The sequence below is a fragment of the Actibacterium sp. D185-2 genome, from assembly GCF_054954595.1.
The window spans coordinates 107,700-163,584 of the sequence record NZ_JBPWNX010000001.1; the positions used below are offsets into that span (position 1 = coordinate 107,700).

Annotated in this window: 52 protein-coding genes and 1 tRNA gene (2 of these 53 only partly in view); 28 read left to right on the forward strand and 25 right to left on the reverse strand. The window is 65.0% G+C overall.

The genetic code is table 11. From position 1 onward, the window contains the following. The 8 genes from ACSR1C_RS00610 to ACSR1C_RS00645 all read right to left on the reverse strand — a co-directional run. Window positions 1–622, reverse strand: partial view of a flagellar biosynthetic protein FliR gene (locus tag ACSR1C_RS00610; protein ID WP_460257385.1) — the 5' portion only. The gene continues 155 nt to the left of window position 1, outside the view; 622 of the gene's 777 nt are visible here — the first part of the coding sequence; it begins with the start codon at window positions 620–622; its stop codon lies off the left edge, out of view. Beyond that, on the reverse strand, window positions 622–2,712 hold the full coding sequence (gene flhA, locus ACSR1C_RS00615; RefSeq protein ID WP_460257386.1) for a flagellar biosynthesis protein FlhA: 2,091 nt from the start codon (window positions 2,710–2,712) through the stop codon (window positions 622–624). The genes ACSR1C_RS00610 and flhA overlap by 1 nt, the downstream gene beginning before the upstream one ends. Further along, window positions 2,712–3,506: a transglycosylase SLT domain-containing protein gene (locus ACSR1C_RS00620; protein ID WP_460257387.1), complete on the reverse strand. Its 795-nt coding sequence runs from the start codon at window positions 3,504–3,506 to the stop codon at window positions 2,712–2,714. The genes flhA and ACSR1C_RS00620 overlap by 1 nt, the downstream gene beginning before the upstream one ends. 76 nt (window positions 3,507–3,582) lie before the next feature. Then, window positions 3,583–5,805 (reverse strand): hypothetical protein, encoded by a 2,223-nt coding sequence (locus ACSR1C_RS00625; protein ID WP_460257388.1) that lies wholly within the window; start codon window positions 5,803–5,805, stop codon window positions 3,583–3,585. Further along, window positions 5,802–6,668: a flagellar motor stator protein MotA gene (gene motA / locus ACSR1C_RS00630; RefSeq protein WP_460257389.1), complete on the reverse strand. Its 867-nt coding sequence runs from the start codon at window positions 6,666–6,668 to the stop codon at window positions 5,802–5,804. The genes ACSR1C_RS00625 and motA overlap by 4 nt, the downstream gene beginning before the upstream one ends. Before the next feature lie 69 nt (window positions 6,669–6,737). Beyond that, entirely contained in the window at window positions 6,738–7,331 is a 594-nt protein-coding gene (locus tag ACSR1C_RS00635; protein WP_460257390.1) for a MotE family protein, read from the reverse strand. Continuing rightward, entirely contained in the window at window positions 7,328–7,783 is a 456-nt protein-coding gene (locus tag ACSR1C_RS00640; RefSeq protein WP_460257391.1) for a hypothetical protein, read from the reverse strand. Before ACSR1C_RS00640 ends, ACSR1C_RS00635 begins: the two co-directional genes overlap by 4 nt. Window positions 7,784–7,793: 10 nt before the next feature. Beyond that, window positions 7,794–8,288: a flagellar basal body-associated FliL family protein gene (locus ACSR1C_RS00645; RefSeq protein WP_460257392.1), complete on the reverse strand. Its 495-nt coding sequence runs from the start codon at window positions 8,286–8,288 to the stop codon at window positions 7,794–7,796. A 126-nt stretch (window positions 8,289–8,414) separates the two neighbouring features. Here ACSR1C_RS00645 and fliF point away from each other — a divergent pair, with 126 nt between their 5' ends. Genes fliF through fliP form a run of 4 tightly spaced genes read left to right on the forward strand, consistent with a single transcriptional unit; the run spans window position 8,415 to window position 11,635 of the window. Continuing rightward, on the forward strand, window positions 8,415–10,028 hold the full coding sequence (gene fliF, locus ACSR1C_RS00650; RefSeq protein WP_460257393.1) for a flagellar basal-body MS-ring/collar protein FliF: 1,614 nt from the start codon (window positions 8,415–8,417) through the stop codon (window positions 10,026–10,028). Further along, the gene (locus tag ACSR1C_RS00655) at window positions 10,025–10,627 is read left to right on the forward strand and encodes a FliH/SctL family protein (protein ID WP_460257394.1); all 603 of its coding nucleotides are present in this window, start codon (window positions 10,025–10,027) and stop codon (window positions 10,625–10,627) included. The genes fliF and ACSR1C_RS00655 overlap by 4 nt, the downstream gene beginning before the upstream one ends. Next, window positions 10,620–10,898 carry a FliM/FliN family flagellar motor switch protein gene (locus tag ACSR1C_RS00660; RefSeq protein ID WP_460257395.1) on the forward strand — a complete coding sequence of 93 codons (279 nt, stop codon included), beginning with the start codon at window positions 10,620–10,622 and terminating at the stop codon, window positions 10,896–10,898. Before ACSR1C_RS00655 ends, ACSR1C_RS00660 begins: the two co-directional genes overlap by 8 nt. A gap of 2 nt (window positions 10,899–10,900) precedes the next feature. Further along, on the forward strand, window positions 10,901–11,635 hold the full coding sequence (gene fliP, locus ACSR1C_RS00665; protein ID WP_460257396.1) for a flagellar type III secretion system pore protein FliP: 735 nt from the start codon (window positions 10,901–10,903) through the stop codon (window positions 11,633–11,635). Between the two features lie 26 nt (window positions 11,636–11,661). On the opposite strand, the gene ACSR1C_RS00670 is transcribed toward fliP, so the two are convergent. The 6 genes from ACSR1C_RS00670 to ACSR1C_RS00695 form a co-directional block, all read right to left on the reverse strand. Further along, window positions 11,662–12,768 (reverse strand): flagellar basal body P-ring protein FlgI, encoded by a 1,107-nt coding sequence (locus tag ACSR1C_RS00670; protein WP_460257397.1) that lies wholly within the window; start codon window positions 12,766–12,768, stop codon window positions 11,662–11,664. Then, window positions 12,765–13,781 carry a flagellin gene (locus tag ACSR1C_RS00675; RefSeq protein WP_460257398.1) on the reverse strand — a complete coding sequence of 339 codons (1,017 nt, stop codon included), beginning with the start codon at window positions 13,779–13,781 and terminating at the stop codon, window positions 12,765–12,767. Before ACSR1C_RS00675 ends, ACSR1C_RS00670 begins: the two co-directional genes overlap by 4 nt. A gap of 2 nt (window positions 13,782–13,783) precedes the next feature. Then, on the reverse strand, window positions 13,784–15,241 hold the full coding sequence (flgK, locus tag ACSR1C_RS00680) for a flagellar hook-associated protein FlgK (RefSeq protein ID WP_460257399.1): 1,458 nt from the start codon (window positions 15,239–15,241) through the stop codon (window positions 13,784–13,786). Between the two features lie 24 nt (window positions 15,242–15,265). Next, a complete protein-coding gene (locus ACSR1C_RS00685; protein ID WP_460257400.1) occupies window positions 15,266–16,561 on the reverse strand; it encodes a flagellar hook protein FlgE in 1,296 nt (431 codons plus the stop codon). A 102-nt stretch (window positions 16,562–16,663) separates the two neighbouring features. Continuing rightward, on the reverse strand, window positions 16,664–17,482 hold the full coding sequence (locus tag ACSR1C_RS00690; protein ID WP_460257401.1) for a flagellar motor protein MotB: 819 nt from the start codon (window positions 17,480–17,482) through the stop codon (window positions 16,664–16,666). A 75-nt stretch (window positions 17,483–17,557) separates the two neighbouring features. After that, the gene (locus ACSR1C_RS00695; protein ID WP_460257402.1) at window positions 17,558–19,132 is read right to left on the reverse strand and encodes a GMC family oxidoreductase; all 1,575 of its coding nucleotides are present in this window, start codon (window positions 19,130–19,132) and stop codon (window positions 17,558–17,560) included. A 125-nt stretch (window positions 19,133–19,257) separates the two neighbouring features. Here ACSR1C_RS00695 and ACSR1C_RS00700 point away from each other — a divergent pair, with 125 nt between their 5' ends. The 6 genes from ACSR1C_RS00700 (at window position 19,258) to ACSR1C_RS00725 (ending at window position 26,683) form a co-directional block, all read left to right on the forward strand. Continuing rightward, window positions 19,258–20,187, forward strand: a complete 930-nt coding sequence (locus tag ACSR1C_RS00700; protein WP_460257403.1) for a VOC family protein — start codon at window positions 19,258–19,260, stop codon at window positions 20,185–20,187. A 7-nt stretch (window positions 20,188–20,194) separates the two neighbouring features. Continuing rightward, window positions 20,195–20,794 (forward strand): alpha/beta hydrolase, encoded by a 600-nt coding sequence (locus ACSR1C_RS00705; protein ID WP_460257404.1) that lies wholly within the window; start codon window positions 20,195–20,197, stop codon window positions 20,792–20,794. Between the two features lie 164 nt (window positions 20,795–20,958). Continuing rightward, entirely contained in the window at window positions 20,959–21,297 is a 339-nt protein-coding gene (locus tag ACSR1C_RS00710; RefSeq protein WP_460257405.1) for a hypothetical protein, read from the forward strand. 266 nt (window positions 21,298–21,563) lie between these two features. Continuing rightward, window positions 21,564–22,709, forward strand: a complete 1,146-nt coding sequence (locus tag ACSR1C_RS00715; protein ID WP_460257406.1) for an efflux RND transporter periplasmic adaptor subunit — start codon at window positions 21,564–21,566, stop codon at window positions 22,707–22,709. A gap of 24 nt (window positions 22,710–22,733) precedes the next feature. Then, window positions 22,734–25,847, forward strand: coding sequence for an efflux RND transporter permease subunit (locus ACSR1C_RS00720; RefSeq protein WP_460257407.1), 3,114 nt, complete (start codon window positions 22,734–22,736; stop codon window positions 25,845–25,847). Window positions 25,848–25,933: 86 nt separating this feature from the next. Further along, complete coding sequence (locus ACSR1C_RS00725) at window positions 25,934–26,683, forward strand: SDR family NAD(P)-dependent oxidoreductase (protein WP_460257408.1); 750 nt, start codon at window positions 25,934–25,936, stop codon at window positions 26,681–26,683. 190 nt (window positions 26,684–26,873) lie between these two features. On the opposite strand, the gene ACSR1C_RS00730 is transcribed toward ACSR1C_RS00725, so the two are convergent. The 4 genes from ACSR1C_RS00730 to ACSR1C_RS00745 form a co-directional block, all read right to left on the reverse strand. Then, window positions 26,874–26,949: transfer RNA gene (locus ACSR1C_RS00730), tRNA-Thr, on the reverse strand. 44 nt (window positions 26,950–26,993) lie between these two features. Then, window positions 26,994–28,517 carry a heme biosynthesis HemY N-terminal domain-containing protein gene (locus ACSR1C_RS00735; protein ID WP_460257409.1) on the reverse strand — a complete coding sequence of 508 codons (1,524 nt, stop codon included), beginning with the start codon at window positions 28,515–28,517 and terminating at the stop codon, window positions 26,994–26,996. A gap of 10 nt (window positions 28,518–28,527) precedes the next feature. After that, window positions 28,528–29,766: a COG4223 family protein gene (locus ACSR1C_RS00740; protein ID WP_460257410.1), complete on the reverse strand. Its 1,239-nt coding sequence runs from the start codon at window positions 29,764–29,766 to the stop codon at window positions 28,528–28,530. A gap of 61 nt (window positions 29,767–29,827) precedes the next feature. Continuing rightward, window positions 29,828–30,571 (reverse strand): uroporphyrinogen-III synthase, encoded by a 744-nt coding sequence (locus ACSR1C_RS00745; protein ID WP_462596915.1) that lies wholly within the window; start codon window positions 30,569–30,571, stop codon window positions 29,828–29,830. A gap of 73 nt (window positions 30,572–30,644) precedes the next feature. Between ACSR1C_RS00745 and tsaD the strand changes: the two genes are divergently transcribed. The 5 genes from tsaD to ACSR1C_RS00770 are packed head-to-tail and all read left to right on the forward strand — an operon-like array spanning window position 30,645 to window position 33,856. Further along, window positions 30,645–31,742 carry a tRNA (adenosine(37)-N6)-threonylcarbamoyltransferase complex transferase subunit TsaD gene (gene tsaD, locus ACSR1C_RS00750; protein WP_460257412.1) on the forward strand — a complete coding sequence of 366 codons (1,098 nt, stop codon included), beginning with the start codon at window positions 30,645–30,647 and terminating at the stop codon, window positions 31,740–31,742. After that, entirely contained in the window at window positions 31,739–32,707 is a 969-nt protein-coding gene (locus ACSR1C_RS00755; protein WP_460257413.1) for an NAD(P)H-dependent glycerol-3-phosphate dehydrogenase, read from the forward strand. Before tsaD ends, ACSR1C_RS00755 begins: the two co-directional genes overlap by 4 nt. Next, the gene (locus ACSR1C_RS00760; protein ID WP_460257414.1) at window positions 32,708–32,983 is read left to right on the forward strand and encodes a YciI family protein; all 276 of its coding nucleotides are present in this window, start codon (window positions 32,708–32,710) and stop codon (window positions 32,981–32,983) included. Further along, window positions 32,983–33,402, forward strand: a complete 420-nt coding sequence (locus ACSR1C_RS00765; protein ID WP_460257415.1) for an EVE domain-containing protein — start codon at window positions 32,983–32,985, stop codon at window positions 33,400–33,402. The genes ACSR1C_RS00760 and ACSR1C_RS00765 overlap by 1 nt, the downstream gene beginning before the upstream one ends. Window positions 33,403–33,460: 58 nt before the next feature. After that, window positions 33,461–33,856, forward strand: a complete 396-nt coding sequence (locus tag ACSR1C_RS00770) for a DUF1761 domain-containing protein (RefSeq protein WP_460257416.1) — start codon at window positions 33,461–33,463, stop codon at window positions 33,854–33,856. Between the two features lie 250 nt (window positions 33,857–34,106). Here ACSR1C_RS00770 and ACSR1C_RS00775 read toward each other — a convergent pair whose 3' ends face one another. Both ACSR1C_RS00775 and ahcY read right to left on the reverse strand, forming a co-directional pair. Then, window positions 34,107–34,448, reverse strand: coding sequence for a DUF2853 family protein (locus ACSR1C_RS00775; protein ID WP_460257417.1), 342 nt, complete (start codon window positions 34,446–34,448; stop codon window positions 34,107–34,109). A gap of 198 nt (window positions 34,449–34,646) precedes the next feature. After that, the gene (gene ahcY, locus ACSR1C_RS00780; RefSeq protein WP_460257418.1) at window positions 34,647–36,041 is read right to left on the reverse strand and encodes an adenosylhomocysteinase; all 1,395 of its coding nucleotides are present in this window, start codon (window positions 36,039–36,041) and stop codon (window positions 34,647–34,649) included. A 113-nt stretch (window positions 36,042–36,154) separates the two neighbouring features. On the opposite strand from ahcY, the gene ACSR1C_RS00785 reads away from it, so the two are divergent. Then, window positions 36,155–36,745 carry an HD domain-containing protein gene (locus tag ACSR1C_RS00785; RefSeq protein WP_460257419.1) on the forward strand — a complete coding sequence of 197 codons (591 nt, stop codon included), beginning with the start codon at window positions 36,155–36,157 and terminating at the stop codon, window positions 36,743–36,745. Between the two features lie 12 nt (window positions 36,746–36,757). Here the strand turns inward: ACSR1C_RS00785 and ACSR1C_RS00790 are convergent, their stop codons facing one another. Further along, complete coding sequence (locus tag ACSR1C_RS00790; RefSeq protein ID WP_460257420.1) at window positions 36,758–36,907, reverse strand: hypothetical protein; 150 nt, start codon at window positions 36,905–36,907, stop codon at window positions 36,758–36,760. A 108-nt stretch (window positions 36,908–37,015) separates the two neighbouring features. Between ACSR1C_RS00790 and ACSR1C_RS00795 the strand changes: the two genes are divergently transcribed. Beyond that, on the forward strand, window positions 37,016–37,885 hold the full coding sequence (locus tag ACSR1C_RS00795; RefSeq protein ID WP_460257421.1) for a LysR family transcriptional regulator: 870 nt from the start codon (window positions 37,016–37,018) through the stop codon (window positions 37,883–37,885). Here the strand turns inward: ACSR1C_RS00795 and ACSR1C_RS00800 are convergent, their stop codons facing one another. Together ACSR1C_RS00800 and ACSR1C_RS00805 are read right to left on the reverse strand one after the other, a co-directional pair. Continuing rightward, a complete protein-coding gene (locus ACSR1C_RS00800) occupies window positions 37,886–38,440 on the reverse strand; it encodes an ActR/PrrA/RegA family redox response regulator transcription factor (RefSeq protein ID WP_460257422.1) in 555 nt (184 codons plus the stop codon). Window positions 38,441–38,521: 81 nt separating this feature from the next. Then, window positions 38,522–39,148, reverse strand: a complete 627-nt coding sequence (locus ACSR1C_RS00805; protein WP_460257423.1) for an SCO family protein — start codon at window positions 39,146–39,148, stop codon at window positions 38,522–38,524. Window positions 39,149–39,243: 95 nt separating this feature from the next. On the opposite strand from ACSR1C_RS00805, the gene regB reads away from it, so the two are divergent. The 8 genes from regB (at window position 39,244) to trxA (ending at window position 51,238) form a co-directional block, all read left to right on the forward strand. After that, entirely contained in the window at window positions 39,244–40,644 is a 1,401-nt protein-coding gene (gene regB / locus ACSR1C_RS00810) for a sensor histidine kinase RegB (protein ID WP_460257424.1), read from the forward strand. 98 nt (window positions 40,645–40,742) lie between these two features. Continuing rightward, window positions 40,743–42,329 (forward strand): PAS-domain containing protein, encoded by a 1,587-nt coding sequence (locus ACSR1C_RS00815; RefSeq protein WP_460257425.1) that lies wholly within the window; start codon window positions 40,743–40,745, stop codon window positions 42,327–42,329. A gap of 42 nt (window positions 42,330–42,371) precedes the next feature. After that, on the forward strand, window positions 42,372–42,860 hold the full coding sequence (gene tsaE / locus ACSR1C_RS00820) for a tRNA (adenosine(37)-N6)-threonylcarbamoyltransferase complex ATPase subunit type 1 TsaE (RefSeq protein WP_460257426.1): 489 nt from the start codon (window positions 42,372–42,374) through the stop codon (window positions 42,858–42,860). After that, entirely contained in the window at window positions 42,853–43,881 is a 1,029-nt protein-coding gene (locus tag ACSR1C_RS00825) for an aminoglycoside phosphotransferase family protein (RefSeq protein WP_460257427.1), read from the forward strand. The genes tsaE and ACSR1C_RS00825 overlap by 8 nt, the downstream gene beginning before the upstream one ends. Beyond that, window positions 43,857–44,555, forward strand: coding sequence for a nucleotidyltransferase family protein (locus ACSR1C_RS00830; RefSeq protein ID WP_460257428.1), 699 nt, complete (start codon window positions 43,857–43,859; stop codon window positions 44,553–44,555). Before ACSR1C_RS00825 ends, ACSR1C_RS00830 begins: the two co-directional genes overlap by 25 nt. Then, a complete protein-coding gene (gene addB / locus ACSR1C_RS00835) occupies window positions 44,548–47,484 on the forward strand; it encodes a double-strand break repair protein AddB (RefSeq protein ID WP_460257917.1) in 2,937 nt (978 codons plus the stop codon). Before ACSR1C_RS00830 ends, addB begins: the two co-directional genes overlap by 8 nt. Next, on the forward strand, window positions 47,481–50,855 hold the full coding sequence (gene addA / locus ACSR1C_RS00840) for a double-strand break repair helicase AddA (RefSeq protein ID WP_460257429.1): 3,375 nt from the start codon (window positions 47,481–47,483) through the stop codon (window positions 50,853–50,855). Before addB ends, addA begins: the two co-directional genes overlap by 4 nt. A gap of 62 nt (window positions 50,856–50,917) precedes the next feature. After that, window positions 50,918–51,238, forward strand: a complete 321-nt coding sequence (gene trxA, locus ACSR1C_RS00845) for a thioredoxin (protein WP_460257430.1) — start codon at window positions 50,918–50,920, stop codon at window positions 51,236–51,238. Between the two features lie 57 nt (window positions 51,239–51,295). Here the strand turns inward: trxA and ACSR1C_RS00850 are convergent, their stop codons facing one another. After that, complete coding sequence (locus tag ACSR1C_RS00850; RefSeq protein WP_460257431.1) at window positions 51,296–52,207, reverse strand: hypothetical protein; 912 nt, start codon at window positions 52,205–52,207, stop codon at window positions 51,296–51,298. 97 nt (window positions 52,208–52,304) lie between these two features. Here ACSR1C_RS00850 and hslV point away from each other — a divergent pair, with 97 nt between their 5' ends. The 3 genes from hslV to ACSR1C_RS00865 all read left to right on the forward strand — a co-directional run bounded on the left by hslV (window position 52,305) and on the right by ACSR1C_RS00865 (window position 55,334). Further along, entirely contained in the window at window positions 52,305–52,862 is a 558-nt protein-coding gene (gene hslV / locus ACSR1C_RS00855; RefSeq protein ID WP_460257432.1) for an ATP-dependent protease subunit HslV, read from the forward strand. Then, complete coding sequence (gene hslU / locus ACSR1C_RS00860; RefSeq protein WP_460257433.1) at window positions 52,859–54,166, forward strand: ATP-dependent protease ATPase subunit HslU; 1,308 nt, start codon at window positions 52,859–52,861, stop codon at window positions 54,164–54,166. The genes hslV and hslU overlap by 4 nt, the downstream gene beginning before the upstream one ends. A gap of 67 nt (window positions 54,167–54,233) precedes the next feature. After that, window positions 54,234–55,334, forward strand: coding sequence for an alpha/beta hydrolase (locus ACSR1C_RS00865; RefSeq protein WP_460257434.1), 1,101 nt, complete (start codon window positions 54,234–54,236; stop codon window positions 55,332–55,334). A 7-nt stretch (window positions 55,335–55,341) separates the two neighbouring features. Here ACSR1C_RS00865 and ACSR1C_RS00870 read toward each other — a convergent pair whose 3' ends face one another. Beyond that, window positions 55,342–55,885: the 3' portion of a Smr/MutS family protein gene (locus ACSR1C_RS00870; protein WP_460257435.1), read on the reverse strand. It continues 53 nt past the right edge of the window; 544 of the gene's 597 nt are visible here — the last part of the coding sequence; its start codon lies beyond the right edge, outside the window; it ends in the stop codon at window positions 55,342–55,344.

The following is a 55,885-nucleotide window of genomic DNA, read 5'->3' on the forward strand; positions in this document are numbered from 1 at the left end:
GGTTGATGACGCCCAGCGCCAGATTATAAATCAGCGACGCGATAACGAAAGGCATGGCCAGCGTCACCGCAAGGCCAAAGCCATGCGCGATATGGCCCAGACCCCATTCCGCCAGCGCGGCGGCATCGGGCAATTGCGCAGCCGGCAGGATGTCGTAGGACAGGATCATCGCCTCGGCCGCGCGCACATGCAGCCCGCTCATCACCGCCAGCGCCAGCCCGGCCATTACCATCAGGTGGCTCATCGCCGGCTGCGGCTCGACCCCGGCGCCGCCGAATATCTGCGACAGCGATGTCGCCTGCGCCGCAATCTGGCCGGCCATCATCAACACCAGCACCAGCAGCCGCAGGATCATCCCCAGCGCAAGGCCGATCATCACCTCGGTGATCAGAAACGGCCCGATCACGGTACCCCCGGCGGCAAGCGGCCCGATCTGACCTGACACCGCCGGCGCCACGATCAGGGTGAAGGCCAGCGCCAGCGCCAGCCGCACCCGTTGTGGCACTGACTGTTCCCCGAACGCCGGCAACAGTGCCATGACCGCGCCAACCCGCAGAAAAACGATGAAGCCGCTCAGCAGGCTGGCCTGCCCGATCGACAGCAGGGCCGCCAGCGCCGCCATCACGCGGGGACCAGCCCGACCAGCGACGGGCGGGCCTCGGTTCCGATTTCCTCGAAGGACAGGACCGGGGCGGTGATCCCCCTGGCCGACAGGACCGTGCGCAGGAACCGGCGCCGGCGGGTCGAGGTGACGAGCGCGGGGAAAATCCCGGTTTCGCCGGCCTTCGACAACCGCTCGGACACTGCATTGGCAAGCCTGTTGAATTCGTCTGGCGGCAGCGCCACATCCCGGCCGCCATGCTCGCCCTCGATCTGATAGGTCGTGAAACGCTCTTCCCATTCGGGGGCGAGTTGCAGCAACGGAATGGTGCCGTCAGCGCGACGGTATTCGGCCACCAGTTGAAAACCCAGACGGTGGCGGACATGCTCGCTGATCGCTTCGGCGTTGGGATAGCTGTGCCGCCCTTCGGCGATCGCCTCGAGGATCAAGGGCAGGTTGCGGATCGACACCCGCTCCGCCAGCAACAGGCGCAGAACCGCCAGCAACAGATCCACCGGCACTTTCTCCGGCACCAGTTCGTCGATCATGCGGCGGTTGGCCTCGGCCCGGGCTTGATCCGAAAGCCGGGTCAATTCGTCCAGCAGCCGGCGCAACGCCTTCAGCGTCATGAGCCGGGCGAAATTGCTTCGGATCACCTCCAGCAGATGGGTCGCCAGAACCTCGGACGGATTCACCAGCGTGACCCCGGCCAGCGCCAGATCCTCGCGCCCGCTAGTGGCGATCCAGCGGGCCGGCGCGCCATATACCGGCTCTTTCACATCCTCGCCCGGCGGCAATGGCGGCGCGTCGTCCGCCAGCAGGGCCAGTATCTGATCCGGGCGCAGCGTATCGCGCGCCTGCTGCACCCCCTGAATCCGCACGACATAGGTGCCCGGCGGCAACGCGCCGTTATCCGTCAGCCGGATTTCCGGCAGGATCAGGCCGTAAACCTCGGCCACATGCTTGCGCATATTGGCGATGCGGGCGTCCAGCCCGGTGGCTGCATCAAGCACCATCCCGACAAGGTCCGGCGCGAATTCCACATGGATATCATCCAGATCCAGCAGATCGCCCAGCGGGGTGTCGGCGGCCGGTTCCGGCGTGGGCGCCGTCGCGGACGCCGCCATTTCGGCGCGGCGCCGGGTGTTGCGGCTTACGAAGTAGGCCGCACTGGCCAAGGCGACCCCGCCCGCCAGGAAGGGCAGAAAGGGCAGGCCCGGAACCAGTGCGAACAGGCCCATCAGCAGGGCGACCGTGGCCAGTGCCGCGGGATAGCGGCCAAGCTGCCCGACCAGCGCCAGATCAGTCGCGCCGGTGGCCCCGCCGCGGGCCAACAGCAGCGCCGACGCGATCGAGATGATCACGGCCGGGATCTGGCTGACCAGCCCGTCGCCCACGGTCAGGATCGCATAGGTTTCGAACGCGCGCGAGATCGGCATGTCATGCAGGGTGATGCCGATGACCAGCCCCATCACCAGGTTCAGCAAGGTGATCAGCAGGCCGGCCACCGCATCGCCCTTGACGAATTTCGAGGCCCCGTCGAGCGAGCCGAAAAAGGTCGTTTCGGCCTGTTCGCGTTCGCGCCGTACCTTGGCTTCGGCGTGATCTATGGCGCCTGCGGACATGTCGCTGTCGATCGCCAGTTGCTTACCGGGCATCGCGTCCAGTGCAAAGCGCGCGCCGACCTCGGCCATGCGGGCCGCGCCTTTGGTGATAACAACGAAGTTGACGATCAACAGTACGCCAAACACCACCAGGCCGATCAGCACGCTGCCGCCCATGATGAAATTCGCGAACCCTTCGATCACGTCCCCCGCGGCGTTGGTGCCGCTATGGCCCCGGCCAATGATCAGCTTGGTCGAGGAGACGTTGAGCGACAGCCGCAACATCAGCGTCGCCAGAAGCACCGTGGGGAAGGCCGAAAAATCCAGCGGTCGCTCGATGAACAAGGTCACGGTGAAGATCAGGATCGCCAGGGCGAAAGACGCAGCCAGGCCGATATCCAGCACCCAGGCGGGCACCGGCAGGATCATCATCACGATCACCGCCATCAGCGCCAGCGCCAACAGGATCGTCGGGCGAAAGATATCCCGTAAGGTCAGGGTCGGCATTACCCACCCACCCCGGACGCCGCGCGGGTGAAAAGACCGGGCCGTGCGGTTGTGCCCAGCGGCACCAGCGATCCCAGCCCGCGCTCGCCCTGCCCTGATTGCAGCAGCGGATATGTGTTCACGCGCAGCGCAACTTCGACAGGGGCCGATTGTGTCGGGGCGTCCGGCTGGCCGGACCCTGCGGCCAAAAGCGGCAGTGGGGGGCCGCCCTGATCGGTGAAGGTCGCACGATACCGGTCGAACCGTTTACGATACCGGTCGGCATAGGTCTTCGTTCGGGAATGATAGGCCCCGGCGGCCGCGCTCCAGTCGCCTTTTTCCTGATACAGATCATGCAGAAAATTTGCTGCGTACTGCGCATTCGGGTCTGGCTTGAACATCTCCTCGATCGACGTGAAATTCTGGCCGTGCCATTTGTAGTTGAGCTGAAAACATCCGACGTCGAAGCTGCGCGCACCGCGCTTGTAATGTTTATAGGCATAGGCCATGGCGCTGTCGGCATCGTCGAACCAGACACCCTTGCCTTCCATGTTGACCGTCCAGGGCCAAGGGCGCATCTTGCCGCCCCGCTTGCGCCCGGTTTCGGTCAGCGAGATCGCCCGAAGTACCGAAAGCGGCACGCCCGTCGCCGCCGAGGCCCGCTGTGCGGCGGCATCGCACAACGCCGCCGGATCCGATGCCCAGGCCGGCGGCGTACAGGCGATGGCGAGACACCAGAATGCCAGGCCACGAAAAGCCGACTGGCCGGTTTTCAACAAGGCACGATACGCACCCGAGGTCGAATCGCATGCCATTCTGGCCGCTCCTGCTCATCTTCGTCACTGATGATCCTAGGCAGGCAGGATTGAGAAAGTGTAACCAGAACAGGGCTTATGGGGCAGCCGGGTCTGCAAGCAAACCCTGCAGGATATCCCGCGCCGCTGCGCTGCGCTGCAGCAACACCTGCGTATAGGCCAGGCTGGGTTCGCCTTGCGCGGCGTCAACATCGGCATCTTCCGCGCGGCGCAAATACGCGGCGGCGAAACGTTGCTGTTCTGCCGACCCCAGATCGGCCACCCGGGCCCAATCGCCGCTTTGCCAGGCCAAATCCGCCAGTTGCGCGGCGGCCCCCGCAGTCATGTAGTGATCCGCTGCAGCTTCGGAATTTCCAAGGGCGGCATAGGCATCGCCGCGCATTTGCTCGGCCTCTGTGCCGGCCAGCCCGGCCAGATTGCGCAACTGCTCTGCCGCGTTCCCCTGGATATGGGCGAGTCGTGCGCGCAGCAACCGCAGATTGTCGGACTCAGCCCCGCCGTGCGGCGGAAGCATCGCCTGCGCTTCTTGCGGAAAGCCCAGCGCCAGAAAGCGCTGCGCGATCGAAATGGCAACCGCATCGCCCATTTCCGGACGGGTATCGGCCGGAAGCAATGCATAGGCATGGCGCAGGAAATCCGCATCCGTGGCACTGGCGTTGAAAATTTCCAGAAACTCGGCACGCAGCGGTGCAGACTGCGTTTCGTCAAGCCGGCCCAGCTTGGCAAAACCTGTCTCAAATGCGCCGTTTCGGGCGTCACCCAGAACCGAGACCCGTTCCAGCCGCGCACCGAAGGCCGTTTCGCGGTGTTCGAACGCCAGAGCAGCCGCGGCAATCACATCCGAAGACGCCGGAGCAAGTCCGTCGGCAAGCCGCGCCTCCGTCAACAAAAGCAATGCCTCTACCGAAGCAGGATCGTCACGCGCCACGATATCCTTCAGCGCCGCCTCGGGACGGATACCGTGTGCCAGTTCGATCTGCGCCTCCATCAACGCGACGCCCGATCCGTGATCACCCGGCGCACGGGCAATGGCGTTCCGGATACCGGTCGCCGTCTCATGGTCGTCAATCGTCAAAAAACGCCCGGCCAGACCGGGACCCAGGTGACGGCGCAGATGAATCGGCAATGTCGAAAAGGCGCGGAGAATGGCTGTTTGGTTGATTTCCACCCCGCGTGGCAATGTGGAACGGGCAAGTGCCGCCCAGAGGGCGACGGGCGCATCACAGCCAAGCTGATCCTGTGGCAAAAGCCCGGTGTCAACGTGGCCGTCATCCATAATCTGCGCCAGCACCGACAGGAACCCTGCATCAGCAGGCTCAACGCCGAATCCCCGCATCGCCGCCTGCGCCTCGGCCCCGAAACCAAGATAAAGGTAGGTTGTCACAAGTCGGCGAAGGACCTTCGGGTCGACCTTGTCGAACTCGCCCACAATACCGTTGCGCGCCTCGGCGATCAGTACAGCGGGATGCTCATCACGCCCCCAGCCGACGACATCAAAATGGTGCGCGGGCTGGCAGGCTGTACCCTGATCGGTGCTGGCCGCGGCAAAGATCGCGCTTCTGGCCCGGTCGACGCTGGTTTCCACGGTCAATCCCGGCGATCCGGGCGGCGGCACAGAGTCGGGCGGCGCGGGGCGCATTTTCAAAACGGGCGGGGCAGCGTTCGTGGAAATCGGCAGCGGCGCTATATCGGGTTTTACCAGACCCTGCGCAGAGGCCCGGCTCAGCTCTTTGAGCAACACCTCTTGCAAGGCGGCCACGCGCGCCGCGTCGGCTTGCCTCTCCTTGATTGGCGGGGTTGCAGGGGGCACTGGCGCGGGGGCCGGTCCGGTAAAATCACCAATAACCCGCAACGGCGGCCGCATCAGGTTTTCGGGCAGAGGGCGGGTTTCAATAGCATCGGGCGCGGGTTTTGACGCCTCGCGCCTATTCTCGTCCGGATTCAGGCCATCCTTGATGTCAATCACCAGTTTCCCCGGGCCGATTTCGAAGGCTTCGGCGTGGCAGGGGCAGGTTACGGTCAATCGTCCGCGAAGACCGCTCGCGTCGAAACTGATATCGCGCAACCGGGTGCGCGGGATGAATCGGAACACTTGAGACAGGTCAATACGAACATCCGGCCGGTTCAGGACAAGATCATACCCATCGCCGCGCCGCTCCAGGCTCCAGGATGTCGGGGCGTCGAAGGTAAACACAAGCCGCGAAAAATCCGGGTGTTCGCCGGAACGAACGCGAACTGTTTCTGCCCGCAGCGGCAGGGCGGCCAACAGGGTAAGGGCAAGGGCGGCCCATATCCTCATGCGGCGTCCTTCGTGGCTTTCAACGCATCCTCGAGTTCGGTGAATGCTGGCCGGAAATGGCTGGGTGTGTTCTGGCGGCCCACCTCGATGCAGATATTCGTGGCGTGGTTATAGAGGTTCGCCACCAGTACCTCGCGGATCAGCTGATAAAAGTGGCTGTCCTCCTCGATCACCGTCTTTAGCTTTACGGCAAAGGGACCAACCAGCCCGTAGGCCAGAAACACCCCCAAAAACGTGCCGACCAAAGCGCCGCCGATCATCTTGCCAAGGATTTCAGGCGGCTGGTCGATCGACCCCATGGTCTTGATCACGCCCAGAACGGCAGCGACGATGCCCAGCGCGGGCAGGCCGTCGGCCACGGTCTGAAGGGCGTGGCAGGAATGCAGCGCATGATGCAGGTTCGCCTCCATCCGCTTTTCCAGCACCTCCTCCACCTGATGCGGGTCGTCATAATTCATCGAAGCCGAGCGCAACGTATCGCAGATCAGTTCCGTTGCTTCCTTGTCGCCCTGAATTTTCGGGTAGCGGGCGAAAATGCCCGAATCGTGAGGCGCCTCGATATGTTCCTCCAGCCCGACCGGATTCTGGCGCGCCAGGCGGATCAGTTCGAACAACAGGCATAACAGGTCGCGGTAATCATCCGGCCGCCATTTCGGACCCTTGAACACCTTGCCCATCGCCTTGAACGTGTGCTTGATCGCGCTCAGGTCATTGCTGATGACAAAGGCGCCGATGGCCGCACCGCCGATCATGGTGAACTCGTAGGGCAAAGAATGCAGGATGATGCCCATCTTACCGCCCGCGGCCATATAGCCGCCGAACACCATGACGAAGATCACGACGATCCCGACAATACCGATCATGGGCAACCCTCCGATTCTCGCATGATGTGTCCCATCCGAAACTTGCACCGACAGGTTAAGAAACCCTGATCAGTCGGTGGGCGCAGCGGCGTTTCGGCCTGCCAGGATCACACTGACGGTATAGGCCGCCGCAGGGGACAGGCCTGCCATGATTTCGGCGGCGGCATCGGCACGCATCCGCCCCAGAAAACCCGCCGCGAAATCCGGTGCCATCTCTTCGAACAGGGCCGCGGCGTCTTTGGCTTTCATGTTCTCGTAAACAGCGGTCAGCCGCGCGATATCGCCCTCGGCCGCCTCGTCGGCCAGGGCCACGGTGGCCTTCAGGCGCGCCTCTGCCCGTTCCAGCGCGGCAAGCTGGCGGCGGATTTCCTCTTCGGCCAGATTCAGGGTTCTGCGGCGTTCGTTCATCTTTTGCTCGGCTTCGGTCAGCCGCGCATCGCGATCTTGCAGGGCCACCAAAAGAGGCCCGATATCGGGCGCGTCCTGACAGGGCGCAGGCGGCGCGACGGTGTCATGGCCCTGTGCAAGCGCCCCGACTTCGCGCGCGACGGCAAGCCCCGTACCATTCCCCAGCCGAATCAAACCAGAACCGATCAGCATCGCCGAGACCGTGAACAGCACACTCCGGCCGGCGCGGCGGCGCGCATGCCCGGTGCGGGTCATTCGGCGGCCTCCGGGCGGTTTTGCAACACAAGCGGCGGCTCTTTGCGCGTGGCCTGAGACGACCGTATGAACGACAACCCCACCGCCTGCGGTCTTTCCGGGCGCGCGGGCGACGGATCCACGGCATCGCGCTGCGGCGGGCGGGCGGCGGGCGGTTTTTCCTCGGGCAAAGGCAGATCGTGCAAAGAGGCCACCAGCAATTCCAGCCGCTGTGCGACCCCATCGGCGCGCCCGGTCAGATCCTCCAGCGTCGAGGACGAGGATCGGGCCGAAGAACGGGCCGACTCCAGCGCGCGGGTCATGTCGTCAACCTGCGCAGATAGCACCGCGATCGCCCCGCCCATGCCGGTTTCAAGGTCGTTGAGCCGCCGCAGCCGCCGCGACAGGACCATGCAATAGAACGCCGCGCCCAGGGCCCCTGCGACCAAAAGGATATCTGCAATCAACGCCATTCCATCCCCCTCAGTTCAGTACGAATTCGGTGATCAGAAGGTCGCGCACACGCCCTTCGCCGGTCACGATCTGGACCCGCCGCAGCATCTGTGCGCGCAGACGGATCAGGGCCGAGGGATCCTCCAGATCCGCCACTGAAACCGCCCGCAGATACCCGTTAAACACATCCAGAACTCGCGGCTGCAGCGCCCTGACCTCACCCGCGTGGGACGCGGAAACCTCCAGTTGAGCCGTGAACTTGAGATGCCGATTCGACGCCCCGGGCCCCAGCGAGATAATCAGCGGATCAAGCGGGACGAAGGCGATGTCGCCGGCCAGCGGTGCGGGCGCGCCGTGATCTGCCGCGGCACCCGGTGCGTCCTGTGACCCGCCGCCCAACATGCCGGAATACATCACGAAAAACCCGGCACCGCCCAATACGATGGCCAGTACAAACCCCAGCAGCAGCGGGAGCTTGGATTTCTTTTTCGGCGGCTCTTCTTGCGCCAGGTCGGGGTCGGCCATGTTCCGGGTCCATTCTTTTGCCGTCTCCCTGCTATAGGCCGACGAGAGCTAACCGATTGTTAAGACCGATCGGGGAAAGATGACGAAACGGACGGGGGCAGAAGCCCAAGCTACGGGAGTTTCGTCGTGCAGCAGATTATCGCGGTCTGGTCCAACCTTGATCCGCGTCGCCGGGTCATCGTGGCGCTGGCGACACTGGCCATGTTCGCGGCTATCCTGGCCATGTCACGGATGGCGACGACGCCGCAGATGGCGCTTCTGTATTCGGGGCTGAAAAACAGCGCGGCGGGCGAGGTGGTGCAGGCACTGGAACAGCGCGGCGCGGCCTATGAGGTACGGAACGGCGCGATCTATGTGGATGGCGCCCAGCGCGACGAGCTGCGGATGACGCTTGCCAGCGAAGGCCTGCCCGCCGCTGGCGGTGCGGGGTACGAGTTGCTGGACAACCTGTCGGGGTTCGGAACCACATCGCAGATGTTCGACGCCGCCTATTGGCGCGCGAAGGAGGGTGAACTGGCCCGCACGATTCTGGCCAACCCACAAATCCGGTCGGCCCGGGTGCATATCGCCAACTCTTCGGGCCAGCCCTTTCGCCGCGACCTGAAACCCACAGCGGCGATCACCGTCACCACCGGCGGCGGAACGCTGTCACCCGGTCAGGCGAAAGCGCTGAAATATCTGGTGGCCTCGTCGGTGGCGGGCCTGTCGCCCGAGGATGTCTCCGTCATTGACGCCGCCGGCGGGCTTGTCGTGTCGGGGGACGAAGAGCTTTCGCCCAGCCTTGGCGGCGCGGACCGTGCCGAAATCCTGAAGCACAATGTCGAACGGCTGCTGTCCGCCCGGATGGGGCCGGGAAAGGCGGTGGTCGAGGTCAGCGTGGACACCGTGACCGACCGCGAATCGATCGTCGAGCGGCGTTTCGACCCTGACAGCCGGGTGGCGATCTCCACCGATACCGAAGAGCGCAGTACCTCTGCCCGCGATCAGGGCGGCGCTGCGGTGACCGTGGCCAGCAACCTGCCCGACGGCGATGCCGGGACGGACCGGAACTCCTCTTCCTCCAACACCGAGACCCGCGAGCGGGTGAATTTCGAAGTCTCCGAAACCCAGCGCGAGGTGCACAAGACCCCCGGCGCGATCAAGCGGATTACCGTTGCCGTGATGCTGGACGGGCTCCGCACCGTCGACGACACCGGCACCGAGGTCTGGCGGCCCCTGCCAGACGCGGAACTGCGCGCGCTGGAGGAACTGGTCGCCTCGGCGGTCGGGTTCGATGCGGCGCGCGGCGATGTCATCACGCTCCGGTCGATGCCGTTCGATCCGGTCGTTCCCGCCGGAACCCTGGCCGAGGCGGGCCTGCTGGACCGTCTGGCGCTTGATCTCATGGCGCTGGTGCAACTGGGGGTTCTGTCGGCTGTGCTGCTGGTGCTGGGCCTGTTCGTGCTGCGGCCGATTCTTTCCGGGCGGGCAACGGCGCCGGGTCTGCCCGCCCCCATTCCCCCCGCCGAATCCGGCAACACCGCCGCCCGATCCGGCCTGACCGGCGAGATCGATCAAGGCACCCTGCCCGATACCGCGGTAAACGACCTGCCGGTCGTGGTTTCCGGCCAGCCGGCCCCGCTGCCCGCGCCATCGGCGGATCCGGTGGAACGTCTGCGCCAGATGATCGAGGACCGGCGCGCCGAAACAATCGAAATTCTGCGCCACTGGATGGAAGATGACGAGGAACCCGCGCGATGACCCGCCCTCTGAAGCTTGAGGATTTCGGCGATACCGCCTCGGGCGACCATGTGGGGCCCGATCCGGCGATGCTGACCGAAGACGCCCGCCTGACCGCTTATGAGGAGGGCTACAAGGCCGGATGGGACGACGCCGCCGCCGCCGAGGCCCAGAGCCAGTCCCGGGCCAGCGCCGATTTCGCGAAAACCCTACAGGATCTCTCTTTCACCTATGCCCAAGCCCGCGCGCATGTTCTGGACGCCATCGCCCCGTTGCTGACGCTGATGGCCGACAAGGTCCTGCCCGACCTCGCGCGCGACGGGTTTGCGCAAACCGTGGTCGAGCTTGGCCGCGCGGCGGCCGAAACCGCCGCGAACGCGCCTGTGGATCTGATCGTCAGTCCGGCGAACCGCGCCGCACTGGAACGCCTTTTGCAGGATGACGCGGGGCTGCCCCTGCGCATCGTCGAAGAGCCCAGCCTCGGGCCGGGGCAGGCATTCCTGCGCGGCGGTCAGGGCGAAACCGCACTGGATATCGACGCGGTGATCGCGGGGATTCGCGATGCCGTGGCCGGGTTTCTGACCACCGAAGCTGAAAAGGAAACGCAGACCCATGGATAACGCGACAAGCCCGGGCGATCAGAACCCGCTGACCAACGTGCCGCTTGAAATCACCATCTCGGTCGGCAAGGCCCGCCCGCTGATCCGCGATCTGCTGCTCCTTCGTCAGGGCGCGATTCTGTCGCTGGACCGGCGGATCGACGATCCGGTAGAGCTTTACGTCGGGGACAAGTTGATCGCGCGCGGCGAGCTGCAGGAGATGGAGGGCGAGCAGGCGGGCCAGCTTGCCGTGCGCCTGACCGAGGTCGCAGACCTGAAAAGTAGTCTCTGATCATGCCCAATCGTCTTGTTGCAACGCTGTTCTTGCTGTCCCTCGTACTGTTCGTTCCGGATGTGGCGCAGGCGCAGGAGATCAGCGTCAACCTGGGCGATGACGGCTCCCTGGCGGGGCGTAGCGTGCAGTTGATCGTTCTGCTGACGGTGCTGAGTCTCGTGCCCGGCCTCGCCATCATGCTGACCTGCTTTCCGTTCATCGTGACAGTGCTTGCTATTTTGCGGCAGGCGATCGGGCTGCAGCAATCGCCGCCCAACATGCTGATCGTCAGTCTGGCGCTGTTTTTGACCTATTTCGTGATGGAACCCACCTTCACCGAAGCCTGGCAAACCGGGATCACCCCGTTGATCGAAAATCAGATCACCGCCGAAGAAGCCTTCGCCCGCAGTCTGCACCCGTTCCGCAGTTTCATGGCCGCCCGCACCGATGGGGAAACCTTTGCGCGGTTGCAGGATCTGCGCCCCGGCGCCAACCCCGCCCCGATGCCCGAGGCGCCGCTCTCCTTGCTGGTGCCGTCCTTCCTGCTCAGCGAAATCACCCGCGCGTTCGAAATCGGCTTTCTGATCTACCTGCCCTTCCTGATCATCGATCTGGTGGTCGCGGCGATCCTGATGTCGATGGGCATGATGATGGTTCCGCCGGCGGTTGTCTCGATGCCGTTCAAGCTGGCCTTCTTCGTGGTCGCGAACGGCTGGACGCTGATCTCCGAGGCACTGGTGCGCAGTTATTTCTGAGCCTGTCCGATACGGCAGATCAGTCTCTAACGCACCACAAACTCTGCGTGCAGCGCGCCGGCGGCCTTGATGCTTTTCAGGATGTCAATCATGTCGCGCGGCGACACCCCAAGCGCGTTCAGCCCGGCGATGACCTCGGACAGGGACGTGCCCCCGGCAACCTCGGCCAGACCGGTGCCGGGCTCCTCTTCGAGCGAGGCGGTGCTGCGCGGCACGATCACCGTCTGACCGCGGGCAAAGGGGTTGGGCTGCACGACGACGGGATCTTCCTGAATCCGCAAGGTCAAATTGCCCTGGCTGACCGCCACACGCGAAATGCGCACGTCTTCACCCATAACGATCGTGCCCGAACGCTGATCGACCACCACACGCGCCTTGCGCTGGGGTTCGACCGGAATGTTTTCCAGCCGCCCGATCACATGGGCCGGCGAACGCATATGCGCCGCCTCGATATCCAGCTCGACGGTGCCGGCATCCAGCATCTGCGCCACGCGCCGGCCAAAGGTCTCGTTCACCGCGCGCTCGATCCGGCTTGCGGTGGTGAAGTCCGGTGTGCGCAGCGCCAGACGCAGGCGGGTCAGGGTCGAAAAATCGAAAGCAATCTCGCGCTCGACCCGTGCGCCGGCCGGGATCACGCCCGATGTCGGCACCCCCTGCACGACAGAGGCACCCGCCCCTTCGGCCGAGGCGCCCCCGGCGATCACCGTGCCCTGCCCGACCGCGTAAATCTGGCCATCCGCCGCGTTCAGCGGCGTCATGATCAGGGTGCCGCCCAGCAGGCTTTTGGCATCGCCGATCGCCGATACGGTCACGTCGATCTGCCCGCCCACCCGCGCGAAGGGCGGCAGGGTGGCCGTGACGAACACGGCGGCCACGTTTTTCGGGCGAAGCTGCTCGCCCGCAACGTTGACCCCCAGCCGTTCCAGCAAGTTCGACATGATCTCTTCGGTGAAGGGCGCATTGCGCAGGCCATCGCCGGTGCCGTTCAGCCCGACGACCAGACCGTAACCCACCAGATCATTGCCCCGGACCCCGTCGAATTCCACCAGATCCTTGATGCGGATCGGCGCCGCCCCTGCCGTGCCCAGGGCGGCGGCGAAGAAAAAGGCGGTGACGAGGGCAAGACGTATCATGACAGGTAATCCGCAAGGCTGAGGCGCGCCAGGCGCGCGGTGATGGTATAGAGCGTTTCAAGCTGGGTCTGGACGGCTTCCAGCTCGGTTGCGGTCTCATAGGGATCGGCGCCGATCAGTTCGGTCCGGGCGAGTGTCAGCATCGTGGTCTGGGCCGCATTTTCCACCTGAATGGTCTCGATCCGGTTTTGTGCCGTGCCAACCTCGGCCTGCAGGGTGGACAGCGCCCCCTCGGCCGTCAGCAGATGCTCGCCCGCCATAAGCGCCAGCCCGGCACGCGCATCCACATCGCCGCCCAGCGTGGCCTCGTCGGCCAACAGCGCCGCCGTCGCCAGCCCGCGCAGGACATCGCGCAATGCCGGGTCGGCGGCGGTGACGTCCAGCGAAAGGGTCTGCCCCTCGGCCAGCCGCATGGGCCCCGCCGCCGTGTCGGCGCCGCCATAGATCGCCGTCTCGAACCCGCCGCCGGGCGTGTCGAACCACGCCGCGACCGCCGCCATCACGCCGCCCGGCGTGGTTTCCACGGCGATGAGGGTTTTCAGCTCTGCCATCATCACGTCGGCCGGGGCCAGCGCCCGCGTATCCGTGGCCGCGCCGGAAAACAGCGCGCGCCCCGTAACCGCACCATTCAGCGCCGCGACGGCCTGTTCCAGCTTGCCCAGCGCATCGGCGCCGGTGGTCGCAAGCAGCGTCGCCTCGGGCGCGCCGCCAGCCAGCAGCAGCGCGGGCGTCACCTGATCGGCGGCCCCGGCCAGATTGTCGAGACTGACCTGCATCGCCTGCGTCATCAGCGCCGCCTCGGCCGTTGTGGTTTTGTAGGCATCGAGGGCGGTCAGGCTGCGCTCGATCGCGGAAAGCGGCATGAAATCGCCCGAAAGCCGTGCGCCCTGATCGGCGGTCTGGCCGGTCGCGATCTCCTGCACCAAGGTATCGAGTTGCGTTTTCAGGGTTTGGTTGTGACGGCGCAAATGGAAGCTCTGCGCCAGATCGCCGGTCGTGAGAGAGGTCATCATGGTCAGATACTCAGCAGGGTTTGAATCAAATCGTCGATGGTCTGCACGACACGGGCATTCGCGGCATAGGCGTTTTCGATCATCAGCAGGTTTTGCAGTTCCTGATCGGTATCGACCCCACCAGCGAGTTCGGCGGCGCGCAGCGCCTCCCCCTTGGCATGGGCATAGCTTTGATCGGCCTCGGCCCCCTGTCGGGTGCTGGCCACGAAGGACAGGTACTCTGACGCAAGGCTTGATGTGCTACGCGCCGCCCCGGAAAACCGGCCCGAGGCCGGCGCGCGGCTTTCGGCCAATGCGTCGGCAAAGGCGTTCAGCAACGTGGCATCGCCCGCATTTCCGGGATCGGTTGCGCCCAGGCCCGCGCGCAGGTGCCACAGATCGCCGCCCTGCGCCGGGTCAACCACCGGGTTCAACGCCAAGCGGGCGGACAGCCCGGTCTCGTTCGCGGGATTGAACGCAAGGCCCCCATCGGTGAACAGGCCCGCCGCGCCGGGGGGCTGGCTCGGGTCCAGCCCCGGTTGCTGAAACCGTTCGATCAGATCGCGGGCGACCGCGTCCAGCTCTGCCTGCGCATCGGCGGCCCAGACGTCGCGCTGATCGAACAGGGCGGCCAGACTGCCCCCGGCGATCGGGGAATGGGCGCCTTCGGTCGAAACCGGCTGACCGTTCAGGGTCAGCCCTGACAGCGCGCCGGAACCAAGGGTCATTTCAGGCACAATCGTGCCGGTTTCGGCAAAGCCGAAGACCCCCGGTTTACCCTCCAGCAGGGTGGCGCCGGTGGTGGTATAAAGCGCGATCTGCCCGTGATCGCGCTGCATCACCTGCAAAGGCACGATACCGGCGATGTCGTCGACCAGGATCTGGCGCTGATCCATCAACGCCGTCGCGTCGTGGCCCGCGCCTTGATGCAGGCGGATCTCGCCGTTCAGATCGGCTATCTTGGCCAGCCGGTCGTTCAGCATGTCCACCTGTGTGCCGATCTGGCGGTCCGCCGCCATCCGCTGGTCCTGAATTCCGCCCGAAATGGCGGCGAACTGTTGCTGTAACGCGCCGGCCGTGTCGGCAACCTGCGCCAACCGCGCGTCGGAATCAGGCCTGCTGGCCGCTTCGGTCAGCGCGCTTTCGAACGCGGCGATACGCCCGTTCAGCGACGCCTCGCTTTCGGGCAGGCCGACCAAAGCCTCGAGCGTGACGTAAAAGGCCGCTTTTTGATCGGCCCGTCCGCTGGCGGCGTCCGACAGACGGCGATCGGCCAACACGATCCGGTCCACATCCCGGCGCACACCGTCGATCTGCACCCCGGCACCAGTGCCGCCGACCGATTGCGACGAGGTTTCCAACACCCGGCGGCCGTAGCCATCCGTCAGGGCATTGGCCACATTGGCCGACACCACCTCGGCCGCGCGGGCGCTGGCGGTCAGCCCGGACAGCGCATTGGACAAAGAGCCCGAAATGCTCATGGCAAGATCCTAACCCGCGTTGTGTCAGCGCTTGATATTGGTGGTTTCCTGCAGCATCTCATCCACCGTCTGGATAATCTTCGCGTTCGAGGAATAGGCCCGCTGGGTCTGGATCAGCTGGGTCAGTTCGGCAGCCACGTCGGTCGCCGATTCCTCGCGCGCGTAGCCGACAACGCTGCCGGTCGGGCCGTCGCCGGCATCCCACAGGAAGAATGCGCCACTGTCGGGCGAGACCTGATAGGCTTGGTTGCTAAGCGCGATCAGCCCGTTCGGGTTGGGCACATCGACCAGCGGGATCTGATAGATCGTGCGCGTGAACCCGGTGTCGTAGATTCCGTGCACGAATCCGTTTTCATCGATCTCGACCGAGGTCAGATTCCCCACCGGCGAGCCGTTCTTGGTGATCGAGGTCGGCGCGAAACTGTCGGAAAGTTGAGTGAGCCCCGCCGGGTCGCCCAGGCTGCCGATGGTGATTTCCATCGGGCCGCCGTCCACATCAACGGTCAGGGTGCCGTTGATATCGTCATAGGCCCCGCCCGAAATCGTGGTGACCGAGGCCAGCGTCCCGCCATCGGCCCGGCTGTCGTCGAAGGTCAGGACATATTCGCCCACCGTCGCCCCGCCGGATGCGGAATCGGCGATGGTCATGGTCCATTCATTCGACGAGCCGCTGGCCGGGATCGTCGGTATAAAGCTGACGGTCAGGGTTTCGGAGGTACCAAGATTGCCGAAATATTCGATCGACAGATCCAGCGGGTCGCCCGAGGCACCGACCTCTGTCGCGGTGGCGGGCAGGTTGACCCCCAGTTCCATCTGTGTCGTGGGATCGCCGGCGAACTGGTTGACGTCGATCTGGACCGGTTCCAGCCCGTCGATCGTGTCGCGCGGATAGGTCGGCACACTGCCGTCGGCCTCTGCCGGCCAGCCCATCAGAACCATGCCGGTGCTGGTGGTCAGCACACCGTTTTCGTCCGGATAGAACGACCCCGTGGTCATCAGATACATCGGCATCGTGCCGCCACTGTTCACCGAGGCGGAATCCGTCACCGGGATCATGCCGCGCCCGCTGATCGCGATATCGGTCGGGTTGCTGGTCGGAATCAGCGGCCCGCTTTCGTCGATCATGCGGTGGGTGGTCGAACGCACACCGCCCGCGGCATAGCCACCGGACCCGTCGATCACCATCGAATGAAATTCGGTATCCGAGCGTTTATAGCCATAGGTAGACGAATTCGCGATATTGTCTGAAATCGTGGCCAGACGGGTAGCATTGGCATTGAGCCCGGCCACACCGGCATTGAGCGAGGAGGATATGGTCATGGGTAGCGCCTTTCTGCTGCTTCGACCCCTTGTCTGAACCAAGCGTTACAGGGCCGCGCTTAACAGGGCGCTAATAGGTAAAATGCGACAGACTTTGCCGCGTCACGGGCCAGCGCGCAGCAGCACCAGTTCCAGCCGGTTGTTGCGCACCGCCATCGGGTCGCGCGCGACCGGGCTGCGGTCGGCATGGCCGGTGACGCGCTGCACCCGCGCGGGCGGCAGGCCGGCGGCCTCCATCATCCCGCGCGCCGCCTGGGCGCGGCGGGTGGACAGATCCCAGGCCGGATCCTCGATCAGAACCCGTGGATGCGCCCGGGTATGGCCACCAATCGCCACCTGGTTCTGAGCCAGATCGAACACATCCGTGATCATCGCCGTCAGGTCGACCATCATCGGCGTCGGGCGGGCGCTGCCCTCCTCGAACAGCGGGCTGCCGGGGCGGTCGAACAGCTCCACGATCAGGCCCTCGTCGGTAACGCGGGTCACGACATGGCGCAGAATTTCGTCGCCCACCATGCTTTCGCCGCCGCGTTCGCGCAGCATCTGTTCGACCTGCTGCAACGCGGCCGCGGCTTCGGCCCCGCTTTGCCCGCGCGCCTGGCGTTCGCTGGTGGCACGCTTGTCGGTGGCGCCGGTGCCGTTTTGTGCCAGAATCTGTTCGGAAAAGATGCTTTCACCGCCAAAGGCCCCTTCGCCCCCGCCAGAGATACGGTTCACCGGAATCGTCGGGTTGAAGTAATCCGCGATCCCCTTGCGTTGTTTTTCCGTCGTCGCGTTCAGCAGCCACATCAGCATGAAGAAGGCCATCATCGCAGTCACGAAGTCGGCATAGGCCACTTTCCACGCCCCACCGTGGTGCCCGTCACCGGCGACAACCTTCTTTCGCTTGATGATGACTGGCGCATTGCCTGATGCGCTCATTTCACCACCTCGTATTCACCCAAGGCCAGCGATAGCAGCCAGGCGTGAACACGGGCTTAACCTTTAAAATGCGCGCTATTGCGCCAGAATCATGGCGGCGGCCTTTTCGGCGATCATGATCGTGGGCGAATTGGTGTTGCCGCTGGTGATGGTGGGCATGACGCTGGCATCGGCCACCCGCAACCCGCCGATTCCGCGCATCCGAAGTTGCGGATCCAGCGGCGCGGCCGCGTCGGCGCCCATGCGTACCGTGCCCACGGGGTGAAAGATCGTGGTGGCGATGTCGCCCGCGGCCTTGGCCAGATCGGTGTCGTTTTCGTAGTCGGGTCCGGGTTTGAACTCTTCAGGCGCGTATTTCGCCATGGGGTCCTGCGCCATGATCCGGCGGGTCAGGCGAATGGCCTCGGCCGCGACCCGGCGATCGCGCGGTGCCGACAGGTAGTTCGGCATAATTTCGGGCGCCGCCCTGGGATCGGCCGAGGTGATCTGCACATGGCCGCGGCTGTCGGGGCGCAGATTGCACACGCTTGCGGTGATCGCATCGAACGGGTGCAGATCGCCGCCGAATGCCTCCAGCGACAGGGGCTGGACGTGATATTCCAGATCGGGCGTCGCCATATCGGGCGAAGAGCGTGCGAACGCCCCCAGTTGCGACGGCGCCATCGACATCGGGCCCGAGCGTTTCAAGGCGTATTCGAGACTGATTTTCGCCTTGCCGAACAGGGTCGCGGCCATCGTGTTCAGGGTCTTGGCCCCGTGCATCTTATAGGCGCAGCGCACCTGCAAATGGTCCTGCAGGTTCTGACCGATGCCGGGCACCTCATGCAGCACCTCGATCCCGTGTTGCTGCAACAGGGCCCCCGGCCCGATGCCTGACAGTTGCAGCAAGTGTGGCGAGCCGATCGCGCCGGCGGCCAGCACCACCTCGGCCCGCGCGCGCGCCTCCTTGATCTGGCCGTTCTGGCGGTATCGCACGCCCACTGCCCGGCCGTTTTCAATCAGGATCCTTTCGGCCTGGGCGTGGGTTTCCACCGTCATCCGGTCCTTCACCGGATGCAGAAAGCCCTTGGCGCTGCTCCAGCGCCAGCCGCGTTTCTGATTCACCTTGAAATAGCCGACGCCCTCATTGTCGCCCCGGTTGAAATCATCCGTCTGCGGGATGCCTTCGGCCACGCAGGCGGCCATGAAATCGTCCAGCACCCCCCAGCGCAGCCGCTGGTTTTCCACCCGCCATTCGCCGCCCGCGCCATGGGCGTCGTCCGCACCGGCAAAGTAATCCTCGGACGCCTTGAAATAGGGCAGCACATCGTCCCAACCCCAGCCGGTATTACCCAACTGCCGCCAGTGATCGTAATCCGCCGCCTGCCCGCGCAGATAGAGCATCCCGTTGATCGACGAACAGCCGCCCAGCACCCGCCCGCGCGGATACAGCAGGCTGCGCCCGTTCAGCCCCGGATCCGGGGCCGTGCTGAACCCCCAGTCGGTGCGCGGATTGCCGATGCAGTAAAGATAGCCGATGGGGATATGGATCCAATGATAGTTGTCCTTGCCGCCTGCCTCCAGCAACAGGACCCTGGCCTTGCGGCTCAGGCGGTTGGCCAACACGCAGCCGGCCGATCCCGCCCCCACGACGATATAGTCGAATTCCATTGTCCCCTCCCCTTCGTGCAGATTTGCACAGACCCCGTGATCCTGCCGGGGTTTCCCTATGGAACAGAGCCACGACATATGACGCAACCACGTTTGCAATATCGCCCCGGAAAAAGGAGGCCCCCATGCTCGATCAGATCAAAGGTCTGCACCATGTCACCGCGCTGGCCAGCGCCGCGCAAGACAACAATGATTTCTTCACCAAGGTTCTGGGCCTGCGCCGGGTGAAGAAAACCGTGAATTTCGACGCGCCGCAGGTCTATCACCTGTATTACGGCGACGCGATGGGCACGCCGGGGTCGGTCATGACCTATTTTCCCTTCGAAGGGGCGCGGCGCGGCCGGGCGGGCACCGGCGAGGTTTCTGTCACCGCCTTCACCGTGCCCAAAGGCAGCCTGCCCGCATGGCGGGCGCGGCTTGCCGGTTTCGACATCTCCGGCCTGTCGCAAGACAGCCGTTTTGGCCAGAACAGGCTCTTGTTTCGCGGCCCCGACGGCGATGGCCTGGCGCTGATCGAGGGCGAGGATACCCGCACCCCCTGGACCGGCAACGGCGTCGGCGAAGACATGGCGATCCACGGTTTCCATTCCGCCGCCATGCGTCTGGCGGACGCGGGCGCCTCTGCCGAATTGCTGAAATTCATGGGGTTCGAGCAGATCGACCGCCAAGGCGCGATCACCCGGTTTGCGGTGCCGGATGGCAACGGCGCCGATGTAATCGACATCGAAACCGTCAACGCCCCGCCGGCGGGTCAGGGCGCCGGATCGGTGCACCATATCGCCTTCGCCGTCGAGGATCGCGCAAAGCAGCTGGAGGTGCGCCGCGCGCTGATGGACACGGGCTATGACGTGACGCCGGTGATCGACCGGGATTATTTCTGGGCGATCTATTTCCGCACCCCCGGCGGCGTGCTGTTCGAGATCGCCACCAACGAGCCCGGGTTTGACCGCGACGAAGACAGCGCGCATCTGGGCGAAGCGCTGAAACTGCCCGCGCAGCACGCGCATCTGCGCCCGGTTCTGGAACAGAAATACCTGACCCCGATCGAGGATTGATCCCAAGATGAGTGACTATTTCACCCAAACCACCCCCGGTGCGCCCGGCAGCCCGCTGATCTTCACCTTTCACGGCACCGGCGGGAACGAGACCCAGTTTCACGGTTTCGGCCAGGAGTTGATACCAGGGGCCACGGTGATTTCGCCACGCGGGGATGTGTCCGAGGCCGGCGCGCTGCGCTTTTTCCGGCGCCGCGCCGAAGGGAACTATGACATGGCCGATCTGGCACAGCGGGTTGCGGCCATGGCCGCGTTCGTGACGACGGCAAAGACCAGGGCCCAGCCCGCGCGCACCATCGGGCTGGGCTATTCCAACGGCGCGAATATCCTGGCTGCGGTCAGTTTCCTGCATCCCGGCCTTTTCGACGATCTGATCCTGATGCATCCGCTGATCCCGTGGCCACCCGCGCCGCAGCCCGGCCTGACCGGGCGGCGCGTTCTGATCACCGCCGGGCGGCGCGATCCGATCTGCCCCGCACCGATAACCGGGGCTCTGATTGAATATTATTCCGAACAGGGCGCGGCCGTGACAGGGGACTGGCATCCCGGCGGCCATGAAATCCGCGATACCGAACTAACCGCGGTGCGGGAGTTTCTGGCCGACTGACCGGCGGCGGCAAAGGGCGGGGCAAAGCCATAAACCTGCGATGTATATCCGTGGGCTTGAATGCAATTTGGCCCGGAACGGCGGCGGCGACGGTACAATCCGGCTTGACCCGGGCGGGGCTCGCTGCGACGCAGAATCCGGATTGCAAATATTCGAGGTGCCCCATGTTTCGCAAATATATCGCCATGCTGATGCTGATTTCCATCGTCGCGGTGGTGTCATCGGGTCTGATGACGCTGATCGTCGAACGGCCATCCTTCACGATGCAGATGCACCCGGTGCACAAGCTGTTCGGCATTTTGCTGTCGATCACCTCGGTTCTGCATATCTATCTGAACCGCCGGCCGCTTTGGGCACATCTCAAGACCAGGCGGGTGACGATCGGCGCGTCGGTGATGACCGTGGTCCTGATCGGGCTGTACGGCGTGGCCTTCATGAACCCGGTGGATGCCGAACTTGCCAAACGCATGGATGACGCCGCCGCCGAGGCAGAAGCACGCTAACCTTTCCGGTCGCGCGCCAGGCGGCGACGGTGGGATCGGCCATGGCACACGCCAGCCCCGCGGCGCGCGCTTCGCGCCCGGATACAACGCGGTAAAGCATTTGCCACCGCATCACCCGCCGGAAACGTCCCGGCACATCTAAACAGAATTGTTTTATTTGGCTTGTGCCAGAATTCTCCGGCCCATATAGATTCAAAGAAGTTACCCAATGGGTCAGGCCGGCCGCGGATGCTTTTCAGGCCCCCACAGAATTCAGGAGACGGAACATGGCGCTAGTCCGGGCAGCGTTTTTTGCAAAGCTCATCCTCCCCCTGTCATTGGTCGGCGGCTTCGCCGGTCAGGCCGTGGCGCAGGAGGCCCCGCCGGCAATCCCCGTGACTGTCGTCACGCTCAAATCCCAGGATGCCACCCTTACCGCGACCCTGCCGGGACGCGTTGTCGCCTCTGGCGTGGCCGAAGTGCGGCCCCAGGTCGCCGGCATCATCACCGAACGGCTGTTCGAAGAGGGCAGCGACGTGACGGTGGGCGATGCGCTTTACCGGGTCGACTCGGCCACCTACGAGGCACAGGTCGCCGCGGCGCGGGCCGCCGTGGCCCAGGCGCAGGCCACCATCAGCGCCACCGAAAAAGAGGCCGACCGGGTCGAGGCCCTGTTGGGCCGCAACGTGGCCAGCCAGCAGAATGTCGATGACGCGATTGCCGCCCGCGATGCCGCCGCCGCCGCCCTTCAGGTCGCGGAAGCCCAGCTTCAATCCGCAGAGATCGACCTGGACCGCACGACGATCCGCGCCCAGCTTTCGGGCAGCATCGGCCGGTCGCTGACGACCCAGGGCGCGCTGGTCACCGCCGGGCAGGCCGAACCGCTGGCCGTGATCCGCGAACTGGATCCGGTGCTGGTGGACGTCACCCAATCGGCCGCCGAACTGATCCGCTGGCGGCGCGGCCATACCGACGAACAACTTGGCGATGCCGACCGCACCGTGGTTCTGACCCTGGCCGACGGCAACCCCTATGAGCATACCGGCGAACTGACCGCCGCCGAATCCCATGTGAACGAACTGACCGGCGTCGTGGTGCTGCGGATGGAGTTTCCCAATCCCGACCGGCTGCTTCTGCCGGGCATGTATGTGCAGGTCGAGATGCCCCAGGGCGTCATCAAGGATACCATCCTTGCGCCGCAGGAAGGCGTGACCCGGGACCGGCGCGGCAATCCCATTGCCATGGTGGTGAACGCGGATAACGTCGTCGAACAGCGCATGCTGACCGTCGTACGGGACCGCGGCCCCTATTGGATCGTCAGCGAGGGGCTGGAGGATGGCGACCGGATCATCGTGGAAGGGTTGCAGAAAATACGCCCCGACGCTGTGGTCGCGCCGCAGGAACGCCAGGCGGCCGCCGCGCCGCAAGACTGAACCTAATCAGCGGGAGAGCCACGGATGGCACGCTACTTCATCGACCGGCCTGTCTTTGCTTGGGTTGTTTCAATCATCATCATGGGGATCGGCCTTTTGTCGATCCTGACGTTGCCGATTGCGCAATACCCACAGATTGCGCCGCCTTCGGTCGCGATCCGGGCCAACTATCCCGGCGCCTCGGCCGATACGGTGGCCAATACGGTCACCCAGGTGATCGAGCAGCAGATGACCGGCCTGGACGGGCTGCGCTATCTCAGCTCCAGCTCGACCTCGGCGGGCAGTTCTTCGATCACGCTGACCTTCGAGACCGGCACCGATCCCGACATCGCCCAGGTTCAGGTCCAGAACAAACTGGCCCAGGCCACGGCGCTGCTGCCTGAAACCGTGCAGCGCCTTGGCGTGACGGTGCAGAAATCCTCGGCCAGCTTCCTGATGGTGATCGCGCTGATCTCTGACGATGGTACGCTGGAGCAGGTCGACCTGGCCGACTACATGAACTCGAACCTGGTAGAGGAATTCAGCCGGATCGAAGGCGTGGGCGAGGTGCAGATCTTCGGCGCCAAATATGCCATGCGGATCTGGCTCGATCCAGCCAAGCTGGCAGCGTATGAGATGACGCCCACCGATGTGGTCAACTCTGTCTCGCAGCAGAACGCGCAGGTCTCGGCCGGGGCGTTCGGCGACCGCCCCGCGGTCGAGGGCCAGCAGTTGAATGCGACGATCACCGCCCAGTCGCTGCTGAGCACGCCGGAGGATTTCGAACAGATCGTGCTGCGCGCCGAAACCGATGGCGGGCTTGTGCTGCTGAAAGACGTCGCCCGGGTCGAGATCGGGGCCGAGAACTACAGCACCCTCGCGCGCTATGGCGGCAAGCCCTCGGCCGGGATGGCGATCCGCCTTGCCTCGGGCGCCAACGCGCTGGACACCGCCGAGCTGGTCAAGGAACGGATCGAGGAATTCTCGCATTTCTTCCCGGAAAATGTCAGCTACGTCATCCCCTATGACACCACGCCCTTCGTCGAGATTTCGATCCACGAGGTGGTGAAAACCCTGTTCGAGGCGATCGTTCTGGTGTTCCTGGTGATGCTTCTGTTCCTTCAGAACGTCCGGGCGACGCTGATCCCCACCCTGGCGGTTCCCGTCGTGCTGTTGGGCACGTTCGGCATTCTGGGGCTGGCCGGATTCAGCATCAACACGCTGACCATGCTGGCCATGGTTCTGGCCATCGGCCTGCTGGTGGATGACGCCATCGTGGTGGTGGAAAACGTCGAACGGATCATGGAGGAGGAAGGGTTGAGCCCGAAAGAGGCCACCCGCAAATCCATGGACCAGATCACCGGTGCCCTGATCGGCATCGCCCTGGTTCTGTCGGCGGTGTTCGTGCCGATGGCGTTCTTCGGCGGCTCGACCGGGGTGATCTATCAGCAATTCGCCATCACCATCATTTCGGCGATGGGGCTGTCGGTGCTGGTGGCGATGACGCTGACCCCCGCCCTGTGTGCGACATTGCTGCGCAACAAGGATGCCCATCACGCCGCGCGCGGCCCCTTTGGCTGGTTCAACAAGGGCTTCGACAAGGTGCTGGGCGGCTATGCCGGATCGGTGGGCTGGATCATCCGCCGCCCGTTCCGGGTGTTGCTGGTCTATGTCGCAATCGTCGTCGCCATGGGCTGGATGTTCGTGAAAACGCCCACCGGCTTTCTGCCCGACGAGGATCAGGGCATCCTGCTGACGCTGATCCAGGCCCCTTCCGGCGCCACCACCGAACGGACGCAGAAAGTGGTCGAAACGGTCGAGAACCATTTCCTTGTCACCGAGGCAGAGAATGTGGAATCCGTTTTCGGCGTGGTCGGCTTCAGCTTTGCCGGTCAGGGGCAGAACATGGGCCTTGCCTTCGTCAGGATGAAGGACTGGGCGGAGCGCCCCGACCCCTCGCAAAGCGTTCAGGCCGTGGCCGGACGGGCGTATGGCGCGTTCAGCCAGGTGCAGGATGCGCTGGTATTCCCGATCGTGCCGCCCGCGGTGATCGAACTTGGCAACGTCAGTGGCTTCGATTTCTACCTTCAGGCCCGCAACGGACAGACGCACGACCAACTGCTGGAAGCGCGCAACATGCTGCTGGGCATGGCGGCGCAAAGCCCGCTGATCGCCTCGGCCCGCCCCAATGGGCTGGAGGATGCGTCGCAGTTCAACCTCGATATCGACTGGCGCGCCGCCGGGGCTGTCGGGGTGTCGGCCTCGGATGTCGGCGATCTGTTGTCGATCGCCTGGGCCGGTCGCTATGTGAACGACTTTCTGGATCGCGGCCGGATCAAGCGCGTCTATGTTCAGGGCGAAGCGTTCGCCCGCTCGGCCCCGTCCGACGTCGAACGCTGGCGGGTGCGCAATGCCAGCGGCGGGCTGGTGCCGTTCTCCAACTTCGCCGCCGGCAACTGGCAATACGGGCCGCAGGGCCTGACCCGCTATAACAGTGTGCCCGCGATGCAGATTCAGGGCAGCCCCGCCACCGGCGTGTCCACCGGCGAAGCCATGGCCGAGATGGAACGCCTGGCCGGACAACTGCCGCCCGGCTTCGCCATCGCCTGGACCGGCCTGTCGCTGGAAGAGCGCGATTCGGGCGATCAGGCGCCCATGCTCTATGCGCTGTCGCTGGCGGCGGTGTTCCTGTGCCTGGCCGCGCTGTACGAAAGCTGGGCAATTCCGTTCGCGGTGATGTTCGTCATGCCGGTGGGTGTGATCGGCGCGCTTGCCGGGGCCTGGCTGGGCGGCTTCGACAACGGCGTGTTCTTTCAGGTCGGCCTGCTGACCGTGGTCGGCCTGACCGGCAAGAACGCCATTCTGATCGTCGAATTCGCGCGCGAAAGATATGAGGACGGCGAGCCACTGTTCGACGCGGTGAAAGAGGCCGCGCGGCAGCGGTTCCGGCCGATCATCATGACCTCGATGGCATTCTCGCTGGGCGTTCTGCCGCTGGTACTGAGCACCGGCGCCGGGTCCGGCGGGCGTAACGCGATCGGCTCGGGCGTATTCGCGGGCACGATTTCGGGCACCGTACTGGGCGTGATCTTCGTGCCGCTGTTCTATGTCATCGTGACGCGGCTGTTCCGCAAATCCGACCAGCCGCTGGAAAGATAGGTGCCAGTGGCCCCTCCCCCTTGCCAATCGGGGCGGGAGGGGCTTCAAATCCCGCCAATAGGCATATCAAAAGGGGGAACCGGCAGATGACTGGCACGGTATTGATCACGGGCGCGACCGCAGGCTTTGGCGCGGCCACCGCGCGGCGCTTTGTTCAGGGCGGCTGGAAGGTCGTGGGAACCGGCCGGCGCGCCGAACGCCTGAGCGCGCTGCAAGACGAGTTGGGCGATGCCTTCTGCCCCGCCGCCTTCGACATCATGGACGAGGCCGCCACCCGCGCCGCGCTTGACGCGCTGCCCCAGGGGTTCCGCGACATCGACGTATTGGTAAACAATGCCGGCCTGGCCCTGGGCACGGCCCCCGCGCCGAAGACCGATCTGGCCGACTGGAAACAGATGATCGACACCAACATCACCGGGCTGGTCACGATCACCGATCTGATGCTGCCCGGCCTGGTCGCGCGCAAGGGAATGATCGTCAACCTGTCTTCGGTCGCGGCGCATTACCCCTATCCGGGCGGCAATGTCTATGGCGGCACCAAGGCATTCGTGCGCCAGTTCTCGCTTGGGCTGCGGTCCGATCTGCACGGCACCGGGGTGCGCGTCACCTCGATCGAGCCGGGCCTGTGCGAAAGCGAATTCACCATGGTGCGGACCAAGGGCAGCCAGGACGCCTATGACGCGCTTTATGGCGGCGCCGATCCGATTCAACCCGATGATATTGCCGGAACGATCTTTTGGGTCGCCACCCAACCGCCGCATATCAATATCAACAGCCTAGAGGTAATGCCGGTCAGCCAATCCTGGGCGCCGTTCCAGATTCATCGCAAGGGCTGATGGCAACGGGGGGCGCTTGCCAGCCGCTCCCTGACCTGAAACCCAAAGCTTGCCAGCGCGGATCTGATCACCCCGGCCTGACCGGGGTCACTTCTTCTATTCCTTCAAGTTCAGCCACGCCCCCACGCGCGGGACCGCCGGGCATGGCGCCTGCAAAACTGTCGACGTTTCAGAACTATACTTGGGAAAGTGGTGCCGCTGAAGGGACTCGAACCCCCGACCCCATCATTACGAATGACGTGCTCTACCATCTGAGCTACAGCGGCTTGGTGGCGCGGTCCTTAGCACCCTCTGCCCAAAGTGTGTAGCCCTAATTTGCGGCTTTCACCTCTTCGGCGTCTTCTACTGGCGCGTCCTGTGTCACCGGGGTTTCCCCGGGGGCCCCGGTGATATCCACGACCTCGGCTTCGGCCGGAGGTTCGGGGGCTGGTTCCTCCGCCTTGGCGGCTTGATCGGCGATGGCGCCCACGATCAGCGGCAGCATTTCCGTTGAATGCGGCATCGTCAGCGCGCCCGCCGGGGCGGTCTTCCACGACAGGGTATCGAAGCTGCCGCACTGGGCGCAGACCGGCCCCCAGGCGCCGTGCGCGGTGCCGCAATTGTCGCAGATCCACTGCGGCCCGCGCGAAGCGGTCAGCGCGCGGGTCAGCCAGCCACGCACCACGCTGTCATCCGCACCCTGGCCCCGCTCGACCGCCGCCATCAGGGTCAGGGAGCGCGCGGTCGGGTCAACCTCGGCCAGATCGCCCAGCACGGTGCGGGCGGCCGGGAAATCCTCGGCCGCGATGTTCAGCTCGGCCAGCAGCATCCGGGTTTCGGGATGATCGGGGGCCAGCGCGGTCAGGGTGCGAAAACGTTTCAAACGCTCGGCCGGGGTTTCATCCGGCTTGATCTCGGCAAAGGCGGTGGCAAGATCGGGGTGCGGCTGCACCTCCCACGCTTTTTTCAGCACGCGGGTGGCAAAGCGGGGCTTGTCCTGCTCGATATAGCTGCGCGCCGCCATCACCGCCGCCGGGATCAGATCGGGCGACAGGCGGTTGGCCTCGACCGCGGCTTCGCGCGCCTCGATCGATTTGCCCTCGTCCAGCACGTCGCGCGCTTCGGACAGGGCCAGAACCGCATCGCGGCGCTTGTGCACATCGCGCGGCAGGGCGCCGTGTTTCAGCTTGGCGTTCAGCGTCTTGCGCGCGCCCACCCAATCGGCCTGCTCGGCCTGAAGCTTCAGCAGAATGTCCTGAACTTCCTCATGGCCCGGTTTCAACGCGAACGCCTTTTCGGCCAGCTTCAGCGCGGTGCCGGTGTCGCCCGCGGCCAGCTTTTGCTTCATCAGGCCGCGAACCCCGACGAACCGCGTACGCTCGTCCTGTAGCAGCAGCTTGTAGGTCTCTTCCGCCTTCTTGCGGTCGCCGGCCAGTTCGGCCGCCTGCGCGGTCAACAGGTTGGTCAGTTCGGGCCGGTGCAGCAGCCGCTCGGCCTTTGCGGCCCTGGTGATCGCCTCGCGCCCATCGCCCGAAGCCAGCGCCATCATCCCGTCGGCCAGCGCCTTGAAGCCGCGCCGTTCGCGGTTGCGGCTGAAATAGCGCGAGATCGCGGTTTCATCGCCCAGCACGAATTTGATCACCGCCACCAGAAACCCGGCCAGCAGCAGCAGCAGCCAGACCAGCACCAGCAACAACAGCGCCACGATGATCGCCTGAAGCGGGCCGAGGGTGAATTCCCACCCGGCAAAGGCCACGCGCAAGCCGGCCTCGCTTTCCATCAGCAGCCCCGCCCCGATGGTCAGGGCGGCAACTATCACCACGAAAAGCAGGATCTTCAGCAGGGACCAGAGCATCACGCTCTCCTCAGTTCAGGGTCAGGCTTGCGGCAAGCGTATCGGCGGCGGCCAGGGCATCAAGACGGGTCCGGGCCTGCGCGACCCAATCCGCCATTTCCGCCTGCCCCGCATCGGGAAGCGCGGCAATCTCGGTCAGCGCGGCATCCAGATCGCCCGCCTGCACCGCCGCTTCGGCACGCGACAGGATGGCGTCGGGATCGTCGCCTTCGCGCGGGGTCAGCGAACGTGCGCCGATCTGCGTGCGCAGGAACGCGCTCATCCGGTCGCCCGCGTTATCGCCTGCCCTGGCCCGCAGCGATGCGGCCAGCGCGGCGCGGGCGGGGTCGGTGAATGCGGCCTGCAACATGGTCAGGGTCGGCACGCCGGTTTGCGCGTTCTCGACCAGCGCGGCGGGAACCTCGGCATCGCCAAGACTGTCGAGGGCCGAGGCAAACCCGCCTCCGGCCTCCAGCGCGGCCATGATGCGCATCATCGCGGCGCGGGCCTCCAGCTGTTTGGCGTGGGTGGCGGCGGCGGCGATCTCGGCCGTGGCGGCATCGGCGGCGGCGGCCACCTTTGCCCCAAGCTCGTCGTTATGCGCGCGTTGGGCGGCCAGTTCGTTGCGCATCGCGTCCAGCTCTTTTTCATAGGCGGCGACAGCGCCGGAAATATCGGCGCCCGCCGCGATCGGGCGCTTTTCGATCTCGGTCAGACGGGTATCCACCGCCTGCAAATCCGCAGCGACACTGTCGATTTGCCCCGACACAGCGCCGATTTCGGCGGTGACGCTGTCTTGCAGCGCGTTCAGCTGCGGGGTCACGTCAACCTCGGCCCGAGCCGCGACAATGCCCTTCAGTTCGGTCAGTTGCATGGTCAGCGTGTCGATCTGCTGATTTTGGGCCGCAATCAGCGCGGCGGTCTCTTCGCCCTTCGATTTGCCGAATGGCCAGGCATCGGGGCCCAGATACTGCGCCGCCGCGAAACCAAGGACCGCCGCAAGGATACCGCCGGTCAAGGTGCCCGCGAACATGCCCAGAAAGCCGCCGCGCCGTTTTGGCGCTGACGCGGGGATCGGTTCGGGTTCGGGGATTTCCTCGAAACTCGGCTCCGCGACCTGTGGCTCCTCCTCGGGCAGGTCTGCCGCGTCTTCGGCTTCGGATGTCTCGTCCGGGATTTCCGCGCCGAGCACCGCTTCGGGGGTCTGATCTTCCGCCTCCGGTGCTGTATCGCTTGTTTCGGTCTCGGTCGTTTTGCTGGAATTCGTCACGAAGCTCCACCCTGCTTTAATGCCAAAACAAACCGCAGCGCCCGGCCGCGTCGTGGGCAGCTTAGCTTGGCCGCCGCCCACCCTCAAGGCGCAGGACTGCGTCAATAAGACGGGACAGCGCATCCAGCATCGCGGGGGTATCGGGACGGGCGGCCAGCGCGTCGGCAATCGGGGTCGGGCCGGTCCAGGCCTCGCGCACCGCCGGGCTGAGGGCGGCAAGGGCCAGTGGCGCGGGGGCCCCCTGCGCCGCCTGGGCCATCAGCGTGGCACTTCGAGGCGAAAACAGCGGCAGCAGAACCGGCGCCGTTCCGGCCAGCGCCTGTCGCGCGGGCAGGCTCAATTTCTGCGAAATCTGGTCGTAAACCACCAGATCGTCGCACGGCTGGCCCGCTTTGGTCAGGGTTTCGGCCACCGCACCGCGCGCGTGGGCACCGCGCAGATGCAGCAACCGCCCGCCGGGATTTTGCGCGCTGAGGCTGACCACCAGTCCGGCCGCATCCGGCCCGCATTCGACCGCATCCAGCCCGATCTGCCGCGCCGCCTGCGCGGTACGCGCGCCGACACAATAGGCGGGGAATCGCCGGTCTGCGCAAAGATCGGCAAAACATGTCACCGCATTGGCCGAGGTGAAGATCAACCCGGTCACGCCCGCCAGATCCGGCACCACCGCACGGGGCGCGATCCGCTGAAGGGGCGACAGGATCACCCGGATGCCGCCGCCGAATCGCGCCGCGAAATCCCGCGCAAAGCGTTCGCCCTGGGCACCGGGCCGGGTCAGCAAAAGAGTCATCTGGTCCGTGCGCACGAAAACCTGCCGGGATTGTCTGGAACCTTCCCCGGTGTTACCTGCCCATGGAACCCCGCGCAACGACAGAGCCATGGCCGACACATTGATCATCCTTGGGCTGGAAAGCAGCTGCGACGACACCGCCGCCGCGGTGCTGCGTCACACGCCCGGCCAGGCGCCCGAAATTCTGGCCTCGGTCGTGGCCGGGCAGACCGCGCTGCATGCCGATTACGGCGGGGTCGTGCCGGAAATCGCCGCCCGCGCCCATACCGAAAAACTGGATATCTGCGTCGAGCAGGCGCTGGAGCAGGCCGGCATCGCGCTGTCGCAGCTCGACGCCGTGGCCGTGACCGCCGGGCCGGGGCTGATCGGCGGTGTTCTGTCGGGGGTGATGTGCGCCAAGGGGATCGCGGCGGGCGCCGGCCTGCCCCTGATCGGGGTGAACCATCTGGCCGGTCACGCGCTGACCCCGCGCCTGACCGATGAGCTGTCCTTTCCCTATCTGATGTTGCTGGTCTCGGGCGGGCATTGCCAGTTCCTGCAGGTCGCGGGCGCCGAGGATTTCACCCGCCTGGGTGGCACGATCGACGACGCCCCGGGCGAGGCATTCGACAAGACCGCGCGCCTGCTGGGCCTGGCGCAGCCCGGCGGCCCGTCGGTCGAGGTGGCGGCGAAACAGGGGGATGAAAGACGCTTTCGCTTTCCACGCCCGCTGTTGAACCGGCCCGGCTGTGACATGTCCTTTTCCGGCCTGAAGACCGCGCTTTTGCGGGCCCGCGATGCGCTGGTGGCGGAAAAAGGCGGGATCACGGTGCAGGACCGCGCCGATCTGTGCGCCGGGTTTCAGGCCGCCGTGCGCGATGTTCTGGCCGAAAAATCCCGCCGCGCGCTGGCGCTGTATCTGGAAAGCGGCCCGGCCTCGCCTGCCTTTGCCGTGGCGGGCGGGGTGGCGGCCAATCAGACGATTCGTAGTGGGTTAGAGACTGTGGCGGCGGAATTCGGCGCGCGGTTCGTCGCCCCGCCGCTGAAGCTGTGCACCGACAACGCGGCCATGATCGCCTGGGCGGGGGCCGAGCTGTACCGCGACGGGCGGCGCGACGGGATGGATCTGGCGGCCCGCCCGCGCTGGCCGCTGGACCGGATCAGTCCCGCGCTGCTGGGATCGGGCAAGAAAGGGGCCAAGGCATGAGCAAACTGGGCATCGCGGGCGCGGGGGCGTTCGGAACCGCGCTGGCCATCGCATTGGCACGCGCCGGCAATGACGTGACGCTTTGGGCGCGCGATCCGGCGCAGGCGGATGCGATGCAGGCCAGCCGCGAAAATCCGCACCGCCTGCCCGGTGTCACGCTGCCCCAAAACGTCACTGTTACCGCGGAAATCACAGATTTGACCGATTGCGCGGCGGTGCTGCTGTCGGTGCCGATGCAGGCACTGGCAGGCTTTCTGGCCGACAGCCATGACGCGCTGAACGGGGTGCCGCTGGTGGCCTGTTGCAAAGGCGTGTCGCTGGAAACCGGCACCGGACCGACCGCGATCATCGCCGGGGCCTGCCCCGCCTCAAGCGCCGCGATCCTGACCGGGCCCAGCTTTGCCGCCGATATCGCGCGCGGGTTGCCCACCGCGCTGACACTGGCCTGCCGCAATGCGCAGGTCGGGGCCGCGTTGCAACATATGCTGTCCACCCCGGTTCTGCGGCTTTATCGCAGCGGCGATACCACCGGCGCGGAACTGGGCGGCGCGCTGAAAAACGTCATCGCCATTGCCAGCGGCATCGTGATCGGCGCGGGCCTGGGCGACAGCGCGCGTGCCGCGCTGATGACCCGTGGCTTTGCCGAAATGCAGCGCTTGGCGCGGGCATTCGGGGCCGAGCCGGAAACCCTGTCGGGCCTGTCGGGCCTGGGCGATCTGGTGCTGACCTGCACCTCGGCCCAATCGCGAAACTTTCGCTTTGGCCGGGCGTTGGGGCAAGACGCGGAATTCGACCCGTCGATCACCGTCGAGGGCGCCGCCACCGCGCGCGCCGTGGCAAAACTGGCCCGTGCACAGGGTCTGGACATGCCGATCACCACAATGGTTGCCGCGGTGCTGGATGGCAAATACGATATACGCGACGCTTCTGACGCCCTGCTGACCCGCCCCCTGAAGGAGGAATGAATGCCCCTATTCGCCGTGATCTGCCGCGACAAGCCCGCGCATCTGGAAACCCGCAAAGCCACACGCGACGCGCATCTGGCCTATCTAAAGGACACCGGCGTGGTGCAACAGGCGGGCCCGTTTGTGGATGATGGCGGACAGATGTGCGGCTCTTTGCTGATTCTGGAGGTGGACACCATCGCCGCGGCAAAAGCCTGGGCCGCAAACGACCCCTATGCCGCTGCCGGCTTGTTCGAGGATGTCACCGTTCAGCACTGGAACCGGGTGATCGGCTGATGCGCTATTGGCTGTTCAAATCCGAACCCAACACCTGGAGCTGGGCGCAGCAGATGGCCAAAGGCGCCGAGGGCGAAGAATGGGACGGTGTGCGCAACTATCAGGCCCGTAACAACATGCGCGCGATGGAACTGGGCGACCGGGGCTTCTTTTACCACTCGCTCAAGGAAAAGGCGATCGTCGGCATTGTCGAGGTAATCGCCAAAGCCCATCCCGACAGCAAGGCCGACGATCCGCGCTGGGAATGCGTGGACATCAAGGCGGTGCAACCCCTGCCCCGGCCCGTAACGCTGGAGATGTGCAAGGCCGACGAACGGCTGAAGGATATGGTGCTGGTCAACAACTCGCGCCTGTCGGTTCAGCCGGTCACCGAACGCGAATGGACGCTCATCTGCGACCTGGGCGGGCTAAATTCCTAGCCCAAAACAGGCGATTCCGGCATAATCCATCTGGGGGCTCACGCGAAGGGGAGGTTGCATGGAGTATCTTTCAGTCATCGCGGCGGCGGCCGCGTCGTATTTCTTCGGCGCCGTCTGGTACATGGTTCTGGCCCGCCCCTGGATGGCGGCCGCCGGGATCGAAACCGACGAACGTGGGCGGCCAAAGGAACGGACCGGGGCCATGCCCTATGTCATCGCGGTTGTCGGTACGCTTTTTGTTGCCGGCATGATGCGGCACGTATTCGCACTGTCCGGGATCGACGCGCCCATGAACGGGGTGGTATCCGGTATGGGCCTGGGCCTTTTCATCGCAACCCCGTGGCTTGCAAGCAATGACGCCTTTGTCGGCCGGCCGTTTCGGCTGACCCTGATCGATGGCGGCTATACAACGATCGGCTGCGCGATCATCGGGCTGGTTCTGACGCTGTTTTGAAAAATGGGGGGTCCCGGTCAATCGGAACCCCCCATCCACCCCGCGTGCTCCCAATCGCACCACACGCGTCTTATGAGGGTCCGACCATCCTGGCCCGACACGATCAAAGCTATCCTGTTCGGCCCGCCCCGGCAAACAGGATATCCTAGCAAAACTCTTTAAATTCAGTTGGATATGTTAAGTTGCGGCTAACCAATGCAAAACGCCCGCCTGGGATCGACGGGCGTTGGAAAACCGGCTTGGCAGGCGATCAGCCGTAGATCGACTCTTTGCCGAAATGCTTGGTCAGCATGTAATAGAACACCGCGCGGTACTTGTTGCGCTCGGAACGGCCATAGGTTTCGATCACCGAGTTGATCGCCTCCATCAGTTCCGGCCCGTCGGACAGGCCCAACTTCTTGATCAGAAAGTTGTTCTTGACCGTTTCCAGTTCGCTTTCCTGAGACCCCGCAACGGTCGAGGCATCGGCGTTGTAGATCGCCGGGCCGCAGCCGATCGTCACCTTGGTCAGAAGGGCCATGTCAGGCTCCATCCCGCATTTGTTGCGCAGATCATCGGCATATTGTGCGATCAGCTCGTCTCTCTTACCCATTTTCTTTCCTCTCCCACCGTTTTCGGTTGGTTGCTGTTTTGGTGCCCGCCCCGTCGAAATCGGGCATGTGGCGGCTAGGGTACTGACGATTTGGGCGCAGACAAAGGGATTTTTCAGCGCGCTTTTCCCCGCAAGGGGACGGGGCAGCAAAACACCGCCGCAAACCCTGCGGCGGTGTTGCGGCGGGATCTATTCGTTTCAGTAGCGGTAATGCTCGGGCTTGAACGGGCCTTCGGGGGTCACGCCGATATAATCGGCCTGCTCGGGGCTGAGTTCGGTCAGCTTGACGCCGATCTTTTTCAGATGCAGCCGCGCGACCTTTTCATCCAGATGCTTGGGCAGGATATAGACCTGATTTTCATAGGCATCGCCGCGCGTCCACAGCTCGATCTGGGCCAGAACCTGATTGGTGAAGCTGGCCGACATCACGAAAGACGGATGGCCGGTGGCATTGCCAAGGTTCAGCAGTCGGCCTTCGGACAGCAGAATGATGCGCGCCCCCGAGGGCATCTCGATCATATCCACCTGATCCTTGATGTTGGTCCATTTGTGGTTCTTCAGCGCGGCGACCTGAATTTCATTGTCGAAATGGCCGATATTGCCAACGATCGCCATATCCTTCATCGCGCGCATATGCTCGATGCGGATCACGTCCTTGTTGCCGGTGGTGGTGACGAAGATGTCGGCGTCCGACACCACATCTTCCAGCACGACCACCTCGAACCCGTCCATAGCGGCCTGCAGAGCGCAGATCGGGTCGATCTCGGTCACTTTCACACGGGCACCGGCACCGCGCAGCGACGCGGCCGAGCCTTTGCCGACATCGCCATAGCCGCAGACCACGGCGACCTTGCCGGCCATCATCGTGTCGGTGGCGCGGCGAATGCCGTCCACCAGCGATTCCCTGCAGCCATATTTATTGTCGAATTTCGACTTGGTGACGCTGTCGTTCACATTGATCGCGGGAAACGGCAGGTGGCCCTTTTCCATCATCTTGTACAGGCGATGCACGCCGGTGGTGGTTTCCTCGGACACGCCCTGAATCATGTGGCGCTGTTTCACGAACCAGCCGGGGGTTTCCTTCATCCGTTTGCGGATCTGGGCAAAAAGCGCCTCTTCCTCTTCGCTGGTGGGCACGGCGATCAGGTCTTCCTCGCCCTCCTCGACCCGCGCGCCCATCAGGATATAGAGCGTGGCATCGCCGCCATCGTCCAGGATCATGTTGCAGCCGCCTTCGGTAAACTGGAAGATGCGGTCGGCATAGTCCCAGTATTCCGGCAGCGTTTCGCCCTTGATCGCGAAAACCGGGGTGCCCGTGGCGGCAATCGCGGCGGCGGCGTGATCCTGGGTCGAAAAGATATTGCACGACGCCCAGCGCACCTCGGCCCCCAGCGCGGTCAGCGTTTCGATCAGAACGGCGGTCTGGACCGTCATATGCAGGCTGCCGGCGATCCGGGCGCCCTTCAGCGGTTGCGCTGCGCCGTATTCCTCGCGCAGGGCCATCAGGCCGGGCATTTCGGTTTCGGCGATATCCAGTTCCTTGCGGCCGAATGCGGCCAGGGCGATGTCCTTGACGATATAATCCTGCGCCATGGCGCCATGCTCCTTCGGTAACCCTGAGTTGGGGCACGACATAGCACTGCGCGCATGGGTCGACAATGTGCCCGGCCCGTGGCACTTCAACCGGATCAAGACACGAGGCCCCGATGAAACAACCCCGCGCCTGGCAACGCATGCTTTCGGGCCGCAGACTGGACCTGCTGGACCCGACCCCGGTGGATATCGAGATCGAGGATATCGCCCACGGGCTGGCCTTTGTCGCCCGCTGGAACGGGCAGACGGCGGGCGATTATCCCTATTCGGTGGCCGAGCATTCGCTGCTGGTGGAACAGATTTTCGGCCGGATCGTGCCGGATGCGCCGGTGAAATGGCATCTGGCGACCCTGCTGCATGACGCGCCGGAATATGTGATCGGCGACATGATCTCGCCGGTGAAGGCGGCGGTGGGCCCGGAATACGGCAAGCTGGACGATCGGCTGGCGGCGGCGATCCATATCCGGTTCGGTCTGCCCGCGCAGGTGCCGGTAGCGGTGAAGAAGCAGATCAAGAAGGCCGACAAGGTGTCCGCCTGGCTGGAGGCAACCCAGATCGCCGGGTTCACGCGGGCCGAGGCCGACAGGTTCTTCGGCAAACAAAATCCCGACCTGATGGCCGGGCTCGATATTCAGCTGCGCCCCCCGGTTGCGGTGCGCGCGGATTTCACCGCGCGTCACCTGCATTTGATGGGGCTGATGTAGGGCATCGGCGATCTACCAGCGCCCACCCCGCTGATAGAACAGGTTGTTCATCAACTCCTTGTCGCGCTTCTGATTTTCCCAGTATTCGCGGTTGCGCGGCATGTCCTTGGGCGGTTCGGTAAAGGTGGCCCGGCGAAAGACGTCTGCAAATATTCCTAACATTTTGCTTCTCCTGTTTTGTCGTGATGAACCCAGATTACTCTTGTTGACGGGTTGCACCTACTTCCGATAATTTTCGGATTGTTAGCAAAACTTACAGGTCATCTGCCCATGGACTGGCGCGCCATTCCCTCTCTCTCTGCATTGCGGGCGTTCGAGGCCACGGCCCGGACCCGCAGCTTTTCCGCCGCCGCGCGCGAACTGAACGTGACCCACGCCGCCGTGGCACAGCATGTCCGCGCGCTGGAGGGCGACCTGGGCGTGACGCTGGTGTTCCGCGAGGGGCGCGGGCTGGCCCTGACCCCCGAAGGTGCGGTGCTGGCGCTGGGGCTGAATGACGGGTTCACCACGATTCAGGCCGCCGTCCGCGATGTGGCGGCGGCGCGCGCGTCAGAGCCGCTGAAGATCACGCTTACCGCCTCTTTCGCCACCTATTGGCTGACGCCGCGCATCGGCAGCTTTTGGCGCGAGCACCCGGATGTGGCGCTGTCGCTGCATCCCGATGACCGCGTGGTGGACATGCGGCGCGACGGGTTCGATCTGGCGATCCGCCACGGTAACGGAAACTGGCCGGGCCACGAGGTCGAATACCTGATCGGCGCGCAGCTCGTGGTCGTCGGCAGCCCCGCCCTGCTGAAGGGGCACAAGCACGAAACGCTGGCCGATCTGGCGAAACTGCCCTGGGTGATGGAGGCGGAATGGCGCGAACATTGGGGCTGGCTGCGCCGGATCGGGCTTAATCCCGAGGCGATGCAGGTTCACAAAATGCCGACGATGGAAATGGCATCCGGGGCCGCAGAAGAGGGGCATGGCCTGCATGTGCGCACATTGGCCACGGCAGAGCGTGCTATTCGCGACGGGCGGCTGCGCGTGGTCTATTCCCAGCCGGAGGAGGATATGGCCTATTACCTCGTCACCCGGCCCGGCCCGCAAAAACCCGCCTTGCGCACCTTCGTGCGCTGGCTTCGGTCCAGTATCTGATCAGCGCGGGCTGCGCTTGGCCAGGATGCGCTGCAGGGTGCGGCGGTGCATGTTCAGGCGGCGCGCGGTTTCGGAAACATTGCGGTCGCACATCTCATAGACGCGCTGGATATGCTCCCACCGGACGCGGTCGGCCGACATCGGGTTTTCGGGCGGCGGCGGCAGGGCGTCGCCCGTGGCCAGCAGCGCGGCGGTGATGTCATGCGCATCGGCGGGTTTCGACAGGTAATCGGTGGCCCCGATCTTCACGGCCGCCACGGCGGTGGCAATCGCGCCATAGCCGGTCAGCACCACGATCTTGGCGTCGGGCCGCTTTTCGCGCAGGGCCTCGACCACGTCCAGGCCATTGCCATCCTCAAGCCGCAGGTCGATCACCGCATAGGCCGGCGGGCGCGCCGTCACGATCGCCTTGCCGGCGGCGACGGATTCGGCCATTTCGGGCTCGAATCCGCGCTTTTCCATCGCGCGTGCCAGCCGGCGCAGAAACGGCTCGTCATCATCGACGAGAAGAAGCGATTTGTCCTCTCCGATGTCCTGCAACTCGCGCTCGGCCATTTCGCCTCCTTCGGCACACCCGTTGTTCATTAGAAATGTTCTAGGGGGTTCCGAAGATCGGGTCAAACAGCACGGGATTTATCAGTTTGCGGCATCGACGAAACAGGCCACCGCATCGGCCATGTCGTCGGGCGTCATATCGCGGCGAAAAAACTCTACGAAACCATGTTCGGGGAAGACCAGATAGGTGAAGGTGGAGTGATCGACCAGATAGTAATCCGGGTCGTCCGAGTCCTGCTTTTTGAAATAGGTCCGATAGGCGGTCGAGGCGGCCTTGACCTGTTCCGGCGTCCCGGTCAGGCCCAGCATCCTGGGGTGCATGTAATCGGTGAACTCCTTCATCAGCTCGGGCGTATCGCGTTCCGGGTCGATCGAGATGAACACCGGCTTCACGTCATAGCCGCGCGCGTCCAGCAGGTCGATCGCCTCGGCGTTGCGGGCATTGTCCAGCGGGCAGACATCGGGACAGAACGTATAGCCGAAATACAAAAGCGTCGGTCCGGTGATGACATCCGCATCGGTGACGGTATTGCCATCCTCGTCGATCAGCGTGAACGGCCCGCCGATCGACTGCGCCCCGCCGGCCACCTTGGCGGCGCGACATTCGGCGAACTGATCGTCCGTGCCAGACCGAAAGGCGAAATAACCGCCGACGCCCAGCAGGACCAAAACCGCGACGGCGGCTGCGATGGCATAAATGCGTGTCATCGTCTTTCTCTCCTCATCCTCGAAGTCGGGCGCATTGATCCACCGCTTTTGCAGGATATACAAGGGAACGTCTTGCCACAGGGAAATCAACGCATATGGCAGATCCAAACATGATCGGCATGGTCGGCACGCATCAGCGCAGCCAGTGGGTCCGGCTGCGCACGCTGATCTGGCTGCGCTGGGTCGCCATTGCCGGGCAGATCGTGGCGATCACCGTCGCGCAGATGTGGTTCGGGCTGCAAATGCCCCTGGGGCTTTGCTTTGTGGCGGTGGGTACGGCGATCATCGCCAACCTGATGGCGATCTTCATCTTCCCCGAAAACAAGCGCCTGTCAGAGGCCGAAGCGATGATGATGCTTCTGTTCGATCTGGTGCAGCTTGCATTTTTGCTGTTTCTGACCGGCGGGCTGAACAACCCGTTCGCGCTGCTGATACTGACCCCGGTCACGATCTCGGCCACCGCGCTGCGGCTTCGCTCGACCCTGGTTCTGGGGATCACGGCGCTGGGGCTGGCGACATTCCTGGCCTTTCTGTTCGTGCCGCTGCGCGATATGGCTGGCGGGGTTCTGCGCCTGCCTGACATCTTTTTGTTCGGCTTTTGGGTGGCGATCGTCATCGGCGTGGCCTTTCTGTCGGTCTATGCCGGGCGCGTGATGTCCGAGATCAACACCATGTCCGACGCGCTGCTGGCGACGCAGATGGCCCTGGCGCGCGAGCAGAAGCTGACCGATCTGGGCGGCGTGGTGGCCGCCGCCGCGCATGAGCTGGGCACACCGCTGGCGACGATCAAACTGGTCAGTTCCGAGCTGATGGAAGATCTGGAAGATCGCCCCGAACAGCAGGAGGACGCCGCGTTGATCCGGGCGCAGGCCGTTCGGTGCAGTGAAATTCTGCGCTCGATGGGGCGGGCGGGCAAGGACGACCTTCAGATGCGCGTGGCACCCCTGGCCACTGTCGTCAGCGAAGCGGCCGAGCCGCATCAGGACCGTGGCAAGACCCTGCATTTCGCGCTTTGCCCCGCCGAAGGCAGCGATCCGCGTGAACCCAGCATCCGGCGGCGCCCCGAAATCATTCACGGGCTGCGCAACCTGGTTCAGAACGCGGTGGATTTTGCCAAGGCGAACGTCTGGGTCGAAATACAGTGGTCCGACAGCCAGATCGCGGTGCGGATCATGGATGACGGCGAGGGGTTTCCGCCACAGATGCTGGGCCGGATCGGTGATCCGTTCGTGCGCCACCGCCGCAGCGACGCGGAACATATCGCGCGTCCCGGCTATGAAGGCATGGGCCTGGGCCTGTTCATCGCCAAGACGCTGCTGGAACGCTCGGGCGCCGAGCTGAGCTTTGCCAACGGGCGCGACCCGTTTCAGGCTGGCCGCACGCGGCCCGAACGCTGCGGCGCGGTGATCGAAGTGGTCTGGCCCCGCGATGCGATCACCGCCGATGTCAGCGGCGAAAGCGGCGCGCTGGGCGAAAACCAACGCTTCGAAGGCTGACCGCCCGCAGGCGCGGGCAAATACGGGCGAATAGGGGTCGGCCGGTTAACCACTGCTTAACCATTCTCACCAAAGACTTATCCACAGGGATAGGGACAATGATGGATTTCGGAATGGGCTTTGAGTGGAGCTTCGCGCTCGTCCTTGTGGCGACCTCGCTTCTGACGGCGCTGGCCGCGCTGCTGATTACCTCTTTCCTGCCGGTGTGGCCGCGCGGCCGGCAGACGGGCCGCCCCGGCCTTCAAGGCGAAGAAACCGTCTTTCTGTTCGACGACGAATATCTGGTCGATGCCACGCCCAAGGCGCGCAGGTTCCTGTCGCGGGGGCCGGACAATCTGAGCGACTGGAACCGGCTGACCGCCCTGCTGACGCCACGCTTTCCCGATTTCACCGCGGAAATGTCACGTCTGGCCGAAACCGGAATGACCGTGCTGGAAGAGACCGCCGGCACCGCCCTGATCCGCGCCCGCTGGGCCGGCGGGATCGCGCGCATCACCCTGCACGACCCCGAAACCGGGCCCGAGGATGCACCGATCGACCAGCAAAGCCTGGCCGCGCTGAATTCCGAACTGGAAATCCTGCGCCGGGTTGTCGCGCATATCCCGACCCTGACCTGGCAGCAGGACAGCACCGGAGAGGTGATCTGGGCCAACCGCGCCTATCTGAAACTGGTGGAAGAAACCCTTGATGACGGGGATGAACTGATCTGGCCCCTGCCCCGCCTGTTTACCGGCGTCCAGACCGGCGACGACCTGTCGCCGCGCCGCCTGTCCATCATTCTGCCGGGGGGCGATGTGCAATGGTTCGACTGCTCGGCCTTTGCGTATGGCGACACCCCGATGTATTTCGCCCTGCCCGCCGATGCGACGGTACATGCCGAGGCCTCGTTGCGAAATTTCGTGCAGACATTGACCAAAACCTTCGCCGGGCTGCCGATCGGGCTGGCGATCTTCAACCGGGCGCGCCAGCTGGTGATGTTCAACCCCGCGCTGGTCGATCTGTGTATGCTGGAGCCGCAATTCCTGGCTGCGCGCCCTTCGTTATTCGCGTTTCTGGATCAGTTGCGCGACAAGCACATGATCCCCGAACCGAAGGACTATAAATCCTGGCGCCAGAACATGACCGCGCTGGAGCAGGACGCCGCGAACGGAGTCTACGAAAAAACCTGGTCGCTGCCGTCGGGGCTGACCTATCGGGTATCCGGCCGGCCGCACCCCGACGGCGCCGTGGCCTTTTTGTTCGAAGATATCAGCGCCGAAGTCTCGCTGACCCGCCGTTTCCGCGCCGAGCTGGAGATGGGCCAGGCGGTGATCGACAGCCTGGACGAGGCGATCGCCATCTTCTCGCCCGCGGGCGTTCTGACCCTGTCGAATATCGCCTATGCCCGGCTCTGGGACAGCGACCCCGCCATGACGCTCAGCGAAATCGGCATCCATGACGCAACCCGGCACTGGCGCGAAAAATGCGGCGACGCGCCGCTGTGGGACGAAGCGCGCAAGTTCACCGCCCGGATCGGCCCGCGCGAAGAGCTGACCGAACAGGTGGCCCTGGCCGATGGCAGCCCGCTGATTTGCCGCCTGAAATCCATCGCGGGCGGCGCGACGCTGGTCGGGTTTTCCGTACCTTCGGACGTGCGGACACAGGCCAGATCGGCGGAACCGGCGGTTTCCGGCGCGGCGGTCTGATCTGCTCTTGCGGGCGGCCGGGGGCGCGCTAAAACTGGCGCCATGTCCGCACTGCCCCCGCTTTCGCTTTCTCTTTGCTCGGCCGAGGAAACCGCCGCCCTGGCGCGACGTATCGCCGGGCATCTGGGCGCGGGCGACGTGCTGTTGCTGGCCGGGCCGATCGGCGCCGGAAAGACCCATTTCGCGCGCAGCCTGATTCAGCATCTGCTGGCCCGGCACAACGCACTGGAAGATGTGCCCTCGCCCACCTTCACGCTGGTCCAGACCTACGAGGCCGGCCCGCTGGAAATCTGGCACGCCGATCTTTACCGTCTGCTGCATCCCGACGATGTGCTGGAACTGGGTCTGGCCGATGCGTTCGACACCGCGCTGTGCCTTGTCGAATGGCCCGACCGGCTGGGCGATCTGGTGCCGGCGGACGCGTTGACCCTGGCCTTCGCACAAGGCCGGGGCGACGACGAACGCACCGTTACCCTGACCGCGACCAGCCCACGCTGGGCCACCGTTCTGAAAGAGCTAGCCGATGACTGACCGCGCCACCCTTGCCGCCGCCTTTCTGGACCGCGCCGGATGGGGCGCGGCCCAGCGGCGGGTGCTGGCCGGGGATGCGTCAAACCGGCGCTATGACCGGCTGACCGATCCCGCCCGCGGCACAAGTGCCGTGCTGATGGACGCGCCCCCCGACAAGGGCGAGGATGTGCGCCCCTTCATCCGCATCGCGCGGCATCTGGGCGGGCTGGACCTGTCCGCGCCCGCAATTCTGGCCGAGGATACAGAGGCCGGTTTTCTGCTGCTCGAGGATCTGGGCGACGATCTGTTCGCCCGCGTCATCCCCCGGCACCCGGCGCTGGAGGACACGCTTTATGCCACGGCCACCGATCTTTTGGCCGCGCTGCACCGCCACCCCGCACCCGCCGGGCTGGCCGCCTATGATCCGCCCCTGATGGCCGATCTGGCGGCGCTGCCGTTCGACTGGTACCTGCCCGGCGCGGATCAACCCGCCAGCCCCGTCGCGCGCGCGGCGTTTCGGGCCGAAACAGAGACGCTTTTGCGCGCCTACGCCGCAGATGCGCCAGTGCTGATCCAGCGCGACTATCACGCCGAAAACCTGCTGTGGCTGCCCGACCGTGACGGGATCGCGCGGGTCGGGCTGCTGGATTTTCAGGACGCGCTGGCGGGCCATCCGGCCTATGATCTGGTCTCGCTGCTGGAAGATGCCCGCCGCGATGTGCCGCCCGCCCTGCAACAGGCAATGGTGGCGCGCTACCTTGCCGCCACCGGCCTGCCGGGCGATGCGTTCCGCGCCGCCTATGCCGTGCTGGGCGCCCAGCGCAACCTGCGCATTCTGGGCGTGTTCGCCCGGCTTTGCATTCGTGACGGCAAACCCCATTATGTAGATCTCATCCCACGGGTCTGGGCGCATTTGCAGCACGACCTCAGCCATCCGGCGCTTGCGCCGCTGAAAGCCCTGGTCGATACCTGCCTGCCCGCGCCCAGCCCCGACATCCGGCAAAGGATCAAGGACCGATGCAAAACCGCCCAACTGCTTTGATGCTGTTCGCCGCCGGTCTCGGCACCCGCATGGGAACGCTGACCGCCGCGCGCCCGAAACCGCTGATCACGGTCGCGGGAAAACCGCTGATCGATCACGCGCTGGATCAGGTCGCGGGCGCCGGGATCACGCGCACCGTGGTCAACACCCATTATCACGCCGATCAGATCGCAGCACATCTGACGGGCCGGCCCGGCATCACCCTGTCGCATGAAACCCCCGATCTGCTGGACACCGGCGGCGGGCTGCGTCAGGCGCTGCCGCATCTGGGCCAGGGGCCGGTATTCACGATGAACACCGATGCGGTCTGGACCGGCGCCAATCCGCTGTCGCAACTGGCCGCCGCCTGGGACGACGACCGGATGGACGCGCTGCTGCTGCTGGTGCCCAGGGACCGCGCCGTCGGCCATACCGGGCCGGGCGACTTTCTGATCGAGGATCGCAACCACCTGACGCGCGGGCCGGGCCATGTCTATACCGGGGCGCAGATCATCCGCACCGAAGGGCTGCGCACGATCCCGGACACGGTATTTTCCCTGAACCTGCTGTGGGACGCCATGCTGGTGGACGAACGCATCTTCGGCATCGTCCATCGCGGCGGCTGGTGCGATGTCGGCCGACCCGAGAGCATCAAACTGGCCGAGGACATGCTGCTTGGCACCGCGGATGTTTGATGGCGACGGCCCGCGCCTGTTCGGCCTGCCGCCGGGGGCGGATTTTGCCAAAGAGCTGCTGATCGGGCTGGAACAGAGACTATCAGGCCAGCCGCCCGAAGCCTGGGCGCGGGTCGAGATTTTCGTCAACACCCGCCGGATGCAGCGCCGTCTGGTGACGCTGTTCAATGACGGGCCCGCGCGGCTGTTGCCCCGGATCCGGCTGGTCGGCGATCTGGGTCAGCTTGCCGCCCTGCCCGCCGCCGTGCCGCCGCTGCGCCGGCGGCTGGAACTGACCCAGCTTGTGGCCGGGCTGCTGGATCGCCAGCCCGACCTTGCGCCCAGCGCCGCGCTGTATGATCTGGCCGACAGCCTGGCCGGGCTAATGGACGAGATGCAAAGCGAAGGCGTGGACCCGGGCATCCTGCACCGGCTGGATGTGTCGCATCTGTCGGCGCATTGGCAACGCACCCGCAGTTTTCTGACGATTGTCGAACGCTTCTTCGGCCCCGGCGCGCAGGACGGGCTGGATGCCGAGGCGCGCAACAGGCTGGCGGCCGAACGTCTGGCCGAACGCTGGGCGCTGGTGCCGCCCGATCATCCGGTGATCGTTGCCGGGTCGACCGGATCGCGCGGGGCAACCGCGCTGTTCATGGCTGCCGTCGCGCGGCTGCCGCAAGGCGCGGTGTTGCTGCCCGGCTTTGATTTCGACATGCCCGCCGCCACCTGGGCCTGCCTTGACGACGCGCTGACGGCCGAGGATCACCCGCAGTTCCGTTTTCGCCGCCTGGCCGACATGCTGGACGTGCCACCCAGTGCCATCCGGCCCTGGCGCGCGGCGGTGGACATGCCGAATGCGGCCCGAAACCGCCTGATTTCGCTTGCCCTGCGCCCTGCGCCGGTTACCGATCAATGGCTGGACGAAGGCCGCAACCTGACCGACATCGCCCCCGCGACCGCAGCCATGACCCTGATCGAGGCGCCGTCGCCGCGGGCCGAGGCATTGGCCATCGCCCTGCGTCTGCGCCAGGCCGCCGAAGAGGGCACCGCCGCTGCGCTGATCACCCCTGACCGGATGCTGACCCGGCAGGTCACGGCGGCGCTGGACCATTGGGGAATCGAGCCCGACGACAGCGCCGGCCTGCCGCTGCAACTGTCCGCGCCGGGGCGATTCCTGCGCCATGTTGCGGCCCTGTTCGGGCAAAAACTGACGGCCGAGGCGCTGTTGGCACTGCTCAAGCACCCGCTGGCGGCCTCTACGCCCGAGCGCGGCGCGCACCTGCTCTGGACCCGCGAGCTGGAACTGCATATCCGCCGCCACGGCCCACCCTTTCCGGTTGGGGCCGATCTGATCCGCTGGGCCGGGCTGCAAAAGGCAGATGACGGGCGGATGGCCTGGGCGAACTGGCTGGCCGGGCTGCTGGACGGGTTGGCCACGACCGGCCACCGCCCCCTGACGGACCATGTCGCCGCGCACCATGCGCTGGCCGAGGCGCTGGCCGGCGGGCCATTGGGCATCGGCAGCGGTGAGTTGTGGCTCAAACCCGCCGGAACCGAGGCGCGCAAGGCCATGGACGCCCTGATCGCCGAGGCCCCCCATGGCGGCACCCTGTCGCCGCGCGATTACGGTGATCTGTTCCGCGCCGTGCTGAACCGGCATGAGGTGCACGACCCCCTCAGCCCGCATCCCGGCATCATGATCTGGGGCACGCTGGAGGCACGCGTTCAGGGGGCCGATCTGGTGATCCTGGGCGGGCTGAACGAAGGCATCTGGCCCGAGCTGCCCGCCCCCGACCCCTGGCTGAACCGCGAGATGCGCAAGACTGCGGGCCTGTTGCTGCCCGAACGGCGGATCGGGCTGGCCGCGCACGACTTCCAACAGGCCATCGCCGCGCGCGAGGTGATCGTGTCGCGCGCCATCCGCGATGCCGAGGCCGAAACCGTGCCATCGCGCTGGCTGAACCGCCTGACGAACCTGCTGAACGGGCTGGAAGCACAGGGCGGCAAGGCGGCGTTGGACGCGATGCGCGCGCGCGGCGCGCACTGGCTGGCGCTTGGCGCCGCGCTGGAGCTGCCCACGCAACGCGATGATCCGGCCCCGCGCCCCGCGCCCTGCCCGCCGGTTGCCGCCCGGCCCGGCCGCCTGTCGGTCACCCGCATCCAGACCCTGATCCGCGATCCTTATGCGATCTATGCTGAATTCATCCTTGGCCTGCGCCGGCTGGATCCGCTACGACAGGAACCCGACGCCCCGCTGCGCGGCACGATCCTGCATCTGGTGATGGAACGGTTCGTCAGGGCCGGCGTCAGCCCCGACCCCGCACAGGCGAAATCCGATCTTCTGACCATCGCCGATCAGGTCTTTGCGGAACATGCCCCCTGGCCCGCCGCGCGCCGCATGTGGCGCGCCCGCCTGGCACGGGTGGCCGACAGCTTCTTGCAGGACGAGGCCGCGCGACACGCAGCCGGCCACTGGATTGCGCTGGAACGAAAAGGCTCTGTTACACTGCAAAACGGGTTTTTGCTGACCGGAGAGGCCGACCGGATCGATCGGCTGAACGTGGGCGGGCTCGTGATCTATGACTACAAGACCGGCACGCCGCCCACGCCCAAGCAGATGACGCAATACGACAAGCAGCTGTTGCTGGAGGCCGCCATGGCCGAGCGCGGCGGGTTCGACGGTCTGGATCCCGAACAGGTCGACCATGTCGCCTATATCGGCCTTGGCCCCAAGCCAAAGGCCGAGGCCCACGCGCTTGACGAAGACACGGCAGCCCAGACTCTGCTGGGGCTGGAGGAACTGATCGACAAATACCGCCAGCGTCCGCGCGGCTACATGGCCCGGCGGGCGATTTTCAGCCGCGACGTGGTGACCGATTACGACCACCTGTCGCGCTATGGCGAATGGGACGAAAGCCAACCCGCCCAACCGCAGGAGGTGGGCGGATGAGGCGCGACGCGGCGACAGAACGGCAGGTGAAGGCCGCCGATCCGGGGCGGTCCACCTGGCTGTCGGCCAATGCGGGGTCCGGCAAGACGCGGGTGTTGACCGACCGGGTGGCGCGGCTGCTGCTGGATGGCGTGCTGCCGCAGCATATCCTGTGCCTGACCTACACCAAGGCCGCCGCCAGCGAGATGCAGAACCGGCTGTTCCGCCGTCTGGGTGAATGGGCGATGCTGGATCAACGCGCACTGCATGACAAGCTGATGCAGCTTGGGCTGGAGCAGGGACCGGACGACGCGACCCTGCGCCGCGCGCGGCAGCTTTTCGCCCGCGCGATCGAAACCCCCGGCGGGCTGAAGATTCAGACGATCCACAGTTTCTGCGCCTCGCTGTTGCGCCGGTTTCCGCTGGAGGCGGGCGTTTCGCCGCAATTCGTCGAAATGGACGACCGCACCGCCAAGCGCCTGCGCGAAGAGATATTGGAAGAGCTGGCCGACGGCCCCGCGCCCGCGGCGTTCGACGGCATCGCGCGCTGGTTCACCGGCGACGATCTGGGCAAACTGACCGAAGAAATCGCCAAGCACCGCGCCGCCCTGCCGCAGCGGGCCGATCCGGCGGCAATTTGGGCCGCGTTCGACCTGCCCGACGGGTTCGAACAGGCCGATTTGCTGGGCACGGTGTTTCTGGGTGGCGAGGGTGATCTGCTGGCCCGGCTGCTGCCCGTCCTGCGCGCGGGCAAGGCCACCGATGCGAAAGCCGCCGACAGGCTTGCACCGCTTGATCTGACCGCGCCGGGGCTGGCGGACCTGGAGGTTCTGGAAGGTGTCTTTTTGACCGGCACCACCGCGAAAGAACCGTTTTCGGCCAAGATAGGCTCTTTCCCGACCAAGGACACGCGCGCCGCGCTGGCCGATACGCTGCCCGCGCTCGAGGATCTGATGGGCCGGGTGGAAACCGCGCGCAAAACCCGCACTGCCCTGACGGCCGCGCAGAAAACGCTGGCACTGCACCGCTTCGCCGTAGCCTTTTTGCCGAACTATGCCGCACGCAAATTGCAGCACGGTTGGCTCGATTTCGACGATCTGATCCTCAAGGCGCGCGATCTGCTGACCGATCCGGGCGTGGCGGAATGGGTGCTTTACCGGCTTGATGGCGGGATCGACCATATTCTGGTGGACGAGGCACAGGATACCAGCCCGGTGCAATGGCAGGTGATCGACCTGCTCAGCCGGGAATTCACCGCAGGCCAGGGCGCACGCGCCGGGGTCGAGCGCACGATTTTCGTGGTGGGCGACAAGAAACAGTCGATCTATTCGTTTCAGGGCGCCGATCCCGACGGGTTCGACCGGATGCGCGCACATTTCGACGCGCGGCTGAAGGATGCGTCGAACGCGCTACAACAGCTATTGCTGGAATATTCCTTTCGCTCTTCGGATGCGATCCTGCGCACGGTCGACAACACCTTCCACGAAGAGGCCCGGCGCGGGCTGGGCGACGAGGTGCGGCACCACGCCTTTCGTCAGGACATGCCGGGGCGGGTCGATTTATGGCCCGTGGTCGAAAAATCCGACGATCCCGAAACCCCGGATTGGTCCGACCCGGTCGATATGCTGGCACCCGAGCATCACATGGTGCGGCTGGCCCACCGCATCGCGGGTGAAATCCGGCGCATGATCGACGCGGGCGAAACCCTGTGGGCCGGGCCGGGCAAACGCCGGGCGGTGCGGGCCGGGGATTTCCTGATTCTGGTCCAGCGCCGGTCGGCCCTGTTTCACGAAATCATCCGGGCCTGCAAAGCCGCCGGCCTGCCGATTGCCGGGGCCGACCGGCTGAAGGTCGGGGGCGAACTGGCGGTCAAGGATCTGACCGCGCTTCTGGCCTTTCTCGCCACACCCGAAGACAGCCTTTCGCTGGCTGCGGCGTTGCGGTCGCCGCTGTTTGGCTGGGACGAGGGCGCGCTTTACGATCTGGCCGCCGGGCGGGCGCAGAAATATCTGTGGGAAAGCCTGCGAAAGCGAAAAGAGGGTTATACAGAGACGTTTCTGACCCTTGACGCCCTGCGCAATGACGCCGATTTTCTGCGCCCCTATGACCTGATCGAACGTATCCTGACCCGCCATGACGGCCGCCGCCGCCTGATCGCGCGGCTGGGCGAAGAGGCCGAGGATGGCATCGACGCGCTGCTGTCGCAGGCGCTGGCCTATGAGCGGATGGAGGTGCCCAGCCTGACCGGTTTCCTGACCTGGCTGCAAAGCGACGAGGTGGAAATCAAACGCCAGATGGACAGTGCGGGCGACCGGATCCGGGTGATGACGGTGCATGGCGCCAAAGGGCTGGAGGCGCCGGTCGTGATCCTGCCCGATACTGGCAAGCGCGACATCCGCATCAATGACGAGCTGCTGATCGGCCCCGACGGGACACCGCTGTGGAAGACCGCGACCGGCGATAGCCCCGAGGTGCTGACCGCCGCCCGCGCCGGTCTGATCGCCCGGCAGGAGGAAGAGCGCCAGCGCCTGCTTTACGTCGCCATGACCCGGGCCGAGCAATGGCTGATCACCTGCGCGGCGGGCGATCTGGGCAAGGGCGACAGTTGGTATCAAAAGATCGAGCAGGGGCTTCAGCGCACAGAGGCTGTGCGCCACGATTTCGGCTTTGGCGGCGGGCTGCGCTGTGAAACCGGCGACTGGCAGGCCGGCGCGCTGATCGCCCCGCCCGAGACGGAGGTGCACAAACCCGATCTGCCCGCCTGGGCCAGGGTGCGTGCGCCCGCGCCGGTCAAGCCGCCCGCGCCGCTGTCGCCCTCGGATCTGGGCGGGGCAAAGGTGCTGGCGGGCGAGGCTGCGGGCCTGACCGAAGAGGCCGCCAAGCTGCGCGGCACGCGCCTGCATCTGCTGCTGGAACACCTGCCGGGGCTGGATCGCGCCGTCTGGCCCGCGCTGGCGCACGATCTGTTGGCCGGCGGCGACGCAGCACCGGATGGCACCGAAATCGCGGCGCTTTTGGCTGAAACAGAGACTGTTCTGACCGCACCGGCGCTGACCGATCTGTTCGGCCCCGACGCGTTGACCGAGGTGGATATCACCGCGCGCCTGCCGGTTTTGGGCGGGGCGCCGATGAACGGCGCAATCGACCGGCTGATCGTCACGCCCGACCGGGTGCTGGCCGTCGACTACAAATCCAACGCGCAGGTGCCCGCAGATGCCGCCGACGTGCCCGACGGGCTGTTGCGGCAGATGGGCGCCTATGCCGCGGCGCTGGCGGAAATCTATCCCGGCCGCGCCATCGAAACTGCGATCCTGTGGACACGCACCGCGCAGTTGATGCCGCTGCCATCACAACTCGTTGCACAGGCGCTGTCGCGGGCGACCACATCTTGACGCGGCGGGGCCCCCTCCATAGGTTTCCTGTCAACTCTCATGACATGCCAAGGAGACCCATCATGGCAACCGTCCCCGTTACCGACGCCACGTTCGACGAAGAAGTAAAGGCCGCCGATCTGCCGGTGGTCGTGGATTTCTGGGCCGAATGGTGCGGCCCGTGCAAACAGATCGGCCCCGCGCTGGAAGAGCTGTCCGAAGAGATGGACGGCAAGGTCAAGATCGTGAAGATCAACGTTGACGAAAATCCCAACAGCCCGGCCCAGATGGGCGTGCGCGGCATCCCCGCGCTGTTCCTGTTCAAGGGTGGCGAAGTGGTGTCCAACAAGATTGGCGCCGCACCCAAGGCCGCGCTGAAAGGCTGGATCGAAGAGTCGATCTGAGCAGGTGCAACACCGTGAATTCGGGGCGCTTCGGCGCCCCTTTTTCTTTTCTTGATATCACAGATCCCAGCCGCCCCGCCGCAAGGCGCGCAGAATCTTTTCCTCGGCATCCGGGCGGCCCGCGTTGATCGCCATCCGCTGCAGAAACCAGAACAGATAGCGCGCGTATTCCGGGCGCATCTGCCCGGCCATGTCAAACGCCTGATCCGCGCCAAGCTGCCCGACATTGGCCGCGATATGGTGAAAGTCGATCCGGCCGAACAGCACGGCGGGCTTTTCAAAGAAGTATCCCGAAAATGCCACGGCGGAATTCTGCGTGACCACCATGTGGCAACGGGGCAAAAGCGCCCGCATCCCGCCGGTACGAAGCTTCAGGTTTGGATGGGCGGTTTGAAGATCGGCCAACGCGGCGTGGTCCTGCGACGTATAGGTTTCACCGGGGTGCAGCGTGGCGATAACGGGGCGGTCGGGAAAGTACTGCGCGGTCTGCGCGATCATTTCCAGCGGGCTGCAGCTTTGGAAACTGCGTTGGCGGGTCAGGATCCCTTGCAGGGGCACATAAATGAACCCGTCATCGCCCGGCGCGGCCCCGGCGAACAGCCGGTCCCGGTGACGGCTGACAAAGCGGCGCGCCTGTTCCGGGTCGATGCGGTCGGGGTTGAACCGGGTTCGGGCACTGCGAAAGTCCCACCGGCGCGCGGTCGGCTCGATCGTCCAGAACGGATAGAAATAGGCCCGGCGAAAGCTGAGCGCGCGATCGTGAAACGGGTCCTTCATGTGAAACAGGGCGTGGCCGGGCTGATGTGCCGATGTCAGGCGCCCGGTCTCGGTGTTGGGGCGATAGTCCACCGCGACCCCGCATGATGCCAGCGCCGCACTGACCCGGTTCAGGAAATTGTGACGCCCGGCCACCGCATTGTCGCGCAGCCCGTCCTCCAGATAGATCCCGACCGTTTTCACCTTCGTCATCGGGGCAGGGTAGGGCCGCACCGACCGACCGGCAAGCGAAACGGGTTGTCTGCCCCGGCAGCCATGGCCATATAAGCCGAAGACAAAGGAGGCCCCCATGGCACAAAGCGATTTTCCCGGCTGGCACGGCACCACGATTCTGGGCGTCAGACGTGGCGGCGAGGTGGTGATCGCGGGCGACGGGCAGGTCAGCCTGGGCCAGACCGTGATCAAGGGCACCGCGCGCAAGGTGCGCCGCCTGTCGCCCGGCGGCTATGACGTGGTGGCGGGGTTTGCCGGATCGACTGCCGATGCCTTTACCCTGCTGGAACGGCTGGAGGCCAAGCTGGAGGCCACGCCGGGCCAGTTGCAACGCGCCGCGGTCGAGCTGGCCAAGGACTGGCGCACCGACAAGTATCTGCAAAAGCTGGAGGCGATGCTGATCGTCAGCGACGGGGCCGATATTTATGTGATCACCGGCGCGGGCGATGTGCTGGAACCCGAACATGACGTGGCCGCCATCGGCTCGGGCGGGAATTTCGCCCTGGCCGCCGCGCGCGGGCTGATGGAAACCGGTCTGAGCGGCGAGGAAATCGCGCGCAAGGCGATGGCGATCGCCGCCGATATCTGCGTCTATACCAACGGAAACCTGACGGTGGAGAAGATTTCCAAATGACCGACCTGACCCCCCGCGAAATCGTATCCGAACTTGACCGGTTCATCATCGGACAGGCCGACGCCAAGCGCGCCGTGGCCGTGGCCCTGCGCAATCGCTGGCGGCGCAAGCAGTTGGGCGAGGATCTGCGCGACGAGGTTTACCCCAAGAACATCCTGATGATCGGCCCCACCGGCGTCGGCAAGACCGAGATCAGCCGCCGCCTGGCGAAACTCGCCCGCGCGCCGTTCATCAAGGTCGAAGCGACGAAATTCACCGAGGTCGGCTATGTCGGCCGCGATGTGGAACAGATCATCCGCGATCTGGTGGACACCGCCATCGCCCAGACCCGCGAGCATATGCGCGAGGATGTAAAAGCCGCCGCACACAGCGCCGCCGAGGAACGCGTGATCGAGGCCATCGCCGGCAAGGACGCCCGCGAACAGACACGCGAAATGTTCCGCGGTAAGCTGAAACGCGGCGAGCTGGACGATACCATGATCGAGCTGGAGGTCGCCGATACCGCCAGCCCCATGCCGATGTTCGACATCCCCGGTCAGCCGGGTCAGAGCATGGGCATGATGAACTTGGGCGACATTTTCGGCAAAGCCTTCGGCGGGCGCACCGTGAAGCGGCGGATGAGCGTTTCCGACAGCTATGAGTTGCTGATCGGTGAAGAGGCCGACAAGATTCTGGACGACGAAACCGTGAACCGCGCGGCGCTGGAAGCGGTGCAGGAAAACGGCATCGTGTTTCTGGATGAAATCGACAAGGTCTGCGCCCGGTCGGATGCACGCGGCGCCGATGTCAGCCGCGAAGGGGTGCAGCGCGACCTGCTGCCGCTGATCGAGGGCACGACGGTGTCGACCAAATTCGGCCCGGTCAAGACCGACCATATCCTGTTCATCGCCAGCGGCGCGTTCCACATCGCCAAACCGTCCGATCTGTTGCCCGAGCTTCAGGGCCGACTGCCGATCCGGGTCGAGCTGCGGGCGCTGACCGAAGAAGACTTCGTGCGTATCCTGACCGAAACCGACAACGCTCTGACCTTGCAATATACCGCCCTGATGGCGACCGAGCAGGTCAGCGTCAGCTTTACCGATGATGGCATCGCCGCGCTGGCACGGATCGCGGCGCAGGTGAACCAGAGCGTGGAAAATATCGGCGCCCGGCGGCTTTATACAGTGATGGAGCGGGTGTTCGAAGAGCTCAGCTTTACCGCGCCCGACCGTTCCGGCGATGTTGTCACGGTCGATGCGGGTTTCGTGGATGCCAATCTGGGCGCGCTGATGAAATCGGCGGATATGAGCCGGTATGTGCTCTAACGGCACGCTGGCACCCGATCGCGGAAATGCGTATGGGTTGAGGGACCGAAATTAAGCGCGCACAGTCATGTATCAGGTCCGAGCCCTTCTTCTGGCGGTTTTCGCCCTTGCCGCCTGCACGCCGCGCCCCGGTGTCGTGCTGGAACCGCAGGCCGAAGAGATCGGGACAGTCCACCGCATCTTCTTTTCCACGACCCGCGACGCCGACCGCCCCGAAAAACTTGGCATAAGGCGGTCCTACGCCCCGCTCTTTGGCCGGATCGACATCTCGGTACCGCCCGAGCATGTCGTCGGCCGGATGGAGGTGGCCGCCACCACGCCCGACCCCGAGAAAAAATTCGTCACCACCGAAACCGCGCTTTACAGCAGTTCCGGCGAATTCCGGTCCCAGCTTTCCACTGTCTTGCGCGACAAGCCGCGCGGATCGCGCGAAGTGCTGATCTTTGTTCACGGGTTCAACACCAACTTTGCCGAAGGCGCGTTCCGCACCGCGCAACTGGCGCATGATTTCAACATCGACGGCGTGGTGGTGCACTATTCCTGGCCGTCCCGGGCCAATCCTGTCGCCTATGCCTATGATCGCGACAGTGCCCTGTTCGCGCGCGACGGGCTGGAACAACTAATCGCGGAAGTGAACGCCGCCGGGGCCGAATCCGTCATACTCATGGGTCATTCCATGGGCGCGTTGCTGAGCATGGAGGCCATGCGGCAAATGGCAATCCGGTCGCCCGCGCTGCTGCATCGTTCGGTGGATGCGGTGGTACTGCTGTCGCCCGATATTGATGTTCAGGTCTTCCGGTCGCAGGTCCGTCGCATCGGCAAGCTGCCTGAACCCTTTATCATCTTCATTTCCAACCGCGACGGGGCGCTGGCCCTGTCGGCACGTCTGACCGGCGAGCGAAACCGGCTTGGCAATGTCAGTTCGATCGAACAGGTCGCGGATCTGGACGTGACCATCTTCAACGTCACCGAATTTTCCAAGATTTCCGATCTGGGGCATTTCACCATCGGCACGTCGCCGGCACTGATCAACCTTCTGTCGGGATTGCCTGACATCAATGCGCTGATCAGCGGTGACACGTCGGGGCGGACCGGGCTTGTATCGGGCACGATCCTGACGCTGCAGGACGCGACCGAAATCATCCTGTCGCCAATCAGCCCCTATTGACCGGCGTTCACCCGCGCGGCCGGCGCAGATAGACGTAATAGGCGCCACCACCGCCGTGTTTTTGATGCGCGGGCGTGACCTGCAACACCAGTGCGCCCAGCGGCGGGCTGGCCAGCCATTGCGGTACCTGATGTTTCAGAATGCCCCGGCGGACCGGGATCGGCCCGTCCTGCTGACCGTCGCGCCCCTTACCGGTGATGACCAGAACCAGCCGCTTTTGCGCGGTATGGGCCTGAAGGATAAAGGCACTCAGCGCCGGATGGGCCTGCGCCAGCGTCATTCCGTGCAAATCGATCCGCGCCTCGGGCTTCAACTTGCCCCGCTTCATCCGGTCGAAATTCTTTCGGTCCATCCTGACCGGGGCATGGGCCAGCCGCTCTGCCGGGTCGGGGGCGAAATCATGCGGCGGGGCAGGCAGGGCGGATCGCTGCCCGACCTGGAACCGGGTCAGCGGCGGGCGCGCATGGGGCCTGGGCGCGGGGGCGTCGGGCAGATCGCAGGTCTTTCTGGGCTGCTCGGGGTGCAGTGGTACGACCGAATCCGTGACCTTT

Excerpts from the sequence above, each read along its gene's own strand:
- regB (WP_460257424.1), top strand. The coding sequence starts at position 39,244 with ATGGCAGATCCAAACATGATCGGCATGGTCGGCACGCATCAGCGCAGC.
- addB (WP_460257917.1), top strand. The coding sequence starts at position 44,548 with ATGTTTGATGGCGACGGCCCGCGCCTGTTCGGCCTGCCGCCGGGGGCG.
- tsaD (WP_460257412.1), top strand. The coding sequence starts at position 30,645 with ATGGCCGACACATTGATCATCCTTGGGCTGGAAAGCAGCTGCGACGAC.
- ahcY (WP_460257418.1), bottom strand. The coding sequence starts at position 36,041 with ATGGCGCAGGATTATATCGTCAAGGACATCGCCCTGGCCGCATTCGGC.
- ACSR1C_RS00715 (WP_460257406.1), top strand. The coding sequence starts at position 21,564 with ATGGCGCTAGTCCGGGCAGCGTTTTTTGCAAAGCTCATCCTCCCCCTG.
- hslU (WP_460257433.1), top strand. The coding sequence starts at position 52,859 with ATGACCGACCTGACCCCCCGCGAAATCGTATCCGAACTTGACCGGTTC.
- ACSR1C_RS00635 (WP_460257390.1), bottom strand. The coding sequence starts at position 7,331 with ATGACCCGCACCGGGCATGCGCGCCGCCGCGCCGGCCGGAGTGTGCTG.
- hslV (WP_460257432.1), top strand. The coding sequence starts at position 52,305 with ATGGCACAAAGCGATTTTCCCGGCTGGCACGGCACCACGATTCTGGGC.
- addA (WP_460257429.1), top strand. The coding sequence starts at position 47,481 with ATGAGGCGCGACGCGGCGACAGAACGGCAGGTGAAGGCCGCCGATCCG.
- ACSR1C_RS00815 (WP_460257425.1), top strand. The coding sequence starts at position 40,743 with ATGATGGATTTCGGAATGGGCTTTGAGTGGAGCTTCGCGCTCGTCCTT.
- ACSR1C_RS00690 (WP_460257401.1), bottom strand. The coding sequence starts at position 17,482 with ATGAGCGCATCAGGCAATGCGCCAGTCATCATCAAGCGAAAGAAGGTT.
- ACSR1C_RS00675 (WP_460257398.1), bottom strand. The coding sequence starts at position 13,781 with ATGATGACCTCTCTCACGACCGGCGATCTGGCGCAGAGCTTCCATTTG.
- ACSR1C_RS00685 (WP_460257400.1), bottom strand. The coding sequence starts at position 16,561 with ATGACCATATCCTCCTCGCTCAATGCCGGTGTGGCCGGGCTCAATGCC.
- ACSR1C_RS00725 (WP_460257408.1), top strand. The coding sequence starts at position 25,934 with ATGACTGGCACGGTATTGATCACGGGCGCGACCGCAGGCTTTGGCGCG.
- ACSR1C_RS00825 (WP_460257427.1), top strand. The coding sequence starts at position 42,853 with ATGACTGACCGCGCCACCCTTGCCGCCGCCTTTCTGGACCGCGCCGGA.
- fliP (WP_460257396.1), top strand. The coding sequence starts at position 10,901 with ATGCCCAATCGTCTTGTTGCAACGCTGTTCTTGCTGTCCCTCGTACTG.
- ACSR1C_RS00700 (WP_460257403.1), top strand. The coding sequence starts at position 19,258 with ATGCTCGATCAGATCAAAGGTCTGCACCATGTCACCGCGCTGGCCAGC.
- ACSR1C_RS00765 (WP_460257415.1), top strand. The coding sequence starts at position 32,983 with ATGCGCTATTGGCTGTTCAAATCCGAACCCAACACCTGGAGCTGGGCG.
- ACSR1C_RS00660 (WP_460257395.1), top strand. The coding sequence starts at position 10,620 with ATGGATAACGCGACAAGCCCGGGCGATCAGAACCCGCTGACCAACGTG.
- ACSR1C_RS00795 (WP_460257421.1), top strand. The coding sequence starts at position 37,016 with ATGGACTGGCGCGCCATTCCCTCTCTCTCTGCATTGCGGGCGTTCGAG.
- ACSR1C_RS00735 (WP_460257409.1), bottom strand. The coding sequence starts at position 28,517 with ATGCTCTGGTCCCTGCTGAAGATCCTGCTTTTCGTGGTGATAGTTGCC.
- tsaE (WP_460257426.1), top strand. The coding sequence starts at position 42,372 with ATGTCCGCACTGCCCCCGCTTTCGCTTTCTCTTTGCTCGGCCGAGGAA.
- ACSR1C_RS00790 (WP_460257420.1), bottom strand. The coding sequence starts at position 36,907 with ATGTTAGGAATATTTGCAGACGTCTTTCGCCGGGCCACCTTTACCGAA.
- ACSR1C_RS00770 (WP_460257416.1), top strand. The coding sequence starts at position 33,461 with ATGGAGTATCTTTCAGTCATCGCGGCGGCGGCCGCGTCGTATTTCTTC.
- flgK (WP_460257399.1), bottom strand. The coding sequence starts at position 15,241 with ATGAGCATTTCGGGCTCTTTGTCCAATGCGCTGTCCGGGCTGACCGCC.
- ACSR1C_RS00640 (WP_460257391.1), bottom strand. The coding sequence starts at position 7,783 with ATGGCGTTGATTGCAGATATCCTTTTGGTCGCAGGGGCCCTGGGCGCG.
- trxA (WP_460257430.1), top strand. The coding sequence starts at position 50,918 with ATGGCAACCGTCCCCGTTACCGACGCCACGTTCGACGAAGAAGTAAAG.
- ACSR1C_RS00625 (WP_460257388.1), bottom strand. The coding sequence starts at position 5,805 with ATGAGGATATGGGCCGCCCTTGCCCTTACCCTGTTGGCCGCCCTGCCG.
- ACSR1C_RS00655 (WP_460257394.1), top strand. The coding sequence starts at position 10,025 with ATGACCCGCCCTCTGAAGCTTGAGGATTTCGGCGATACCGCCTCGGGC.
- ACSR1C_RS00620 (WP_460257387.1), bottom strand. The coding sequence starts at position 3,506 with ATGGCATGCGATTCGACCTCGGGTGCGTATCGTGCCTTGTTGAAAACC.
- ACSR1C_RS00800 (WP_460257422.1), bottom strand. The coding sequence starts at position 38,440 with ATGGCCGAGCGCGAGTTGCAGGACATCGGAGAGGACAAATCGCTTCTT.
- ACSR1C_RS00705 (WP_460257404.1), top strand. The coding sequence starts at position 20,195 with ATGAGTGACTATTTCACCCAAACCACCCCCGGTGCGCCCGGCAGCCCG.
- ACSR1C_RS00865 (WP_460257434.1), top strand. The coding sequence starts at position 54,234 with ATGTATCAGGTCCGAGCCCTTCTTCTGGCGGTTTTCGCCCTTGCCGCC.
- ACSR1C_RS00805 (WP_460257423.1), bottom strand. The coding sequence starts at position 39,148 with ATGACACGCATTTATGCCATCGCAGCCGCCGTCGCGGTTTTGGTCCTG.
- ACSR1C_RS00720 (WP_460257407.1), top strand. The coding sequence starts at position 22,734 with ATGGCACGCTACTTCATCGACCGGCCTGTCTTTGCTTGGGTTGTTTCA.
- ACSR1C_RS00755 (WP_460257413.1), top strand. The coding sequence starts at position 31,739 with ATGAGCAAACTGGGCATCGCGGGCGCGGGGGCGTTCGGAACCGCGCTG.
- ACSR1C_RS00670 (WP_460257397.1), bottom strand. The coding sequence starts at position 12,768 with ATGATACGTCTTGCCCTCGTCACCGCCTTTTTCTTCGCCGCCGCCCTG.
- ACSR1C_RS00760 (WP_460257414.1), top strand. The coding sequence starts at position 32,708 with ATGCCCCTATTCGCCGTGATCTGCCGCGACAAGCCCGCGCATCTGGAA.
- flhA (WP_460257386.1), bottom strand. The coding sequence starts at position 2,712 with ATGCCGACCCTGACCTTACGGGATATCTTTCGCCCGACGATCCTGTTG.
- ACSR1C_RS00695 (WP_460257402.1), bottom strand. The coding sequence starts at position 19,132 with ATGGAATTCGACTATATCGTCGTGGGGGCGGGATCGGCCGGCTGCGTG.
- motA (WP_460257389.1), bottom strand. The coding sequence starts at position 6,668 with ATGATCGGTATTGTCGGGATCGTCGTGATCTTCGTCATGGTGTTCGGC.
- ACSR1C_RS00710 (WP_460257405.1), top strand. The coding sequence starts at position 20,959 with ATGTTTCGCAAATATATCGCCATGCTGATGCTGATTTCCATCGTCGCG.
- ACSR1C_RS00645 (WP_460257392.1), bottom strand. The coding sequence starts at position 8,288 with ATGGCCGACCCCGACCTGGCGCAAGAAGAGCCGCCGAAAAAGAAATCC.
- ACSR1C_RS00830 (WP_460257428.1), top strand. The coding sequence starts at position 43,857 with ATGCAAAACCGCCCAACTGCTTTGATGCTGTTCGCCGCCGGTCTCGGC.
- ACSR1C_RS00785 (WP_460257419.1), top strand. The coding sequence starts at position 36,155 with ATGAAACAACCCCGCGCCTGGCAACGCATGCTTTCGGGCCGCAGACTG.
- ACSR1C_RS00850 (WP_460257431.1), bottom strand. The coding sequence starts at position 52,207 with ATGACGAAGGTGAAAACGGTCGGGATCTATCTGGAGGACGGGCTGCGC.
- ACSR1C_RS00775 (WP_460257417.1), bottom strand. The coding sequence starts at position 34,448 with ATGGGTAAGAGAGACGAGCTGATCGCACAATATGCCGATGATCTGCGC.